At 46.4% G+C, this 57,671-nt stretch carries 39 protein-coding genes (2 of these 39 only partly in view); 29 read left to right on the plus strand and 10 right to left on the minus strand.

From position 1 onward, the window contains the following. Together LQ567_RS17770 and hemL are read left to right on the plus strand one after the other, a co-directional pair. Window positions 1-64, plus strand: partial view of an undecaprenyl-diphosphate phosphatase gene (locus tag LQ567_RS17770; protein ID WP_231006845.1) — the 3' end only. It extends 773 nt beyond the left edge of the window; 64 of the gene's 837 nt are visible here — the last part of the coding sequence; its start codon lies beyond the left edge, outside the window; its stop codon occupies window positions 62-64. A 179-nt stretch (window positions 65-243) separates the two neighbouring features. After that, window positions 244-1,536: a glutamate-1-semialdehyde 2,1-aminomutase gene (gene hemL, locus LQ567_RS17775; protein WP_231006846.1), complete on the plus strand. Its 1,293-nt coding sequence runs from the start codon at window positions 244-246 to the stop codon at window positions 1,534-1,536. 29 nt (window positions 1,537-1,565) lie between these two features. On the opposite strand, the gene LQ567_RS17780 is transcribed toward hemL, so the two are convergent. Together LQ567_RS17780 and LQ567_RS17785 are read right to left on the minus strand one after the other, a co-directional pair. Then, entirely contained in the window at window positions 1,566-2,081 is a 516-nt protein-coding gene (locus LQ567_RS17780) for a DinB family protein (RefSeq protein WP_231006847.1), read from the minus strand. A 63-nt stretch (window positions 2,082-2,144) separates the two neighbouring features. Next, window positions 2,145-2,723 carry an ORF6N domain-containing protein gene (locus LQ567_RS17785; protein WP_231006848.1) on the minus strand — a complete coding sequence of 193 codons (579 nt, stop codon included), beginning with the start codon at window positions 2,721-2,723 and terminating at the stop codon, window positions 2,145-2,147. Between the two features lie 33 nt (window positions 2,724-2,756). Between LQ567_RS17785 and LQ567_RS17790 the strand changes: the two genes are divergently transcribed. After that, window positions 2,757-3,359, plus strand: coding sequence for an SRPBCC family protein (locus LQ567_RS17790; RefSeq protein ID WP_231006849.1), 603 nt, complete (start codon window positions 2,757-2,759; stop codon window positions 3,357-3,359). A 15-nt stretch (window positions 3,360-3,374) separates the two neighbouring features. Here LQ567_RS17790 and LQ567_RS17795 read toward each other — a convergent pair whose 3' ends face one another. Beyond that, complete coding sequence (locus tag LQ567_RS17795; RefSeq protein WP_231006850.1) at window positions 3,375-4,058, minus strand: NAD-dependent epimerase/dehydratase family protein; 684 nt, start codon at window positions 4,056-4,058, stop codon at window positions 3,375-3,377. A gap of 172 nt (window positions 4,059-4,230) precedes the next feature. Here LQ567_RS17795 and LQ567_RS17800 point away from each other — a divergent pair, with 172 nt between their 5' ends. The 12 genes from LQ567_RS17800 to LQ567_RS17855 all read left to right on the plus strand — a co-directional run bounded on the left by LQ567_RS17800 (window position 4,231) and on the right by LQ567_RS17855 (window position 21,557). Next, a complete protein-coding gene (locus tag LQ567_RS17800) occupies window positions 4,231-4,818 on the plus strand; it encodes a Crp/Fnr family transcriptional regulator (protein ID WP_231006851.1) in 588 nt (195 codons plus the stop codon). Window positions 4,819-4,909: 91 nt separating this feature from the next. Beyond that, a complete protein-coding gene (locus LQ567_RS17805) occupies window positions 4,910-5,815 on the plus strand; it encodes a DUF4267 domain-containing protein (protein WP_231006852.1) in 906 nt (301 codons plus the stop codon). Window positions 5,816-5,900: 85 nt separating this feature from the next. Then, the gene (locus LQ567_RS17810; RefSeq protein ID WP_231006853.1) at window positions 5,901-6,221 is read left to right on the plus strand and encodes a ferritin family protein; all 321 of its coding nucleotides are present in this window, start codon (window positions 5,901-5,903) and stop codon (window positions 6,219-6,221) included. Between the two features lie 184 nt (window positions 6,222-6,405). Then, a complete protein-coding gene (locus tag LQ567_RS17815) occupies window positions 6,406-8,445 on the plus strand; it encodes a family 10 glycosylhydrolase (protein WP_231006854.1) in 2,040 nt (679 codons plus the stop codon). A 383-nt stretch (window positions 8,446-8,828) separates the two neighbouring features. Beyond that, the gene (locus LQ567_RS17820; RefSeq protein WP_231006855.1) at window positions 8,829-12,260 is read left to right on the plus strand and encodes a TonB-dependent receptor; all 3,432 of its coding nucleotides are present in this window, start codon (window positions 8,829-8,831) and stop codon (window positions 12,258-12,260) included. A gap of 15 nt (window positions 12,261-12,275) precedes the next feature. Continuing rightward, a complete protein-coding gene (locus LQ567_RS17825) occupies window positions 12,276-14,210 on the plus strand; it encodes a RagB/SusD family nutrient uptake outer membrane protein (protein ID WP_231006856.1) in 1,935 nt (644 codons plus the stop codon). 21 nt (window positions 14,211-14,231) lie between these two features. Then, on the plus strand, window positions 14,232-15,407 hold the full coding sequence (locus tag LQ567_RS17830; RefSeq protein WP_231006857.1) for a DUF5000 domain-containing lipoprotein: 1,176 nt from the start codon (window positions 14,232-14,234) through the stop codon (window positions 15,405-15,407). 8 nt (window positions 15,408-15,415) lie between these two features. Next, window positions 15,416-16,546, plus strand: coding sequence for a DUF4998 domain-containing protein (locus LQ567_RS17835; protein WP_231006858.1), 1,131 nt, complete (start codon window positions 15,416-15,418; stop codon window positions 16,544-16,546). 157 nt (window positions 16,547-16,703) lie between these two features. Further along, window positions 16,704-17,915, plus strand: a complete 1,212-nt coding sequence (locus LQ567_RS17840; RefSeq protein ID WP_231006859.1) for a DNA polymerase III subunit — start codon at window positions 16,704-16,706, stop codon at window positions 17,913-17,915. Between the two features lie 228 nt (window positions 17,916-18,143). Next, the gene (locus tag LQ567_RS17845) at window positions 18,144-19,475 is read left to right on the plus strand and encodes a PSP1 domain-containing protein (protein ID WP_231006860.1); all 1,332 of its coding nucleotides are present in this window, start codon (window positions 18,144-18,146) and stop codon (window positions 19,473-19,475) included. A gap of 217 nt (window positions 19,476-19,692) precedes the next feature. Further along, on the plus strand, window positions 19,693-20,163 hold the full coding sequence (locus LQ567_RS17850) for a hypothetical protein (RefSeq protein WP_231006861.1): 471 nt from the start codon (window positions 19,693-19,695) through the stop codon (window positions 20,161-20,163). Window positions 20,164-20,282: 119 nt separating this feature from the next. Next, window positions 20,283-21,557 carry a M16 family metallopeptidase gene (locus tag LQ567_RS17855; protein WP_231006862.1) on the plus strand — a complete coding sequence of 425 codons (1,275 nt, stop codon included), beginning with the start codon at window positions 20,283-20,285 and terminating at the stop codon, window positions 21,555-21,557. A 55-nt stretch (window positions 21,558-21,612) separates the two neighbouring features. Here LQ567_RS17855 and LQ567_RS17860 read toward each other — a convergent pair whose 3' ends face one another. After that, window positions 21,613-22,680 carry a DUF4421 family protein gene (locus LQ567_RS17860; protein ID WP_231006863.1) on the minus strand — a complete coding sequence of 356 codons (1,068 nt, stop codon included), beginning with the start codon at window positions 22,678-22,680 and terminating at the stop codon, window positions 21,613-21,615. Between the two features lie 265 nt (window positions 22,681-22,945). Between LQ567_RS17860 and LQ567_RS17865 the strand changes: the two genes are divergently transcribed. From LQ567_RS17865 to LQ567_RS17925, 13 genes are all read left to right on the plus strand, one after another. Next, window positions 22,946-24,931, plus strand: a complete 1,986-nt coding sequence (locus LQ567_RS17865; RefSeq protein ID WP_231006864.1) for an alpha-ketoacid dehydrogenase subunit alpha/beta — start codon at window positions 22,946-22,948, stop codon at window positions 24,929-24,931. A gap of 91 nt (window positions 24,932-25,022) precedes the next feature. Beyond that, a complete protein-coding gene (locus LQ567_RS17870; RefSeq protein WP_231006865.1) occupies window positions 25,023-25,610 on the plus strand; it encodes a Crp/Fnr family transcriptional regulator in 588 nt (195 codons plus the stop codon). 375 nt (window positions 25,611-25,985) lie between these two features. Further along, complete coding sequence (locus tag LQ567_RS17875) at window positions 25,986-28,946, plus strand: TonB-dependent receptor plug domain-containing protein (RefSeq protein WP_231006866.1); 2,961 nt, start codon at window positions 25,986-25,988, stop codon at window positions 28,944-28,946. A 26-nt stretch (window positions 28,947-28,972) separates the two neighbouring features. Next, window positions 28,973-30,535, plus strand: coding sequence for a RagB/SusD family nutrient uptake outer membrane protein (locus LQ567_RS17880; protein WP_231006867.1), 1,563 nt, complete (start codon window positions 28,973-28,975; stop codon window positions 30,533-30,535). Between the two features lie 17 nt (window positions 30,536-30,552). Further along, entirely contained in the window at window positions 30,553-31,224 is a 672-nt protein-coding gene (locus LQ567_RS17885; RefSeq protein ID WP_231006868.1) for a fasciclin domain-containing protein, read from the plus strand. A 29-nt stretch (window positions 31,225-31,253) separates the two neighbouring features. Next, window positions 31,254-32,282, plus strand: coding sequence for a DUF5007 domain-containing protein (locus LQ567_RS17890; protein WP_231006869.1), 1,029 nt, complete (start codon window positions 31,254-31,256; stop codon window positions 32,280-32,282). Between the two features lie 129 nt (window positions 32,283-32,411). Continuing rightward, window positions 32,412-35,468, plus strand: a complete 3,057-nt coding sequence (locus tag LQ567_RS17895) for a SusC/RagA family TonB-linked outer membrane protein (RefSeq protein ID WP_231006870.1) — start codon at window positions 32,412-32,414, stop codon at window positions 35,466-35,468. Between the two features lie 11 nt (window positions 35,469-35,479). Beyond that, window positions 35,480-37,039 (plus strand): RagB/SusD family nutrient uptake outer membrane protein, encoded by a 1,560-nt coding sequence (locus tag LQ567_RS17900; protein WP_231006871.1) that lies wholly within the window; start codon window positions 35,480-35,482, stop codon window positions 37,037-37,039. Window positions 37,040-37,071: 32 nt separating this feature from the next. Beyond that, window positions 37,072-37,806, plus strand: a complete 735-nt coding sequence (locus LQ567_RS17905; protein WP_231006872.1) for a hypothetical protein — start codon at window positions 37,072-37,074, stop codon at window positions 37,804-37,806. Between the two features lie 12 nt (window positions 37,807-37,818). After that, window positions 37,819-39,453 carry an IPT/TIG domain-containing protein gene (locus tag LQ567_RS17910; protein WP_231006873.1) on the plus strand — a complete coding sequence of 545 codons (1,635 nt, stop codon included), beginning with the start codon at window positions 37,819-37,821 and terminating at the stop codon, window positions 39,451-39,453. Window positions 39,454-39,477: 24 nt separating this feature from the next. Beyond that, entirely contained in the window at window positions 39,478-41,256 is a 1,779-nt protein-coding gene (locus LQ567_RS17915; RefSeq protein ID WP_231006874.1) for an alkaline phosphatase family protein, read from the plus strand. A 15-nt stretch (window positions 41,257-41,271) separates the two neighbouring features. Beyond that, on the plus strand, window positions 41,272-43,317 hold the full coding sequence (locus tag LQ567_RS17920) for a M60 family metallopeptidase (RefSeq protein WP_231006875.1): 2,046 nt from the start codon (window positions 41,272-41,274) through the stop codon (window positions 43,315-43,317). 71 nt (window positions 43,318-43,388) lie between these two features. Further along, complete coding sequence (locus LQ567_RS17925; protein WP_231006876.1) at window positions 43,389-45,104, plus strand: alkaline phosphatase family protein; 1,716 nt, start codon at window positions 43,389-43,391, stop codon at window positions 45,102-45,104. A gap of 174 nt (window positions 45,105-45,278) precedes the next feature. On the opposite strand, the gene LQ567_RS17930 is transcribed toward LQ567_RS17925, so the two are convergent. The 6 genes from LQ567_RS17930 to LQ567_RS17955 form a co-directional block, all read right to left on the minus strand. Next, the gene (locus LQ567_RS17930) at window positions 45,279-46,859 is read right to left on the minus strand and encodes an N-acyl-D-amino-acid deacylase family protein (RefSeq protein WP_231006877.1); all 1,581 of its coding nucleotides are present in this window, start codon (window positions 46,857-46,859) and stop codon (window positions 45,279-45,281) included. Between the two features lie 194 nt (window positions 46,860-47,053). Beyond that, window positions 47,054-49,591, minus strand: a complete 2,538-nt coding sequence (locus LQ567_RS17935) for a phosphocholine-specific phospholipase C (protein ID WP_231006878.1) — start codon at window positions 49,589-49,591, stop codon at window positions 47,054-47,056. 145 nt (window positions 49,592-49,736) lie between these two features. Beyond that, on the minus strand, window positions 49,737-51,290 hold the full coding sequence (locus tag LQ567_RS17940) for a SusD/RagB family nutrient-binding outer membrane lipoprotein (protein ID WP_231006879.1): 1,554 nt from the start codon (window positions 51,288-51,290) through the stop codon (window positions 49,737-49,739). 36 nt (window positions 51,291-51,326) lie between these two features. Then, window positions 51,327-54,644, minus strand: a complete 3,318-nt coding sequence (locus LQ567_RS17945) for a SusC/RagA family TonB-linked outer membrane protein (RefSeq protein WP_231006880.1) — start codon at window positions 54,642-54,644, stop codon at window positions 51,327-51,329. A gap of 183 nt (window positions 54,645-54,827) precedes the next feature. Next, window positions 54,828-55,931, minus strand: a complete 1,104-nt coding sequence (locus tag LQ567_RS17950) for a FecR family protein (protein WP_231006881.1) — start codon at window positions 55,929-55,931, stop codon at window positions 54,828-54,830. A 69-nt stretch (window positions 55,932-56,000) separates the two neighbouring features. Further along, window positions 56,001-56,534 carry an RNA polymerase sigma factor gene (locus LQ567_RS17955; RefSeq protein ID WP_231006882.1) on the minus strand — a complete coding sequence of 178 codons (534 nt, stop codon included), beginning with the start codon at window positions 56,532-56,534 and terminating at the stop codon, window positions 56,001-56,003. A 527-nt stretch (window positions 56,535-57,061) separates the two neighbouring features. On the opposite strand from LQ567_RS17955, the gene LQ567_RS17960 reads away from it, so the two are divergent. Next, window positions 57,062-57,671: the start of a SusC/RagA family TonB-linked outer membrane protein gene (locus tag LQ567_RS17960; protein WP_231006883.1), read on the plus strand. The gene runs 2,570 nt beyond the window's last position; the window shows 610 of its 3,180 coding nt (coding positions 1-610); its start codon is at window positions 57,062-57,064; the stop codon falls past the right edge of the window.

Raw genomic sequence — 57,671 nt, forward strand, 5'->3', positions numbered from 1 at the left:
CTGGTACCGGATCATTGCAGGGGCGGTATTGCTGATATTGATTTATAAAGGGGTGATCGCGTAGATACCGTTTCAGGTTTCAAGTTTTAAGTTCCAAGTTTCAGATTCCAGATTCCGCGCTCCAAAAGCTGGTAGTTTTCAAAAAAAATGGGAAAATTATACGGCACTTTTTAAGCTCATTACCAGGTTGCTCAATTCAAAGTAGCTTTGCGCGTTTACTATTGACCATTCACAATTCACATCATGTATACATACGAATCCAGTAAAACATTATTCGAACGTGCACAGCAAAGCATTCCCGGGGGAGTAAATTCTCCCGTGCGGGCTTTTAAAAGTGTGGGTGGCACGCCCGTTTTTTTTGAAAAAGCAACAGGTGCTTACCTGTACGATGTGCAGGGGCAACGCTATATCGATTATATCGCTTCCTGGGGCCCGATGATCCTGGGACACGGCTATGAGCCGGTAGTAAAAGCCATTCAGCAACAAGTGGAAAAAGCCACTTCTTTTGGTGCGCCTACGGAAATTGAGGTGGAAATGGCGGAACTGATCAAATCCATGGTGCCCAATGTAGACCTGATCCGTATGGTAAACAGCGGAACGGAAGCCTGCATGAGTGCGCTCCGGGTGGCCCGGGGCTATACCGGCCGCAATAAATTTATCAAGTTTGAAGGCTGTTACCATGGTCATGCGGACCCCTTCCTGGTAAAGGCGGGTAGCGGGGTGGCTACGTTTAACATACAAACCGTACCGGGGATCACTGCCGGTGCGGCCAATGATACATTGACCTGCGCATATAACGATCTGGCAGCGGTGGAACGGCTGGTTCAGGAACATAAAGGAGAGATCGCTGCTATTATTGTAGAGCCGGTGGCGGGAAATATGGGTTGTATCATTCCGGAACCGGGTTTCCTGGAAGGGCTGCGCCGTATTTGCGATGAAGAAGGAATGGTATTGATCTTCGACGAAGTGATGAATGGCTTTCGCCTGGCACTGGGCGGGGCACAGGAGCGCCTGGGTATTGATGCAGACCTGGTAACATACGGTAAAGTGATCGGTGCAGGCATGCCGGTAGGAGCTTTTGGAGGAAAGCGTCCTATAATGGAAGTGGTAGCCCCGCTGGGTGGCGTATACCAGGCCGGTACGCTGAGTGGCAACCCGGTAGCGATGACGGCCGGACTTACCCTGTTAAAAGCGCTGAAAGAAACGCCTGAATTACTGGTAGAACTGGATGAAAAAACGATCTACCTGAAAGATGGGCTGGATGCAGTATTGAAGGCATGGGGGCAGCCCTATGTGATCAACCAGTTTGGCAGTATGATTAGTATACACTTCTCCGATCAGCCGGTGGTGAATTTTGCTACAGCGGCAGCTTCGGATCTTGCACGGTTCAACCGGTTTTTTCATGCATTGCTGAAACGGGGCATTTACCTGCCGCCTTCTGCCTTTGAAAGCTGGTTTTTGAACAATGCACTTACCAAGGACGACCTGGATGAAACCATACGGGCGGTGAAAGAAAGCCTGGAAGAGATCGGCTGATGCCGCGTTTGCGTGTAAATAAGCCGCCCTTACGCAGATATCATCGCATCAATCCGCTCCTTTTGCCGCAGGTGATGCCGTAAATGCATATCTGCAAACTGCAGCCATTCGGCGGCGCTGAAATATTGAAACCCGGGATGCAGCGTTTTACCACCTTTATGACCGGCATTGCGGAACAGCTGATGTACGTTTTTGTTGAGGGCGGTTAGTTGTTGAAGGAGCTGCTCCTTATTGGTTGGCTGGGGAAGATTGATGTCGTTAAACGGATTCTCCAGCTGTTGGTTGGGAAAACTGTTGGCTGCAAACATAGCAGCAGCGGCCGGCGTCATTTTTTCATCGCTATATTTATCCGTTTCCAGCGCGGCCTTCATCTGCGACACATAAAATTCGGTATCACTAATCAGGTGTTTGTAAACCTGACCAAGCGACCAGCTTCCCGGAGCCGGCCGCCGTTGTAACTGCTGAAGGGTATATGCATCGAGGTAGCCGATCCACAGCGTAATGCTGCTGTTGAATGCTGATAGTAATTTCGCAATGGATAACATAGTATTACGAACTTACCAAATTCCGGTGGTATTTCGGAGACATGCGATGCTCCGGTAAAAGACTTAAGGCCTCTGGAACCCGATCCGGTCGCGGTGTTCCCATTTTCGTTGGGCCGCTTTTTCATCCAGTAAATTTTCAATGGCGTCATAGATGGACGAAAGCTGTACATCGTGCTCGGTAATATGTTGCTGGATCTGTTTTAACTGCTCCCGTATATCACCCTGTTCAAGCACAATCCGCCGGATCTCTACAAATGCGCGCATAATGGCAATATTCATTTGAATGGCCTTGTCGCTGTTTAGCAAACCGCTTAACATGGCAATCCCTTGTTCGGTAAAAGCATAGGGCAGTGCCGTTCTGGGCCGTTTCCCGGGATATGTCATCACAATTTGTGATGACATACTTGTATTTTGTTGAAAATCAGCACCATGAAGTTGGTCGATTTGAGGCTTTAGCCCGGCAAATTCCTGTCTTGTCAGCTGAAACATAAAGTCTTTCGGAAACCGTTTGTTATTTCTTTTTACGGTCTGATTTAACACCCTTGTTTCAACTTCATAAAGGACAGCGAGGTCAAAGTCAAGGATCACGCGTTCGCCGCGGATCTCATAGATGCGGTTTTGAATACTGCGGATGATTTGCATAGGTTAACTATTTACTGTAAATATATGCAAATTATGTATAACATGTTTGGGTTTGCCAGGGCGGCTGCTGTTAACAAAGGTGATAGCGCGCCTGCTGCTAACCCCTGTATCTTTGTTGGGTTCGAAATGTTTCAAACTCAAAACAATATGCCGGTTATAAAACTGGAAACCTATATTCATGCGGATATCGAAACCTGTTTCGATCTGTCGAGAAGTATTGACCTGCACAGCTTTTCAACTGCTCAAACGGGCGAAAGGGCTATTGCCGGCAGAACCAGCGGACTGATCGGCGCGGATGAAACCGTAACCTGGCAGGCCACGCATTTTGGAATCCGTCAGCGGTTAACCTCAAAGATAACGGCTTACAACCGCCCTTTTCATTTCAGGGATGAACAGTTATGCGGTGCTTTCCGGTTTATAAAACACGATCATTATTTCAGCAGCATGGAAGGTTGCACCCTAATGAAGGATGTGTTCTGTTTTCAGTCGCCAATGGGCATACTGGGCCGGATGGTTGATGCGGTAGTTATGAAGCGCTATCTTACCCGTTTTTTAACGAAGCGCAACGGGTTCATAAAAACAATTGCAGAATCGCCGGAAGACCGGGCACGCTTCCTGGAGCCTGCCGGAATTTAGGAAATAGGGCGTTTGTTAATCCTGCTTTAACCCGACAGCTTGTTGGGATAGCCGGGCAATATCTGTTACCTCAACTACAGCGGTCGGGTTGCCTTTGATCACCACATTGATCATAGCCTTGCCCACTTCTTCGAGCGTTAAAAAATAGGTACGGTTAAACGCCCGGAATAATGGGAACAGCACAAGAATTGCCCTGTAAATGCCTTTTACATTCCGCGCTCCTTTTGTGGGCTTCATTACCGCAGGTCTGAAGTTATATACCGCTTTAAAAGGCAACTTCAACAGGTCGTTTTCTGTTTTTCCTTTAACCCTGGCCCACATCTGCCGCCCCTGTTCCGTGCTGTCGGTTCCTGCTCCTGAAACATAACAAAAGGTCATTTGCGGGTTCTGTGCAGCCAAAACCTTCGCAAAGTTGAGTGTAAGGGTATAGGTGACAGCATAATAATCCGGTTCTTTCATGCCCACCGATGAAACGCCCAGGCAAAAATAACAGGCATCATACCCTTTTACCCGCTCCGCAATAGGACTGATATCGTTGAAATTGCTGTGCAGGATCTCTTCGATCTTCGGGTGCGAATAACCGGTAGGCTTCCTGTTGATGAGCAGGATCTTTTCTACAGCCGGGTTTGCAATACATTCCTGCAGTACCCCCTCGCCTACCATACCGGTAGCACCTGTGATGATTACGTTTAATTTCATCGGTATCTTTTAAAAGCAATGCACCGGCTAATAAAACCGGCGTTGCTACTGTAAAAATAAAACATCCTGGCGGCTGTTTTTCATCCTTTACAAAATACTTGTATACTAAGTGTTTAACGGATGGCGGAAAAACTTGTCTATATTTATTTTCTAAGCAAAATCGATCTTCATTATGCAGCAGCTATTTCAGGCAATCCGGCAGCTTGTTCCTGTAAGCGAACACGACGAGCAGGTGATCGGCCGGCTTTTTACCCAAAAGCATTATAAGAAAGGTGCGTTCTTTTTACCAGAGGGAACAGTATGCCGGTATGCAGGTTTTATCAGCAAGGGACTGATGCGGTTTTATATTAATATAGACGGAGAAGATAAAACCTATGGCTTCCTGCAGGAAAATCAATTTATCAGTAACTACGGCAGCTTTGTGCCGCAGATACCCTCTGCGCAGGCTATACAGGCATTGGAAGACAGCGAACTCTATGTGATTACGTATACCGGTCTGCAGCAACTGTACCAGGAGTTAACCCATGGTGAACGCATGGGACGCATCATTATTGAGCAGGTTTTTATCCAGGCCCTTTCGGATCTGAATTCTTTTTATACAGATGACCCTGAAACAAGATACCGTAAATTTATTACAGACCATCCGGATCTGCAGCAACGCATATCGCAGTACCATATTGCTTCTTTTGTAGGTGTAAAGCCCCAATCCCTCAGCCGTATCCGTAAAAGGATCCTTGAGCAGCGTGTAAAGCGTTCCTGAAATATTATTAAGGCGCCATCATTTGTTAACCCAGGTGCATCGATTCCTTTTTTGCGAGGCTGAAATTTGTTGTCGAACAAAATAAAAAAATATGACAACAAAAATTGCATGGGCTGTTTGCCTTTTTACAGGCTTGGGATTACTTTTTATCGGTGCGCGTTTTTTGCTGGATCCCCTGGTGGCATTGAGGGATTATGGCATCAGGGTGAATACGGGTGGTGATTTTTCATTGCATACCATTAAAGGGATCCGGGATCTGTTTTCCGGCCTGCTGATCGTACTGCTCGTTTGTACCGGTCAACGCCGCGCATTGGGTATAAGTTTGCTGGCTGCAACAGTGGTGCCCCTTGGGGATCTGCTGATCGTGTGGAATAAAAGTGGCGATTACCGGTTGCTGATCCCGCATCTTATTGCGGTACTGATTTGCGTTATCATTGGTCCGTTATTGCTTATACGCAAAAAGGAAAAGCCTGCTATTGCACGTACGCCGGCTCTGCTGATCCGCTCTGCAGCCGATTATGCTGAAACGGTTACGGAAGCCACTATTTACCCCGGCGATAAAACGCCCTGGCATTATCATACATTGTTTGCAGAAACATTTGAAGTGATAGAAGGAGGCCTTCAGGTGGGCAAGAGCGGGCATTATCATCAATTGAAAAAAGGAGATCGCATAACAATCGCTACCTGCGAGCGTCATTCTTTTTACAATAATACCGGCAGGGTATGCCGGGTAAGAACGGTGCTGCAACCCGGCAATCTCCGGTTTGAACAGGCGGGGCAGATCCTGACCGGGCTGGCCAATGACGGTTTCGCAAACAAACGGGGTATTCCCAAACGCTTAACCGACCTCGCATTGTTTTTATACCTGAGCGATTCCCGGTTGGTTGGGCCGGCAACATTAGCTGCACCTTTGTTTGCGGTTCTGGTACGGATGGCCGTAAAACGCGGACGTTTAAAAAACCTGATCCACCGCTATTGTGTACCGGTTTCCGCCTGAAACCGGTAACCGCATCTTCAAACATGGCTTAAAATTTGCATCCTGGTTTACGTTGTATATCTGTTTATATAAAAACCAATAACAAATGGGATTTGATCAATACCATGAGCCACCAGAAGAGCTCTCACAACCGGTACGCACCTTTGCCCGTATGATACAGTCGCTGATTGAAGAAGCGGAAGCCATCGATTGGTATGAACAACGGATTCATGTAGAAAAAGACCGGCAGGCCAAAAAAATCATGCAACATGCACAACAGGAGGAGTTCATTCATTTTGCAATGGACCTTGAATTTCTGCTGCGCAAAAAGAAAGAATGGCGCCTTGTTGTAAAAAACATATTATTTAAGGAAGGCGATATTATTGAGAACGCTGAGAAGGCGGAAGACAAAGCGGAAGATGCCTAGCCCGGTAAGATGAGCATGAGCTGTGGCAGAAATGCTTCAGCGGGTATGTACATTTGTTTGCCCGGGACTGCTGCCATATACAGCATCCGGTATATAAATGTAGCCTTGCGGATAATTTGTTGTAAATTTATCTGCTCTATCCTAACATGCTATGTATATAAGGTTCTTGCTTCTTACAGCGTACATGATAATTATTTTTGGCGGGGTTGCTTATGCATCGGACAGGGCTGGTGCTGCCATTACAGCGGTGCCCGTTCCGGGCGATTCTTCGGTGCCCCGGGTACCACGGGAGTTCCGGGCCGCCTGGGTGGCTACCGTAGCCAATATCAACTGGCCCAGCAAGCCCGGCCTGCCGGTAGCACAACAGCAACAAGAGGCCATTGCCTTGCTCGACTTTTTGCAGGCACATCATTTTAATGCGGTTATTTTCCAGGTGCGGCCACAGGCGGATGCATTATATCAAAGTGCCTTGGAACCCTGGTCTTACTTCCTCACCGGTACACAGGGAAAAGCACCCCAGCCTTTTTATGATCCGCTGCAATTCTGGATCGACGCCGCACATGCACGAGGATTGGAACTGCATGTTTGGCTCAATCCTTACCGGGCACATCATGTTTCCGGTGGACCGGTAACAGAGCGTTCGCTGGTAAAAACCAAACCGGAACTGGTTGTAAAACTAAAAGAAGGCTACTGGTGGTTCGACCCCTCTCTGAAAGCAACACAGGACCACGGTGTAAAAGTGGTTATGGATATCGTAAAACGCTATAATATCGACGGTGTTCACTTTGATGATTATTTTTATCCCTACCCTTCTTACAATGGAGATGAAGATTTTCCGGACAGTCTCAGCTGGGCGCAATATCAAAAGTCCGGGGGTACATTATCCCGTGGCGACTGGCGGCGGCAAAGCGTCAATACCTTTATACACCGGCTGTATACCGAAATAAAAAAGGAAAAGAAATATGTGAAGTTCGGTATCAGTCCGTTTGGTATCTGGCGTCCCGGATATCCTGAATCCGTAACAGGCTTTGACCAGTACGATCAATTGTATGCAGATGCCCGGTTATGGCTTAACAAAGGTTGGATCGATTATTTTTCACCACAGCTTTACTGGCCTATTCGCCGCCTGGAACAAAGCTTCCCGGTATTGCTGGGCTGGTGGGCATCGGAAAACATACAGCATCGTCATATATGGCCGGGCATCAATGTTGGCCGGGATACCAGCGTAACCAATACAACAGAAGTGATCAACCAGATTATGGTAGACCGGGGTATACAGCCGCGTAGCAGTGGTGTGATACACTGGAGCATTTCTTCCGTTACCAGGAACCCGGCACTGGCCAACGCCCTGGTTGACGGCCCGTATAAAAAACCGGCATTGGTGCCATCCAGTCCCTGGCTGGATGCCTTGGCGCCGGCAGCACCCCGGGTATCCCTTATACAACAGGCAGATGGCGTTACGGTACAGTGGCGGCACATGAACAACAACGATGTGTTTCATTGGGTGGCATACTATCAATATGGCACCAGTTGGAGTTATAAGATCATGAACCAGGCCGATCGCTCCTTGTTATTAAATATACAGGAGAACGGAAGGGCGCTTCAGCGGGTTGCCGTAACCGCCGTAGACCGCAGCGGAAACGAAAGTCCGGTATCCGAAGTTCCGTTAAACAAAGTGGTGATCCTGCCCCGTAGCAGCTGGCAGGCAGCGGATCCAAAACCTTATAAGCAACATACACCGGTGCGGATTACCGTACATCATGAAGGCGGAAAAGTGCTTGCTGAAACCGCCAGCGCAGCCACGCGTTTGAAGAACATACAAACCTGGTGTATGGGGCCCGACCGTAAGTGGACCGATATCCCATATCATTATCTGATTGCCCCGGATGGTACCGTATATGAAGGCCGCAACCCGTTAACGGTGGGCGAAACCAATACCGAGTATGATCCCACCGGGCATTTATTGATTTGCTTTTTGGGCAACTATGAGCAGCAGGCATTCACACCTCATTTACAACAGGTGCTTACGCGGCTTATTGCGCAGCTTTGTAAGCAATACCAGCTATCGCCCGAAACACTTTCCACGCACCGCGATCATAGCAAAATCACCGGTTGCCCCGGAAAAAATATCTATCCCTGGTTTCAGAACGGATCTATAAAAGCCCGGGTAAAAAAAATACTGAAAACACAAACAGCTACCGCTACAGCCGCCAAAGCATTATAAATGGTGCGGAAAAAAACACTTCAATAATTTTTTTTAAGGGTGTATTTTTTTAAAAAAAGTATTTTATATTTGGTTATTGTTACTAAACCAAAGGACGATTGTAACCTAAACCGTTTGCGAAGACCATATTTATAGATTGTATTGTGTCATATACTTTTCACCTTAAAGTTTGATCAGGCTTTACTGATATAGCATTTAAGTACAGAGATTGTTGCTGCTGGTTACGGATAAGGATAACCCGCCCTACAGAGAAATGTTTTTTTAATAAGGTGTTCCCGTAATTCCGGGGAGCATCAATGATACCTTATGGATTGTTGTACAATTGAACAAAACTCCTTTATAGCGATTGGTTAGATAGACTTTTTTTAAATAAAAATTGACTCATGTTTAAAAACAAGAGCACCTGTTGTCAGGCGGGAATTTATATGAGTAAGCGGTTCCTGTTACCGGTTGTTTTGCTGCTCCTTTCAATGTCTTTGCTGGCGCAAAACAAAGGCATTACGATTGAGGGCACTAAAACCGTAAAAGAAGCTTTAAAGATTATCGAAAGTCAGTCTGCTGCACGGTTTATTTACAGCGATGCGTTTTTAGATTATGATAAAAGCGTGCAACTGCATTTAAATGAGGCAACGATTGAGGACGCGCTCAAACAGGTACTCGCCGGCCAGCCGGTGCAGTACCTGAAACAGGACAACGGCATTGTTATTTTCCGGCCCGCCGAAGCGGTTCCCGAAACACCTGCAGCTGCAGCAGAAACCCCGGCCAGGGGACTATTGGTACGAGGTACGGTACAGGACAAAACGGGTTCTGTTATGTCCGGTGTATCGGTAAGCATTAAAGGCAGCATCAATGCGGTTACAACCGATGGCAAGGGAGAATTCAATATCAGAACGAACCTGTATGACAGCCTGGAGTTTTCATTTATTGGGTATAAATCACAACGCGTATTTGTAACCGATTCCAGACCCATGACCATCGTAATGGAGGGCGAGGTGGGCAGCTTAAACGAGGTTTCGGTGGTGGCTTATTCCCGGCAGAAAAAGGCGAGCGTGCTGGGATCCATAACTACTATAAAACCGGAAGAGCTGAAGATCCCCAGCAGTAATCTTACCGCCGCGCTGGCAGGCCGTGTAGCCGGTATGATCTCGTACCAGCGCAGCGGGGAACCGGGAAATGATAATGCCAATTTCTTCATACGGGGGATCACCACTTTTGGAGCCGATGCAAAAAAAGATCCGCTTATCCTGATTGATGGTATAGAACTGGGACCGGATGACCTGGCCCGGCTAAATACCGATGATATTGCCAGCTTCAGTATTATGAAAGATGCTACCGCTACATCGCTGTATGGAGCAAGAGGTGCAAACGGCGTAATACTGGTTACTACCAAGGAAGGCCGGGAGGGAAAGGTACAGTTCAACGCACGCTTGGAAAGCTCCTTGTCTTCCCCTACAAGAAAAGTGGAAATAGCCGACCCGGTTACGTTTATGCGTATGCAGAATGAAGCGGTTAAAACAAGAGACCCGTTGGGCCTGGCCATTTATTCGGAAGAAAAGATCACGATGACCGAAAGGGGCATGCACCCTGATATTTATCCGGCCACCGACTGGAATAAGGCCATGTTCCGGGATCAGATCGTAAACAACCGGGTGAATTTGAGTTTGCGGGGTGGTGGAACGGTGGCCCGGTATTATGTAGGCGCCAGTGTAACCAAAGACAACGGGAACATGATCGTAGATAAACGGAATAACTTTAACTCCAACATCAAACTGATGAAGTACCAGTTCCGCACCAATATTAATGTAAACCTGACAAAGACCACTGAGATGATCACCCGGTTTGCTTCAACCTTTGATGATTATACCGGCCCCATCGATGGCGGTGCCTCCATGTATCGGAAGGTGATGCAAACAAACCCGGTGATGTTTAAGCCCTACTATGTACCCGATTCCGCATTTTCTTATGCCAAACACATCCTTTTTGGAAATGTAGATAATGCAAGCTACCTGAACCCTTATGCAGAAGCCTTAAGAGGCTACCGGGACTACAGCAAGAACACCATGTTTGTAACCTTCGAGTTCAAGCAAAACCTGAAAGCGATTTTAAAAGGGCTGACGGCGCGCACCCTGCTCAACTTCGACCGGTTCTCGGAATACAATGTTACCCGGGCCTATTTTCCGTTTTACTACAACCTGAAATCCTTCGACCTGGTGAATGATACCTATACGTTAAGAAGACTGAACCCCACCACCGGTACGGAAACGATCAACTACCTGCCGGGCCAGCGGTTTATTAACAACGTATTCTATTCTGAAAGCGCCCTCGAGTACAATGGTACGTTTGGCAAGCATACCATTAATGACCTGCTGGTATTTACCATCCGCCAGGAAAAAAAAGGAATTGCTGAAAACCTGCAGATGTCGCTGCCCGGCAGGAATGTAGGCCTTGCCGGACGGTTTGCCTATAACTATGATACCCGGTATTTTGCAGAACTGAATTTTGGTTACAATGCGTCTGAACGTTTTGCCCAAAACAACCGCTGGGGCTTTTTTCCCTCCATCAGTGCAGGATGGATGCTTTCGAATGAAAAATTCTTTGAATCCCTTACCGGCGTATTTAAGCAGCTAAAGCTGAGAGGGTCTTACGGGATGGTGGGTAACGACGCCATCGGCAGTTACCTGGACCGTTTTTACTATTTATCCGATGTAGAGTTGTATGCCCCTTACCTGGTAAACTGGGGGATCAATATGAATGAGAACCCTGGTGGCATCCGGGTGAACCGGTACGCCAATGACCAGATCGGATGGGAAACTGCGTATAAAACCAACCTGGGTCTTGAAATAAATATGGTAAACGGGCTGTCTTCCATTATTGAAGTATACCGGGAGCGGAGAAAGAATATCCTGCTGGGTCGGATCATTCCTTCCACAATGGGTATCATCCCCGATGTAAAGGCAAACCTGGGCGAAGCCGAAGGAAAGGGTGTGGATGTAGAGCTGAACTACGACAAAACATTCAGCAATGGATTGTGGGTAAGCGGACGGGGCACTTTTACCTATGCAACCAATAAGGTATTGAAATGGGAAGAGCCCGACTATACTTCCACACCCTGGAACTCGCGCGTAGGTCATCCGATTGGCCAGGTATGGGGATATGTAGCTGATCGCCTGTTTGTGGATTCGCTGGAGGTAAAAAATTCGCCATTACAAACATTCGGGGCCTACAGTGCCGGAGATATCAAGTATCATGATGTGAATGGAGACGGGAAGATCAACGGGTTGGATATGGTGCCCATCGGTCATCCCACCACGCCGGAGATCATTTACGGGTTCGGCACATCGCTGGGCTATAAAGGATTTGACCTTTCGATCTTCTTTCAGGGATCGGCACGGCAATCGTTCTGGTTTAATATGCAAAATGTAGCGCCGTTCCTGGATGGAGATGCCAATGATGGACGGATCGGCCAGAATGCGGTGTTAAAGGTTTTTGCAGACAGCTACTGGTCCGAGTCTAACCGGGATCCGTACGCCATCTGGCCCCGGCTGTCCAATTATGCCCTCAACAACAATTATCAAACGAGTACCTGGTTTATGCAGAACGCCGGTTTCCTGCGACTGAAATCGGCGGAGGTAGGATACACCGTTCCAAAGTCCTTCCTGCAGCGGTACCACATTAGTAACCTGAGGATCTATTTCAGCGGGCTCAACCTGCTTTCATGGAGCTCCTTTAAATTATGGGACCCGGAGATGGCGGGTGAAGGACTGGGGTATCCCATTCAGAAGGTATACAATTTTGGTTTAAATATTGGCTTTTAATAAACTCAATCAATCATGAAGAACTTTTTTATCAAGCTGCTGGTTCTTGTATTGCTGGCATCTGCAGCCGGTTCCTGTGGTAAGTTTCTTGATGTGGTTCCGGATAACGTGGCAACACTGGACAACGCTTTTTCCGACCGGTACAACGCCACGAAATTTCTGGCTACCTGTTACTGGGGCATCCCGAAATCGGCGGGGTGGAATGAGAACCCCGCTATGTTGGGTGCTTTTGAGATTACGTTGAACAAGGACCGCAGGAACCAGGGAGGTATGCAGGCCGCGTTGGGAGAGAACAGTGCCACGCAAAACCTCATCAATTACTGGGGATCCAAAGGAGAGTTTATCCGTTCGCTGTATGCCGGCATACGGGATTGCAATACTTTTTTGGAGCGGATAGAGGGCGTTCAGGATCTGAACAAATATGAAAAAGAGCGCATGAAGGCCGAGATCAAAGTGGTAAAGGCCTACTATCATTTTTACCTGATCAAGTACTACGGACCTATCTGCCCGTTAAGGACCAATACACCGGTGAACGCATCTACAGAAGGGATACGGGTATACCGCGAAAAAATTGACGACTGTTTTAAATATGTAATGGATCTGCTGGATGAAGCCATCAAAAGCAACGCACTTCCTAAAGTCATTGAAAACCGTGCTACAGAGATCGGGCGGTTTACACTGCCGGTTGCGCATTTTCTTAAAGCGCTGGTATCGGTGTACTGGGCCAGTCCGTTGTTTAACGGAAATGGTGACTACAGCGGTTTTGTGAACCAGGACAATGAACCGTTTTTTAACCAAACCTACAATGCATCCCGCTGGGCGGCGGCGGTTACTGCCTGTAAAGAAGCGATTGATGTTTGCACAGAAGCCGGAATAAGATTGTATCAAAAGGCGGATTTCCTGGCGGTTTCTTCCAAAAGCACTTCCGATACCACCCTTGTGATTAATACACTGAGGAGCGCTGTAACGCAGAAATGGAATCCGGAGATCATCTGGGGTAACTCTTCTTACCCGGCAAACTGGGGTTACCAGATTGCGGCCATTACCCGGTTTGAGCAGGGCACGTCAACGCCCTCCTCCAATACCGGTACGTTAAGCGTACCGCTGTCCACTGTAGAAACATTCTATTCTAATAAAGGAGTGCCTATTAATGAAGATAAAACCTACCCGTATGCCGGCCGGTATAATATAAGAACAGGAGATGATGCGCACAATGTGCTGATCGCAAAGGGCGAAACCACTGCTTCGCTCAATTTTGACCGGGAGCTGCGTTATTATGCCACCCTGGGTTTTGACCGGGGACGGTGGTATGGAAATCATTATAACAATTTGCCCGAAAAAGATATCGATGCCCGCTATCCTAAAAACCGTTTCGGAGAATATTCTTCGGTTTTCAACCCGGGCGAATACAATGCCACAGGCTACTGGCCAAAGAAACTGGTATCGATGAATACTACCTGGAGGGATGCCAATAGCGTATCTGAAGAAACCTATCCGTACCCCGACATGCGTTTTGCCGACCTGTTGCTGCTTTACGCTGAGGCGCTCAATGAATCCAAAGCCGCGCCGGATGGCGAAGTGTACCAGGTTGTAGACCAGGTGCGCGCCCGTGCAGGTCTGCAGGGTGTTGTGGCAAGCTGGAGCAACTATTCGAATCAGCCGCAGAAGCCAACAACAAAAGCCGGGATGCGCGAGATCATTCAGCAGGAAAGAAAGATAGAGCTGGCCTGCGAATCATCGTACTATTGGGATAGCCGCCGGTGGAAAACAGCCATCAGGGAACAGAACCGCCCCGTGCAGGGCTGGAATGTATACGCCGCGGTAGCAGAAGAGTATTACGCAGTAACAACCATCTACACACAGAAGTTTACCGTGCGCGACTATTTTGCACCCATTCCGCTTGACGATATAATCCGGAACCCGCAACTGGTGCAAAACCCGGGTTGGTGATCATCTTTAATATTTGTAATCATGAAAAGTCATTTCTTTTTACTGTTGTTAACCGCTTGTTTGTTTGTCGCGTGTACCAAAACGGGAAATGTACCTATTTCCAAAAGTTTGGGAAAACCACAGCCGGTAACGGAAATAAGCGTTCAGAATTTGGCAGGTGGCGCGCTGATCAGCTATAAGATCCCCAACCAGGAAGATATACTGGGTGTAAAAGCGGTGTACACGCTCTCCAACGGAAAACAGTTGGAGTCGTCTTCTTCGTTTTACGAGAACAAGCTTACGGTAATGGGGTTTAATGACCTGCAGCCGCATGAGGTAAATATATATACCGTAAACAGGGCCCAGGAATTATCGGACCCGGTAAAGGTACAGGTGCAGCCGCTGGAGTCGCCCATCAGCAAAACCATCAAAACCATGCATATTATCAGCGATTTCGGAGGGGCGCAGTACCAGTGGAAAAATGAGTACCGGTCGCCGCTTACCTTCGAATTTTTTACTCCTGACTCTTTGGGCAGGATGCAGCTGGTGAGGGTCATCACCTCCAACGCTGATTCTGCCATTCAAAGCATCCGGGGGTATAATCCGGTACCGCGGAAGTTTAGTGTGGTGATTAAGGATAATTATGGCAACCGGTCGGATTCCATTGCGCCGCCGACGGGAACGGTAACCCCCCTGTATGAGGCAAAATTGAACAAGTCGAGAATGACCGTTATGAAGCTGGCCAACGACCAGAACTTTACAAACTGGGAAGGAATGGATGGTTATATTATCGATGACGATCACAATACCTTTGGCCACTCTCCCGCAAACTCACTGCCGGCGCCCTTTACCGTTGACCTGGCCGGCTTGGCGAAGATCAGCCGCATCGTGATCTTCCAGCGCAAATTCTCCGATTCATATTATAACTGGGGTAACCCAAGGGAGTTTGATGTATATGGTCGTGTGGACAAGCCTTCCCAGAGCGGAGATTGGGGTGAGTGGACCAAGATCATGAGCGGTGAAATCACAAAACCTTCGGGGGCTTCCGGCGGTACGGTTACCGATGAAGACCTCCGGGTTGCGGAGAATGGCCATGAGTTTGTTTTCGGACTGGATCAACCCCCCATGCGGTATATACGGATTGTGATCCGGTCTACCTGGGGAGGAACAACATTTACCCATCCGGCGGATGTGGATTTTTATGGTGAGCCCAAATAAAAATATGTATGAAAAATCTATATAGTTTTTACATTCTGTTACTGTTAGCACTTGCCGCAACACTGTATTCCTGTGATAAATATACAGACGTGCATAAGGAATATATAAAAGATGGGGAAGTGGTATATGCCCCCAAGCCCGATTCGGTGGTGTTCATTCCTGGAAAAGGACGGCTGAAAATGCGATTGTGGATGTACAATGGGGTTAATGTAAAAGAGCTGGTGGTATTGTGGAATAATCATAAGGACTCGCTGGTAATACCGGTGCAGTTTAAAAAAGGAAGGGATTCTATGGAGGCCAACCTGGGTAATATGGCCGAAAAGACCTACTCATTTGATATTTATTCCGTAGATAATTTCAGTAACAAATCGCTGCTGTATACACAGTTTGGGTCTTCCTACGGAGATATGTATGCCGGCACCCTGCTTAACCGGAGGGTAAAGGACCTGGTGCTTACGGACCTAAGCGGAGACATTGAATGGTATGCAGCTCCGCAGGGAATGATCTTTACAGAAATACGGTATACCGGCAAGGACGGCGGCCTGCATACCACGCGGATGCCGGCGGGAGACTTTAATGTAACGATTGATGTAAAAGCAGCAACAACATTTGAGCACCGGTCGCTCTACATCCCGGAATCAGAATCCATCGATACCTTTTACACGGAATGGGTGGGGCATCCAACCGCCTTCCCCAGCACATATGTATATAATCGCGAAGGATGGAGCGTTCTGGCAGTATCGGATGAAACCGCCAGCGACGGCGGAGGCAAGAATACGCTGTTGGACGGTAACCTGTCCAGTTACTGGCATTCCCAATGGGATCCATCCAATGCGCCCCTGCCGCACTGGGCGGTCATTGACATGAAAACCCCCAAAAAAGCCGCATATCTTGAGATTTACCGGAGGCCGGGCAATACAGATGCAAAAACGGTGCTGGTATATCTTGGAAATGACAGCGACGCTGCATCACCCAACTGGACACTGATTGGTACGGGCGTATATCCGTCTACCCAAAGTGATAAGCTTACGATCAACGCCACCACCAATGCATCGGGCCGCTATCTGAAACTGGTGGTTACCGAAAGCTACCGGGTTCCGTTCTCCAGCATTGCCGAAGTGTATGTTTATGGAAATTAACAGGCAACCTGAAGATGGATCGCCCGTTCTACACAGGATATTCCCCGGTCCGGCGTATCCCGGGGAATGGAGGTTCCCGTGCATGTGCATTTCGTATGTGCCCCGGCCGGCGACAGGATAAAAACCGAGTGAGAAATTTTACGTAGGTTTGTTTCCTATGCAGTTTAAGCAGGTTATTGGCCAGCATACCTTGAAAAAAGAGCTCCCCGAACTAATGAAGGAGAACCGGCTGGCGCACGCGATTTTGTTTTTAGGAAAAGAAGGCAGCGGGGCCTTACCGTTGGCCCTGGCTTTTTCCCAATATATTGTTTGTGAACGGATCAGCCGACCTCTTTCGGCCGCTCCCCAGGGTCCATCCCTGTTTGGAGATGCGGAACCGGAACCTCCGCAGGACGCCGTTACGTATGATTCCTGCGGTACCTGCCCGTCCTGCGTGAAAGCGGCTGCTTTTGCACACCCGGATATTCATTTCAGTTATCCGGTAGTTACCAAAAAAGCGGGAACGCCGCCCATCAGCACGGATTATATTGTTGAATGGCGCGAATTTTTAAAAGGGTACATATATGGGAACGCGTACGATTGGCTGCAATTTATTGGTGCCGAAAATAAGCAGGGCAATATCACTGCGCAGGAATGCAATGATATCATAAAAAAATTAAACTTAAAAAGCTTTGAGAGCGAGTATAAAGTACTGGTGATGTGGTTGCCCGAATACCTGGGCAATGAAGGGAACAAGCTTCTGAAGCTGATCGAGGAGCCGCCGCCAAACACCGTTTTCTTACTGGTAGCGGAAAATGAAAGCCAGATACTGGCCACCATCCTCAGCCGGGTGCAGCTGATAAAAGTACCCTTGTTGGAAGACCGGGAAATTGAAACCGCCCTCATCGAACGCAACAATACCAACCCGGAAACAGCCGCCCGCATAGCTGTTGTAAGCCAGGGAAATTATCATATGGCCCTGCAAATGGTGCAGCATGCCGATGAAGACTGGCAGGAACTGTTGCGCGATTGGCTGAATGCGATCATGAAAACAGGTCCGGTAGCGCAATCGAAATGGGTGGATGAGATCAGCAAGCTGGGCCGGGAAAAGCAAAAACAGTTCCTGCAGTATTTTAACCACCTGCTGCAACTGGCTTTAAGAGTGCAGTTATTTGAAAATGCCGGCGAAGGATATCCCGAAAAAGACCGCGACTTTGCCATGCGTCTTAACAAGATCACCGGAATGGAACAGCAGGAAGCCATTATCGGGGAGCTGGATAATGCGGCTTATTATATAGAACGGAATGCCAACAGCAAAATGCTGTTCATGGCACTTACCATCAAAATTTATCATATCATTAAAGACAAAATCGTATTTTTGAATGAATGAGGTGTTTGGTAAGAGGAGGAATCGATTTTTTTAAAACAAATGGGGTGTTGAAGTTTTTGTGAGTTCCGTGAACTTGATTTTTGCCGTTTATTAACCAGATATAATCTAACCGGTCGTTTTTTATCGGTTATTGTTGCGTGTAAGACCAATACATCTGTTTGGCCTGGTATAATAATATTACATCAAAAGTACACAGTTCTCTGCCACCCTCCCTATAAAAAATTCAGAATGGGTTGTTCAAGTTGCGGTACCGCCACTGGTGGAAAACCAACCGGATGCAAAAGTAATGGCGGCTGCAGTACCGGTGGTTGTAACCGGATGAATACATATGACTGGCTGCGGAATCTTCCCATGGCGAACACGGAAGACCAGTGTAACGTTGTGGAAATCAGTTTTAGCAAGGGTACAAGAAAGGATTTTTACCGAAATACAACCCTGCAGTTATTTGAAAAAGGAGATCTGGTTACCGTAGAAGGCGTAAGTGGTTTTGATGTGGGCGAAGTGTCGCTTACAGGAGAAATTGTACGGTTGCAGATGAAAAAATACGGGGTGAAGGAAGAAAACCCCGATATGAAAAAGATATTGCGCATCGCCACCGACCGGGATCTGGATCAGCGCCGCATCAATAAGGAGCGGGAACCGGAAGCCGTTATCCGGAGCCGGGCCATTGCCAAACAGCTGAACCTGAATATGAAAATCAGCCAGGTAGAAATGCAGGCCGATGGACGAAAAGCAACCTTTTTTTACATTGCCGATGGACGCGTTGATTTCAGGGAACTGATCAAAGTATATGCCCAGGAATTTAAGGTAAAGGTAGAAATGCGCCAGATCGGTGCCCGGCAGGAAGCCGGAAAAGTGGGCGGAATTGGTAGCTGCGGAAGAGAACTTTGTTGTTCTACCTGGCTTACAGATTTTAAATCGGTGAATACCACCGTGGCCCGTTATCAGAATCTTTCCATTAACCAAACCAAGCTGAGCGGTCAGTGCGGCCGTTTAAAATGCTGCCTGAACTATGAGCTGGATACCTATCTGGATGCCCTTCAGGGATTTCCGAATGATTGCGACCAGTTACAGGTAGTCAAGGGAACGGCTTATCTCATAAAAAAAGACATCTTCAAAAACCTGATGTGGTATTCGCTGCCCGATAGCAATAAGCAATACCCCCTCACCATTGAAAGAGTCCGTAAGATCAAATCGCTGAACCGGCAGAATGTAGTGCCGGAGGAGCTGGAGCCGGTAGAGGTAACCAGTTCCAAAACCGTAGAAGTGGAACCGGAATTTGTGGATGTGGTTGGCCAGATCAGCCTCCGCAGCCTGGAACGGGCCGATAAAAAGAAGCGGCAGCAAAAGAAAAATCAGCAGCAACAACAACAGCAGCAGCAACAACAGCGTACACCGGCCACCGGCCAAAAGCAGGTTTCACGGCAGCAACAGCCGGCAAAGCAGCAAGGCCAGGCCCCGCAAAAAAAGACGGAAGGTGCACGTCCCCAACCCCCCAGGCATAAACCCAACCGGAATAAGCCGCAGGAAGCAAAAAAGCAGGGTAAAACGGATGCGTAACTGCTTCGGGGTAGTTTGTAGATAAAAGCACCGGTTAAATTTTCGAAAAATTTACAACTGGTTGTTTCACAGTATTTTTTTATGGTTATGGCCGGTATGCACAGTGTTGCCGGCATAAACAGCCCTTGATACGGTTAAACCCGTACCAAAACAATTCAGCTGTAATGCGGTTACCGGTCGTTTAAGTTATTACCTTTGCCCGACAACAGATCAAGACATGCTTAAGAGAATGCCCTTTATTTTATTATTGGTGACCGCTGTTCCATTGTTTATAGCCGGACTATTTGCCAGTAATAAAGAATGGATCGATATTCATTTGCATGATACGATGTTTGTGATCGCACAGGGGCATATCCTTGGCCTTTCCGCTTTCTTTCTTTTTTTATTGTGGCTGGTGAATATCGCAACGCACAACATCCTTTTCTCAAATAAGCTGACCTGGTTTCATACGCTTGCAACACTGGTCATTGTTTTGTTTGTTTTATGGTATACGGACAGGCATCCGGATAGCTTGTCAGATAACCTGCCACACCCAGGCACGGAACAGCCCGCATCTGATTTCCGGGATACCAATGCTGTAGTGGTTTGCAGTATAGCCGCGCTTGTGTTGGTGCAGCTGGTTTTTATCGCCCACCTGCTGGTTGGCCTGTACCGGAAAACGACCGCTACAGAATCCATTTCGGTATAACCGGGGAAGCCGCCAGGTAATGGCTGGATGCCGGCGGATACATTTACCCTACTATTATCACACATTTCGGGCCCGGTGAGGGCATCACCCGTATATTTGCGGTTTAAAAGAAACTTACAATGCCAGACAGAAGCGTGGCCCCTCCTATTGTGGATGCGGTGAACTTTAATTTGCAATTGCAACCCTACCAGAAATACATTCTCAAAAACGGGGTAGAAGTATACGCGGTTGACGCAGGAACCGAAGACGTATTACAGGTAGAATGGGTATTTGATGCGGGCAACTGGTACGAAACAAAAAATTTACAGGCCGCCGTAACCAATCATTTGCTAAAGAACGGAACCGAATCACGGAATGCCTATGAAATCAATGAATACTTTGATTACTATGGTGCCTACCTGAACCGCAATTGTTATGCAGAAACAGCCACCATCAGCCTGCATTGCCTAACAAAACATATTAAGGAGTTATTGCCGGCTGTAAAAGATATTATTGCCGGCAGCACGCTGCCCCTGAAGGAGATGGAAATAGCGGTGCAGAACATGAAGCAGAAGCTGGATGTAAACCTGAAGAAGAGCAGTTTTGTTGCCGGACGTCTGATCGATGTATACCTTTTTGGTGCACAACACCCCTATGGCCGCTTTAGCCGGCACGAAGATTTTGACAGTCTTACAAGAGAAGACCTGCAGGCTTTTTATGATACCTATTACCGCAACGGAAGTTTGAAAATATTTATCGCCGGCCGGTTACCGGAACAGGTGGGGCCGTTATTAGACCAGTATTTTGGTGATTTACCGAACAATCCGGTAAAAAATCAGACGTTTGATGTTCAGCCCTCGGCAGAGAAAAAGCATACGGTGATTAATGACGATAAAAATAACCAGGGCTCCATACGGATCGCCCGGCCGTTTTTTAACCGGCATCACCCGGATTTTTTAAAATGCCAGGTATTGAACATCGTGTTTGGCGGCTATTTCGGCAGCCGGTTAATGGCCAATATCCGGGAAGAAAAAGGTTATACCTATGGTATTCACAGCTACCTGCTCAACAACCGGTATGATAACGGCTGGATGATCTCAACCGAAGCCGGACGAGCGGTAAGCGCCGCAGCTATTGAAGAGGTATATAAGGAAATGGCGGTTTTAAGAGAAGAACCGGTAGATGCGGAAGAATTGCTGCTGGTAAAAAACTTTATGATGGGATCGATCCTGGGCGACCTGGATGGCCCGTTCCACATCATTGCCCGGTGGAAGAATATCATTCTGAATGGTGTAAGCAATGATTTTTTTGAACGGTCCATACAGAATATTAAAACCATCACTGCAACCGATCTTCAGGAAATGGCCAATAAATACCTGCACCCCGAGGCTTTTTATGAGCTGACGGTTGTATAAGTTTTAAGTTCCGGGTTTAGAACTGTGGAGCGTAAAACATGAAACCTGAAACGCCTCAATCCAGCAGCCATCCAAACCCAAGGGTGTGAATGGCCCGGCGCCCCCAGTTGATCACGGCCGGGATGGTTTTTCCGGCATGGATGCGCCGCACATAAACCAGGCGGAACTGGTCGGAGGCGTTTTGGTAGTTGGCATCTTTTTCATTGGAACCGATAAAGAACCGGTTAGAGATCACAGAGCCCACCAGCTCCCATTTTTCGGTATTGTATCCGATGGCCCCGCGTACACTCAGGTTCGGGCTAAAATACCAGCGTGTTCGCTGTGCACCCGTTGTTGTTTTTTCAAAGGTTTGTGCCGCATCGCCGTTCACCGAAGCTACCCCGGTAATAAAAAGATGACGTTTGATCACAAAAGTATGCGCATAGCCGGCCGTAGGACCAAACATGATATAGCGCATATAATTGATGGATGCATTGGGAAAGGAGGAAGAAAGGTTTACGGGCACAAAAGCGCTATCGCCTTTTGCATTTCCGTAAATGAATTCTCCGCCGATCAAAAATGAACCTGCCGACCGCTGCTGCCAGCTGTCATATACAAAAGGTGCTTTTATTGAGAACCGGTCACCCTTCAGGATCTTCCGGATGGTGGCGCCGAAGATCTGTGTTTTGATATCGGGGCGTACATAATAACTGCCCCCCGCAAAGTCGGGGTCCTGCTGCCCTCTTAAATAAAATCCCTTGTTTACCTGGAAATGCAGGTCGCCCAGCACCGATTGCCCGGTTACCGACATCTGGAAATTGGCGGATTTGGTCTTCCCTTTTTCTTTTTTATAATCCGGATCCAGGGTGCCCAATCCTACAGAACCACTTACAGAAAGCCAGTCGTACCCGATGGAAAGCCCGAGCCGGGTGGGATTGTTGGTCGAATATTTGAGGGGAAAACTGCCGTCCTGCGACCGGATGGAATACACGCTGTTTTTCTTAACCAGGAGCGGCCCCAGTGTAAGCCGGTGATTGTACCGCTGATAATAACTGGTATCCTGTTTATAAGCAGCGGTCTCCTCCTGTGCAAAAACAGGTGCAATCATACTTAAAACCAACAGAACGGCTATAACTTTCTTCATGAATGAAATACTGGCAGGGTTTAATCAATGATCAAAAAGGAAAAATAGTGTTCGCCATTGTCCAAAGTAAAAATAGGGTTTTATTTGGGGATAAAGCATTTGGGGGCACAAAACACGGAGGCCCCGGGATATCAGAAAAAGTGAAATGATGGCTGCTCCTGTGAGCATAACCGTCCGCTGCAATGTGTTAGAAACGCCGGGTAATTCTGTGCTTCGTTGCATCAGCAGCTGATCAGAAATGAAAACGATTCATTAGGTTTGTAGTATGACAATGGATCGAAAAGGCCTGAGTCCGGATCAGTTAAAAGAGATGTACCGGCAACTGCTGTACCCGCGGCTGATCGAGGAAAAAATGCTCATCCTGCTGCGGCAGGGAAAGATCAGCAAATGGTTCAGCGGCATCGGCCAGGAAGCCATTGCCGTGGGAGCTACGCTGGCGCTGGATCCGGATGAATGGATCATGCCCCTGCATCGCAACCTGGGGGTGTTTACCGCCCGCAATATGCCCCTGAGCCGGTTGTTTATGCAATGGCAGGGCATGCAGGAGGGCTATTCGATGGGCCGGGAGCGAAGCTTTCATTTTGGAAGCCCGGAACATCATATCTGTGGCATGATCTCGCACCTGGGACCACAGCTGGCCGTGGCGGATGGCGCTGCACTGGCATACCGGCTAAATGAAACCTCCAGAGTGGTGCTGGCGTTTAGTGGCGAAGGCGGCACCAGCGAAGGCGATTTTCACGAAGCGCTGAACGTGGCTGCTGTATGGGATCTTCCGGTGATCTTCCTGGTGGAGAACAATGGGTACGCGCTGAGCACGCCCGTTCAGGAACAGTTCCGTTGTATTTCCATTGCAGATAAGGCCCGCGGCTATGGTATGGAAGGCATTACGATTGATGGCAACGACCTGCTGACGGTTTACGATACTATAAAGGGTGTAAGGGATTATTGTATCCGGAATCAGAAACCTTACCTGGTAGAATGCACCACCTTCCGGATGCGGGGACATGAGGAGGCCAGCGGAACCAAATATGTGCCCGATGCGCTTTTTGATCTGTGGGCGCAGAAAGATCCCATTGCGCAGTATGAACAGCAACTACTAAAAGAGCAACTCCTTACAGAAGATGAAATAGCATCCATCCGGCAGACGTTGAAGCAACAGATCGAAGCGGAACTGGAAGCGGCAGACAGCGGAAGCACTTTGATCATCGATACCGCAGCAGAGCTGGATGCTGTTTATGCCGCACCCGCGATAACCGCTTTGCCAACAGTAACGGATGAAATGCCGGCAACCGAAAAGCGGTTTGTGGAGGCCATACGGGACGGGCTTTATCAGAGCCTTGAAAGAGATGCGCAGCTAGTGATCATGGGGCAGGACATTGCAGAATATGGGGGTGCTTTTAAAGTAACAGAAGGACTGGTGGCTGTATTTGGAAAAGAACGGATCCGGAACACGCCCATTTGCGAAAGTGCTATCCTGGGCGCCGCATTGGGGTTGAACCTGGAGGGTAAAAAGGCCATTGTGGAAATGCAGTTTGCCGATTTTGTGTCGGTAGGATTTAACCAGATCGTAAATAACCTGGCGAAGATCCATTACCGCTGGGGACAGGCGGCCAACGTGGTGATACGAATGCCCACCGGTGCCGGCGTGGGGGCCGGACCGTTTCACAGTCAGAGCAATGAAGCCTGGTTTGTGCATACGCCCGGACTGAAGGTGGTATATCCTTCTACAGCCGTGGATGCAAAAGGATTGCTGATGGCGGCAATTGAAGATCCGAATCCCGTATTGTTTTTTGAACATAAGGCCTTATACCGGAGCATCAGCGAACCGGTTCCGGACGAACCTTATGTGGTGGAAATCGGAAAAGCCCGGCGGGTGCAGGAGGGTACCGATATCGCGATCATTACATACGGCATGGGTGTGGTCTGGGCGGAGGATTATGCCGCTGCACATCCGGAGATCTCTGTGGAGTTACTGGACCTGCGCAGCCTGCAGCCCCTGGATCATGCGGCCATCCGTGCTTCCGTAAAACGGACCGGAAAAGTATTGGTATTACACGAGGATACGCTTACCGGGGGCATAGGCGCAGAAATTGCTGCATGGATCAGTGAGCATTGTTTCAGCATGCTGGATGCACCGGTGCTACGCTGTGCTTCGCTGGATACACCCATTCCCTTTAATACCGAACTGGAAAAGAATTTCCTGGCAAAACAGCGGCTGGAACAATCGGTTGAGGAGTTGTTGGGGTATTGAGAAGAGGAAATGAAAAGTGAATAGAAAGAAGTAAACGGGGGTGAATATATTAGATGCTACTGATCACTTCCTGCTAATAAATAAAAAATATATGACTACGGCAATGCAGTTTTTGTTGGAAAATATCCGGAAACATGTAACGCTTACGGCAGATGACGAGCAAAAGCTGGTGGCTGCCTGCCAGATGAGAACCGTTAAGCGGAAGCAATTCTTTCTTCAGGAAGGGGATGTACAGCGTTACCTGGTATTTGTGGTAGAAGGATGTTTGAGAAGTTATTCCGTAGATGAAAACGGGTTCGAGCACATCCTGCAATTTGCGCCGCCCGGATGGTGGATCGGCGATATGCGCAGTATGCTGGAGCAGTCGCCCGCCTCTCTGAATATTGATGCGGTGGATGATAGTGCGGTCATTTTGATCAGCATCCCCGAATTGGAACGCCTCTATAAAGAAATACCCACATTCGACCGTTTTTTCAGGATCCTTTCCGAACGGTCCATTGCTACCCACCAGCACCGCCTGATCGATTCGTTAAGTCTTACCGCCAAAGAACGGTACACCAGCTTCTGCCGCCAGTACCCATCGCTCATCACTTGTCTTCCCCAGAAATACGTAGCATCCTACATCGGCATAACACCCGAATTTTTAAGCAAAATGCTAAAGGAGCCGATAAAAAAATAATGTCCATATAAGTGGCTTTCTTAAACATGGTGCCCCTAAATGAACTGTCTGTTTTATCATAAAATTAACAGTAGCGCAAACGATTGCATAAAGTTTTCTTAAAAAAAGTAGGATTTGAGCAACCGTTTGCGCACGAAATTTTAACCAAATATCATTTTCAGACCACTATCTTAGTAGAAAGATTCTAAAAATAACAAAGCTTGTTTGCAGAGATTGATTGAAAGTTAGCGACTGTATTTTAGTAGACGGCTTCATAAAATTTTGTTGTTAGTAAGAAAACACCGGCTGTTTTTTTAAGTAAAAAAAAGTTTGCTTAAAAAAGCGGAGGGGACTTTTTTGAAAAAAAATGAATAGCAAATAAAACTGGCTATAAAAATGAGAATAAAACGATTTTTAAGGTTAGAAGGCTTCCTTTTGTTTGTATGCTTTATGACTGCTTTAGGGCGTTTGCATGCTCAGGATTCAACTGCTACAGACAGCGAGCAGGACAGTCTGATCACAAATGCCAATAAGGAATCAGAATTTGGCTATGAACCGGCAAAAATTCCGGTAAGATTTAAGAAAACCGCAATTAATGCGGTTCCAATGAATCTGATTACCAATCAGCCCTACATTTCTGTTGCGCAAATGCTTAAAGGAAATGCCGCCGGCGTATATGTTCAGGAACCCAGCGGTGAACCCGGAACATTGACAAATATTCTGATACATGGGGCTGGTGCGCCGTTATTAAGCAATCGGGAACTATATGATCAACAAGCCGTGGTGTATATTGATGGTATACCACAGATTACAAGAAACCCGTTTGTGTACGATATACAGAAGTATGACTTTAATCCGATTGGCTCTGCTACAGATGTGTTAGCTATATTAAACCAGAACAATATTGAGTCCATTGAAGTGATCAACGATCCTGTACGTCTGGCATCGCTTGGACCATTGGCTTCTAAAGGCGCTATCTGGGTAACTACCACGCCTGCAGTACCCCGCAATATTGGCATTGCTGTAAACAGCTATTTTGGTGTTGTTCCAAGTCCGAATGTGAGTGTTACAAATGCTGCATATGAAAATGATTTCAGACGGCCTTTTTATAACCAGTTTGGCAACGCATCCCGGAGGTTAAACTACCCCGCTTTCCTGAGAGATTCTACCAATGCTGATTATTATGGCCCCAGTAACTGGACAGATCTGTATTATGAAAATACACCGATCTATTCAGCGGATGCAAGCGTAACGGCAGGAACAGGAAGGGCTACATTAAGGGGTTTTGTAAGCGCATTAAAAAATGCGAATAGTGCAGATAAAACATCCATCAACCGGTACAATGCGGCACTGAGCATGAATGTTGTACCGTATGAATGGTTATCGTTTTCAACAAAAATTGATTACAATTGGCTTTCCAGGAAAAGAAACAGAAATATCACCGATAGACTGGCGGAGATCCGGTATACTCCGGATCTGACAAATCCGCTCACACCTAACAAAAATCTTTACGGAGCTTATCTTTCGGCATTCAATGGTGCATTGGATAATAACGTAAACCATGTTTTGAACGGGTATCTGGCTACAGCAATAAAATTCGGGAATTTCAACTATCAGGGTCGCATTGCATTGAATTATGGCGAAGAGTTCAGGGATGCATTTTGGCCTACCGTATTAAACGAGGGTACCAACTTTGTATCCAACTATTTCGGAGCTAACCAGCGACTGGATCTGTCGAACATCCTTTCTTATAAACTTGATGTAGATGCAAATAATTCTATTACCATTTACGGAGGACAGCATTATTATAAGGATGATTATAAATATAACTATGCATATGCATACAATGGCCCCAATGATTTCATTAAAATAAATGTAGTAGATTATGACGCCTCCCAGGCCGATTATCTGCAGTCAAAGGGCTTTATCCCCTATTTCTTTCCAAGTATGATGAGCACATCGCTTACTTCATTTGATGGGAATGCGGTGTGGGATCTTGGGAATAAACTAAAAGCACATGTATTGGTAAGAAGGGATGGCTCTTCCACCATGCAACTGGGCTATAAATGGTTTACCGGTTATGGTGGTTCTTTAGACTGGGATATTAAAGAAACACTTCTGAAGGATCAGGATAAATTCAGTACTTTATATATAAACGGAGGTTGGTCAAGATTGGGGAAAACGTATTCTGATGATCGGTTTTCTTCAGGTCCGCAATACCGGGCGGATCTGGGTTGGGGTAATGAACCTACGTTAGGATCGATCAACGGTATTGCAGGTTTGTCCCGTCCCTATTCTACCGGTTGGGTGGGTTACGAAATTCCATGGCAGTATGTAGATAACTTCAATATTGGTGTGGGAGCTGGTATGGCTCACGATAAGTTGAAAGTTGTATTAAACGCATACAACAGGGATGATAAAAACGGATTGTTTGCAATGCCTGTTCCGGTAGAGTATGGATACAACAGTGCCTATAAAACCGGGTTGGTTGTAAACAATAAAGGAGTAGATATTTCTATTGATGCGACGATCTCTGCTGCTGCATCGCATAAAATGGGATGGGTGTTAAATGCCAACCTGAATTATAATCAAAATAAGTTAAAGGCATTACCTGGTGGCGTAAATGAAGTTGTTATTGGAAGGAACAAATTTGTTGTGGGGGAAAGAATTGATCAGTTCTGGGTTTTTGAAAATCAGGGAACGTTCTCAGGAACGAGTGATATTCCTCAAAAAAACGGTGTAACATTCAACTATCAGGGTGTACCTTTTCAGATAGGTGACGCTAAGTGGCGTGATGTGAACAGTGATAATGTGATCAATAATGATGATAAGGTTTTAAAAGGGAACTATCTGCCAAAAATGAGTGGCGGTTTGGGAAGCACGCTTTCTTATAAAGCATTGAGTCTTGATTTCCAGTTCTACTTTGCGCTGGGTAGAAAAGTACTGAACCAATACGCCTCCAAGCGCCTGGACTTTATCAATACCGAGGTTGCCAATGATATCAACTCAATCAAGGAAATTACATACTGGGAAAAGAAAATGGACCTGACGGGTTATCCGATGTACAATCCCTGGAGTGATGTAGTCCCTTACAGACTCGAGCAGGATATCTTCCTGGATGATGCCTCTTATGCAAAATTGAGAACAGTTTCCCTTGGCTTTGATTTTTCAAAAATGCCGGGTCAAGCCAGTAACGTATTTAAAAGATCTATGATATATATAACCGGAACAAACCTTGCAACATTCACCAAGTTTAAAGGGGATGATCCGGAGCTGGCAACGTACAATGGCCTGTACACCGGAAACGCATTGCCAATGCCACGTTCGGTTATCTTGGGATTCAGGTTGTCTTTTTAATTAAAAACGGCGTATAAATAAGTAATATGAAGATTTTATATACTGATTGGAAAAAATTCTGTGGTATTGGTTTACTGTTAATACTCATTACCGCATCCTGTAATAAAAAACTTGATCTTCAGTCAACAAGAATAGCCGATGAAGAAGGGCATTGGTCTTCTTATGAAAACGCGCGTAGCGGTATCATCGGCTTATATGGATTAACCCGGGCCGCGCTTGCACAGAACAATACGCATTGGATCTGCGGAGAGCTCCGCCAGGGAGACTTTAAATCGCTGCAGCGGTCTGATCTGAATGCGGTGATAAGCGGTAAACTCAACGCCGGGTACCCGTTATTACAACAGGTATCGAACTGGCGTTCTTTTTACGCGGCAATTAATGCCTGCAATTTGTTTATCGAGCGTGTGTCTGGCTGTTTAAATGACATTCGCTATACAGAAGCCTACTATAACCTGGATGTGGCACAGGCAAGAGCGCTGAGAGCATTCCTTTATTTTTATATGGTGCGCATATGGGGAGATATCCCGTTCTCCACTTCCTCCGGGGAGGGAGGCAATTTTGATGCGATGTCTATTACCGGAAAAGATGCTATTTTAACCTTTGCTACGTCGGAGCTGAAGGAAGTGGCGGGTAAATTGCCGTATTTATATTCGACCATAGATCCGGATCAGATCTTTCCATCGAATTATTACAATGAAAGCGCTGATTACTGGGCAAATGCACCATTAACACGCCTGGCTGCCTATGCGTTGCTGGCTCATATTGCGGCATGGCAGGGAAATTATATAGATGCTTCGATCTATACTGAAGTGGTAGCAAATAATTATACCAAAAGCAATCTGGATTATGTTCCGGTATCCACTCTCGTAAGTCCTTCTGGTTTCTTTGCCGGCGGAACAAATAATTACAGACAGTTGATCGGGTTCAATTTTACTAAGGAGCGGGGCGAGACAACCGTAGATGGTCATATTGAAAATCTAACACTGGCTAATACCAATAGCTTCTACATGTCTAAAAAGCTTCCGGATATTTATGTAGATAAATCGACAATCGGAAATCTGTTTCCTTCAACCAATGGAAACGACGACCGGTTTGGATATGATTTTCAGTATACGCCCGCGCTTTTGTATACTACCTATTTTGAAAATTATAATGCTGAAATCCCGGTATTTAAAAAGATCCGGGTTGTAGACGGCGGTGTAAATACCGGTCAATTCGCTGTGTTTAATTCTTCTATTGTATTTACAAGACTGGAGGAAATATTGTTGCTGCGTGCAGAAGCGTTCGCTGCCCTGGGCAGAGAAGCAGATGCTCGTAATCTGTTAAATACACTGAGAGGAAAACGGTCAATCGACCCCGTTTCTCCGCTTCTTTCCGGCAGCCAGCTTATTGATGAAATATTCAGAGAGCGGAGGCGGGAGTTGATGGGTGAAGGTTGGAGATGGTATGATGTAGTGCGTGAGAAAAAGCTGCTGAATAATGATCCCACCTTCAATGCAATGGTCAAAAACGGGGGTATCTATTGGCCCATTGCGCAGGAAGTACTATCGCGGAACAATAAAATTGAACAGAACAATTATTGGAAATAATAAAATATTTTCTTGCAATGAGAACATTTGTTACGGTTATTATGGGGGTGGCTATTTTTTGTAGCCTAAGTGCCTGCAAAAAATCAAGCTCATATCGGGATTATGAAAACCATCTCGATGAGTTCAACGGATCTGCTTTACAATACCTGGAAGCACAAACAGGACAGTATGATTCTTTTTTATTAGCCATTAACAGGGTTCAGGGATTAAAAGATTCCCTGGCGGGGAAACCCATCACTTTGTTTGCTGTTTCTAATAAAAGCTTTGATCTGGCGCTGCAGAATATCAATACTGCCCGTGCAGATTCACTTCCGGTAATGCCTCCCGTATCTATCCGGACAATCGACCTGCCAACGCTGGATACGTTTCTCTGCCGTTATATCTTAAGAGGCCAATACTTATCAGATGATTTTTTGCAGTCTGGTGATGGGTTAAGGCTGCCTTCTATCAAATATGACTATGATATGGTGGCGCAGTTCATCAGCACCAATGCCTCAGGGTATATTGGCGGTGGACCAAGGGAGATAAAGTTTAGCGATCCCAAAAAATCCATATTTGTACGCTATTGGGTAAGTGTAAACACCATTACCACGGATATTAAAACAACTAATGGCATCGTAAATGTATTGCCTCCGGGACATGATTTTGGTTTTGGGGCAGATTTTGTACGGGCCGTAAATAAGCGATAACTGATTATTAAAGGATCATAAACATGTATATGATTACAAAAAGTTTAAGATTAATAGCTATATACCTGTGTGGAGGGATACTGGCGGCATCCTGTGGCAAAAAATATTTTCTGCCGAGGGAGCGGAACAATATCGGCGACGATGCACAGTTTAACCAGGCGGTATTTCAACCTGTATTGGGCCGTACAACGCAATACATGGGCATTTTTGTTCCGGGCAGTACTACGTTTCCTGCGCAATTCAGGATCATTAATGCAAGAAATGTAGCTACCGGGCAGTCGGCGCCTGAGCTCACAAATTTATACCCGGTTATGGTTTGGAAAAATGCGTATACAGGCAAGGAGACCTCTCTGGCCGAAATTGAGGCCAAGCGTGAGGAGCAGTACAGACCCGTGCTGGAGGTTGGCGGTTCCGGCCAGTTAACAATGTGGAGTATGGCCAAATCGTCCTTTATCCGCTCTTTGCCGGATTCGGGATATGTTTTCGATATCGAACTTTCAAATTCAGGGGGCAGAAGATATTTTACCAACTTCCTGCTGCAACCATTTAAGGAACGTCCCTTTGAGCCAACCAATTTAGATCCTATAACTGGTCAGCCGGTTACATACGGTACGCATCCGAGCCTTGTAACCAATATTACTGGAGATTCTACCAACGCCAATCTGTTGGCGTCGGATATTGATGTATTCATCCAGAAAGTTGCCAGTGGTACAACCAACAATAAACTGACCTTTCGTTTTTTTGATAAACAGTACAACCCCATCAACCCCGATCGCTTTGGGGCCACAGACTGGCCTAACCTGGTTCACGGGTTCAATATGACGAAAACCGCAACCGGCGTAAGCTATGATGTTTCTTATCCGCTACCGTCGGTAAAGCTTCCCACTAAGTATACCAATGGTGTGGGAGACCGGGCGCATTTGGTTTTTGCATATAATACGTTTGATTCGTTTGGTGCAATTGTACGTGCTTCTATGGCTTTTGATTTTTCAATATATGAGAATGCCAATTGGGAGATCATATTCGTATTCTCAAAGGACAATCCAAAATTTAATTGATAAAAGCGGGCAATAATCTCAAAACAGACTGACATGAATCTATACAAATATAGTATTATAGTTTTTCTAGTATCACTTTTAGGAGTTGCTTTCCCGTCTTTTGCTCAAGGCCAGGTAACTATAAAAGGGATGGTGAAAGATGCGCAATTAAAACAACCCGTAGATGGAGCTACCGTAACCACCGGTACCAGCACCACCAAGACCAGTGATGCGGGCGTGTTTACAATTGAAGCAAAACCGGGAGCTACAATTACCATTACGCACGTAGGGTATGCAGAAAAAAAATGGAAAGTGCCGGCAAAACCGGACGAGCTTGTAGAGATCCTTATGAACTCAAAAGACGATCCCATGGAGCAGGTAGTGGTGCAATCCTTTAAAACCGTGAAAAAATCGACCATGACGGGTGCCTCTACGGTGATCAGCGGCAAGGATCTGCAGGACAGGCCGGTATCGAATGTTATGGACCTTTTACAGGGAAGAGTAGCGGGTTTAAATATCCAGAATACAACAGGATCGCCCGGTTCGATGGCTACTATTAATATGCGGGGTGTATCCACCACGAATGTTTCCAGCAGCGGAAACCTTACACCTACTTCACCTTTATTTATTATCGATGGTGTACCCGTAGATGTAAACTCTAATTATCAATATGGGTTTGAATCCGGTGGCGCAGGCATCAGCCCGGTATCTCTGATACCTCCGGAAGATATTGAGAGCATGGAGTTTTTAAAGGATGCTGCAACCACTTCCCAGTATGGTTCAAAAGCAACCTATGGGGTAATTGTAATTACTACCAAACGCGGTCAGTCAAAAGTACCCATCATACAGTACAGCGGCAGCTATTTTTATACAACCCCGCCAAAACTGCGGTCTGTAATCGGCGGTCAGGAAGAGCGCAGGATCCGGTTAAATACGATTCTTAATTTTGACACAGCATCCCGGCAGTCGTCATTGGAATATATCAACAGATCTGCTTTGTTATCGGATAGTCTGAATCCGTACTGGAATAATTCTACAGACTGGCAGAGTTATTTTTACCGCACTACCAGCAACCATCAGCACAATATTAACGTGTCCGGAGGAGATCGTCGGTTTAACTACAAGGCCAACCTGAACTATTATAATCAGCAGGGGATTGTGGTCAACACAGGATTTCAACGCTATGGTCTGAATCTGGTGGGTAATTACATGCCAAGTGACCGCTTCTTTATGAGTATGAGCCTTACACAGCAACTGGGGTATAAGCAAAATGCTTCAGGTGTGGGGGCCTATCAAACGGGTATTGCCAATACAGCAAATACCAGCTCTCTTTATCCACCGCCTTCCTTATTCTCAAACAGCGAAGCGTTGGCAAGTGCTACTACAAAAAACAGTGGAAAGCTGAACAATACTACGGGAAGCCTCAACGTACAATATGAACCGATAAAAGGGATCCGGTTTACCAACCTGCTAACATATAATTATTCCAGCAATGCAAGCGACTATTTCCGTTCGCAATATCTGGCTCAGGATTCGGCGGGATTGTTTTCTTACAACGACCGGTCATATAACCTGTATAACCGGAGTGCAGTTAACTTTACCAAGATCGTTAATGACGTGCACAATTTTACGGCATATGCCTTCAATGAGATCACGAAAGAGGGCTACAGGGCGCATATGATCTATTTCAACCAACCGGCTGATGACCAGATCTGGGGACCTATTGGAAATAGTTTTACCAGAACTGCCGGAGGTACCTATAGTAATATTTCGGAAGGCCGTATCCATGCCTATGGCGGCGACTTTGCGTACAACTTTGCTGAAAAATATATTATTGACCTCTCCTACCGTTTGGATAATACTTCAACAAATGGTCCTACAAGAGGATATACAAAGAGTCCCGCTGTCAGTGGCCGGTGGAACTTTTACAAGGAAAAGCTTTTCAAAAATGCCAGCTGGTTGAATAGCGGTGCCATCAGGGCAAGTTGGGGAAAGAATATTAAACCCAACGGAACCATTTTTGATGTATATGGGAAATACCTGAACGGGCCGAGATATAATAATGGTCAAACGGTAGTAATCGATTTTGAAACGCTGCCCAACGTTGAGTTTGCACCGGAGGTAGCCGCAACAACAAATATCGGGCTTGATCTGGCGTTGTTTAACAAATTGAATATTACGGCAGATGCTTATTATAAGGCAATAGATAACCAGCTGGTAGAAAGCCCCTTATCAAATACCAACGGGTTCCAGCGGGTTGCGCTAAATGCACAGAGCATTGTGAACAGGGGGATTGAATTGGCGGCTACTCTTCAGTTGGTGCAGAAAGATGATTTCAGATGGAGCGTGAGCGCGAACGGAGCTTATAACGAAGCAACCCTGGCAAAACTGCCATCCGGCACCCGGTCGATCATAAAATATACCACGGATGCCAACTCTTCTATCCCGGTTATTAATAAGCTGGGTACAATACCCACCACAAACCTGCTGTATGTAAATAGAGGGGTATATGCAAATACTTCAGATGTTCCGGTGAATCCGGCAACCGGTTTGCGGTTGCAGTATGGCTCCGGACAAGGCCTCTTCTTTCAGGCCGGTGACCCTATTTGGGTAGATGTGAACGGTGACTATATTATAGATGATAATGACCTTGTGCCTGTAGGGAACCCCACTCCTAAACTTACAGGAGGTTTTAATACCCAAATAACCTATAAGGGCTTTACATTGAATGTGAATACATCTTTGTTCGCCTACCGGGATATCCTGAACCTGGTACTGGCAAATCAATTTGCGAACTATGGCAAACCAACGGATATAACAGCTTTAATACCGATTAACGGTTATAATTACTGGCAACCTGCCAATGCAGACAGATCCTCTGGCACCGTGGGCGCTATATACCCTAATCCCTATGATTTCAGACGGGCCAGTGCATTAGGACCTTTCCGGGCCAACCAGACCCTTTTCCTTGAAAACGGTACTTATTTTAAATTGGGATCAGTAGTATTGGCGTATAATATCGACCGCAACTTTTTAAGGAACTACGGAATCACATCCTGCAGATTATCGTTAAGCGGTAATAACCTGTACAATTTTACAAAATACAGCGGCGTAAATCCGGAGCAGGTGTCAACGTTGGGCCGTGATATTTCCGGGGGATATCCGCTGGCCAAAACATATTCATTCTCAGTGAGCATACAGTTTTAAATATTTCTACCATGAAACATGTATTTAAAAGTTTAATCATAATAGCATTGCTAACGAGTTTTTCGGGGTGTAAGAAGTTTTTGAATGTGGATCCGCCAAGCGATCTTTCGGGTAATAATTTCTGGAGGAACAAGGGAGATGTAGAACGCTTTGTGAACGGCTTGTATGAACTGTTCCGGGAAGCGGTTTACCGGCCGGATATGACCGCTGGTGCCGGGGACGGCGAATTTCCATTCTTTACCTGGAGTGGCGATATGCGGGGGGCTCCAGTGCTGGCGAATTCTCCTTCAAACAGGCGGTATATTACAGAACTGTCAAACAATAATCTGAATACGGTGGTAAATAATATTCCTTCTTACTCAGATCTGTTTAATGCCAAACGGTTTACGCAATGGAACCGGTTTTTTAAAGTGATTGCATCTGCAAATATCGCTGTAGATCGTATACCAACCGTACCCAATATTTCATTCTCGGAGGACGATGCAAAAAGGTATGTGGCTGAGGCGATCTTTATCCGGAATATGGCTTACTTTTTTATGGTACGGCTTTGGGGCGATATACCATATTATACCCAGCCTTACTTTGACGGCCGGCTGGCACGTATGAACCAGGTGGAGGTATTGCAAAAATGCCTGGCCGATCTGGAACCTGTATACAAAGATCTTCCCTGGACCTATTCGGATCCTACACAGATTGCTGTAAGAGCCATGCGGGGTTCGGGTGCCGTACTGCTGATGCATATAAATATGTGGCTTGCAGGATTTGACTCACCCAATGCCACCACTTATTACAACAATGTGAATACGTTGGCTACCGATATCATCAATGGTAATGGAGGGGCATACCAACTCCTGCCGCTCAGCCAGACAAAAGTGATCTTTAAGGGAAGAAGCAAAGAAGGACTGTTTGAAATTCCTCAGAATGTGAACTACGGCGAAAGTTTCGGATGGTCTGCATTTTCAGATAATGTGCTGTATGCTCCCTATAAGAACTACCAGATTACGACCAGCTACCTGTCTTATTTACCGGCCTTTATGCAGAAGTTATTTCCGCAGGGAAGCTCTGATCAGCGGATCTCCGCCTGGTATGATCCGGCCACTATGTATAGCGGGGGTAATAAATTCCTGATGTTAAAATTTGCCAACGTATATGCGAACCAGAATGCGGAGGATGTAAACCCGGATGATAACCAAACCGTTTTCAGACTGCCTGATATTTATCTTCTGCAGGCGGAGGCATTGAATAAGCTGGGAAAAACTGCGGATGCACTTGCGGCGGTGAATGTTGTAAGAAACAGGGCTGGCGCTACTCCCCTTGCTGGCCTGGTAGGTGATGAGCTGGATAAGGAGATCTTTTTTGAACGTTGCCGTGAGTTTATGGGTGAAGGTCTCTACTGGTATGATGTGGTGCGGACAAAACGCATTATTGATCCTAGTTACGAGTTCGGCTACCACTGCTCTGTAAGCCAGTTTGCTGCAGGTGCCTGGACATGGCCTTTAGATGGTACGAACGACGATAACGCCGTAACCAAAGGAAATCCATTAATTACTGTAAATACATACTGGCAGTAATGCCCATTTGTATATATTAAATATAAATAGACATGAAAAGATATTGGTATGTGATGATTGTTGTTCTTGGGTTTGCTGCCTGTAAAAAGAACGACTATTATAAGGATAGCGGTACGCATGATCCCAATTTTAAGGGAAACGTATTGCAATACCTGCAATCTAAACCCGGACAATTTGATTCCGTAGCAAAACTGATAAAAATTGCCGGTATGGAAAGTGTTTTTCAGAATGAGGAGATAACGTTTTTTGCCCCCTCCGATTCAAGTATCCGGGCGTCCATCGATATCACTAATATGAACCTGGCCAGTATTGGTCTGAATCCTATTAACAGGATGGATCAGATAAAACCGGCAGTATGGAGAAAATACCTGGCTTTATACCTCTTTAAAGGGGCAAAATCGCTGAACGATTATCCGCAAATTGATTTTGGTAATTTTTCAGCGTTCAGCGGCCAGATTTATTATTCCTATGACGGATACCCGATGAATATCGGTGCCGTTTACCAGGACGCAGGCGGTATCAAATATGCAGGGTATCGAATGCTCTATCTTTCCTATATCGGTTCGCTATCCAGTCCTAAGGATGTTAGTACGTGGGTTTCCATAAGTGTTGCTTCTGCAAATATCCATCCGTCTAACGGATATGTGCATGCGTTGCGGTATGGAATTACACTCGTTGGAAATGGCGGCAATATTGATTTATCTGCCTTTGGTTTTCTCCCTGGTCTTTTATCACTGGATGCTGTAAAGGCTGGTATAAACTATTAAACGAAGATGATTATGATGAAGAGATTTTTCTTAATAAATTGCCTGGCTGTGGCCTGTATTGGCATACTGGCTATTTCCTGCCAAAAAACAAATACAGCCGGCGGCGAAGGGATCTACCCTCCTGGGCCCAAGGCTGCTGTAAAGTTTTTAGATACTAAACTTTCACCTGCCACCGGAACAGAGGGAACAGTTGTAACCATCCCTGTAAGCGGTCTGGGGGGTAAAAAAGGACAGTTCAAATGCTTTTTGGGAGGAACCGAAGTTGAGGTGCTGGATGTAACGGATCAAACGGTGTCTGTAAAAATACCCTCGAACGCGAGTACTGCAAACATCTACTTTTTATATAACGGCGAAACATTTTTCGGGCCCAGGTTTACCGTTCAGGGTAAGCTGTATATCGACCCCGGTTTTAATACCGATGCCAGTCAGTCCCGCGGTTCCATCAATGGCATCACCCCTTATGGCGATGGAAACTTTATCCTTTATGGCTTTTTCAATTTTTATAATGGGTCTGATTTAAAGGGTCTGGCCACTGTTGATGCCAACGGAAAATTGACCTCCCGGCAGATCTATACTGGTCCGGCTAACTCACTGGGACTTACCCCCACAGCCGTAGGAAACCTTATCCGGTTGAATGACGGAAGGTTTGTAATGGTGGGCGGTTTTACAGAGGCCAGCAATGTGGTGCGGAATCTATCCGGCATTGCAAGAATCAAAACAGGATCATCAGCAGACAGCATCGAAACCCAACGCTACCAGGTGCCGAATGCAGATGCGTTCAACTTCCCCGATCGAAGCTGGGTAACGGGCTCCTCCATCAATGGCGGTGCAGATAAACCGATTGCAAAGATTTTTGTTACCGGTGACGGCCAGCATTATATCCTTGTTGGTAATTTTGAAAAATATCAAAGCACCTATTATCCCGGATCGGTATGGAATAATCTGCAACAGGACCAGATTGGAATACGGCAGATAATGAGCATAAAGCCCGACGGATCTTTTGATTCAACCTTCAACTATAATTATGCTACTAAATCAGGTTTTGCCGGTGGAAATGCATTTTTAAATGATGCCATACAGGGCTCTGACGGGAATATCGTAATTGTAGGAAACTTTACAAGTTTCCACAATCAACAGGTTTCCCGGATCGTGAAGATAAGTGCGACTACCGGACTGGTAATGCCCTTTAATACCGGTTCTGGTTTTGACGGGGTAGTTACCCGGATATTTTATAATGCTACCAGCCAAAAGTACCTGGTTAACGGCATCTTCCAGCATTTTAACGGAACAGCTACAAATGGCCTGGCAATGCTGAATGCCGACGGGTCTTTATATAACGGCTTTAATGTAAAAAATTATGACGGAACGATCGGGTTTGCCAAACAGTTAAGCAACGGCAAGGTTGTTATTGCCGGAAGTTTTACAACCTACGACGGTGTGGCCAGACCTGGATTTGCAGTGCTGAATGCAGATGGTTCGCTGGCTGCAGGATATAACAACACCGGGTATTTTAATGGTTATATAGCAGATATATTGGAAACCACAGCTACCGGTACCGGCCTGCCTGCGTTGTTCATCGTAGGAAATTTTAGCCGGTTTGATGCCCTGCCAGTGGCAAACATCGTAAAGGTAATTATGGCAAATTAAATGATGATAAACTCATTTTTGAATATGAAAAAAATAATAGGTAAAAGCGTTTCCCGTCGGTTGAGTGTTTTGTTGATATGGGGTTCGTTCTTTGCACTGGCGTCCTGCAATAAAACGAATAATGCAACGCTTACAAGTTCAACTTCGGGCGAAGGAGCAGTAGCACAAAAGCCCAAAGTACTTTTCATTGTGGTAGATGGAGCCATGGGCACTGAGGTAAAGGCAGCAGCACCTCCCACATTGATGCAAATGACTGACCATGCTATTTATTCCTGGGATGGTCTTACCAGCTATGTGAACAATGAAGTTACTAACTCCTCTACATGGGCTACGCTTTTAACAGGTGTAAACAATGATAAGCATGGAGTGACAACAGATCTTTCTACAGCGAACCTGGTAAGTTATCCCACGCTGTTTACAAGATTGAAGGCATTGCGCCCCGGCACAAGAACGGTTTCTTTATCGTCTTCCAACGCATTAAAAGGCAATCTTACAACAGATGCCACTGTTTCAACCGGTTTTAACGGAGATGATGCAGCAACAAAGGGCGCTGCTGTAAATGAGCTCAAAACCAACGACCCCGATTTTCTTTTTGTACAGTTTCATGCAGTAGATGCCGCTGGAGCCACCAACGGATATAGCAACAGCCAGCCTGCCTACAACGCAGCGATCCGGCAAACAGACGCTTATATCGGGGAGCTGATCAACGCTGTAAAAGGAAGAGCCGGCTATCCCAATGAAAACTGGCTGATCGTAGTTACATCGAATAAGGGAAACAACACCCCTTTTATACCCGTTGGGGCAGCCTGGTCGGCATTCAATGATCAGCGCCATAATACCTTTGTATTTTATTACAATCCGCGGTTTACAGCAAAAGCTACTGCAAAACCCATAGGGATACTGCCATACGCAGGACAAACGCCGAGCTATACGATCAATGGAGGTACAGCCCCAACAAATAACGGAGGTTCAGTACCCGCGTCGCAACTGGGGTCTTTAATGGACTTTGGCCCCGGCTCAGAATTTACAATGCAGTGTAAGGTTAAAATTCCAACGGGTAGCTCCTTCTATCCGTCATTCCTGGGTAAAATGGCAGAGTTCGATGATGGGAAGGCATTGCCCGGGTTTGTATTCTTTCTGGAAGGGGCCGCCTGGCAGTTTACAGCAAGACCCACTTCGGGAGGTCGTACACAATCAGTAGGCGCTAATGTGATGGACGGCCAGTGGCATACGTTAACCGGGGTGATAAGAAACCAGGCCGGACAAAGGAAGTTGATTGCATTTACAGATGGCGTTAAGAATACCAGCAAGGATATTACAATGTCGAATGATTATAAAAACCCTGCAGATTTTGTTGTAGGCTGGAGACCTGGTTCAAATGGGGGAGGCGCTATAAACGGGATCCTGATCACAGATATCCGCGTTTATAAAACGGCGTTAAGTGATGTCTATATCAGCAATAACTATTGTTCTACAGAGGCACTGGCCACCGATACTGCAACGAGCAAACTGGTGGCCTTCTGGCCGAGTCTGGAAGTGCTTACCGATGGTACCAAGAACTGGCTGAAAGACTATAGTGGAAATAATAACAATATAGTACTAAAAGGCAGCGGACAGGTTTCTTTTTCAGAAACCACCACCAGGGTGTGTCCGCCGGTAAGTGTGGCTACTTATAAAACTGTTCCTTCAAACGTGGATGCATTACCGCTTATTTATGGGTGGTTTGGTATCAGTATACAAGGTTCCTGGAGTCTGGATGGAAGCATATGGGTTCCCTCGTACAATGACATTGCGAATCAGTAAAATAATATAGCGATTATGTTGCAACGATATATAAAATGTTTTGGAGCCATACTGGCCATTACCACTGCGATGATGTCATGTGGTAAGAAAGATTTTAATGTGGATACCGCACCTCCTGATGTAGGAGGAAGCAAGGACAGTGCACAGCAGCTCATTGATACCATGCTAAAGTTCGATGGCAGTAAGATTGTGCAGGCGGCTGCTTTCCCCGGTCTTGTTTGTGATAATGAGCCCCGGCTGGCCACGGTAACACTTACACTGGATATGAATTATAAAAGTGTAGGAGTGAACCTGCGGATGTCGAAGCCGCCGGAGCCTTTATTCAGCACCGGATATTATGCAGGCCCCGGGGAATTGATCACGGTAGATATTCCACAGGGAATGTATCAGATGTCTGCCCAAATCGGCGGCTGGACGGATGATGTAGGATCATATCCCAATCCACCCCGGGATGCCGTTGTTTATACTAAACAACAACTTTCTCCCGGCCGCAACTATCTAAGGAACCTTTACGGTGGTACAATATACCTCAATGCCGCAGTACCCGTGGTAAATCCGGTTACTGTTACAATGGGAAATGTGATCAAATCACCTGACTTTGTGCTAGGTGAAAGCAAGGACGTGGAGTGGAAGACCCGGTTGCAAAATTCCTGTGTTCCCTGGCTGGAACTGCGCAGCAGATTTGTTTCCTTCCTGGTACCGAGAGACCGTTGCCTGACAACCTCTTTTCCCAGCATGGAAACGGCTTTAAAGCAGTGGGACAGCATCATCGTAAATGACTACCAGGGCTGGGAAGGATTGTCTCAAAATCCTGCAGATCCTGTTGACCAGGCACCTATTATCGCGTACCGGATCGTGTATGAAAATGCAATGGCGCCCGGGGTAGGCGGACATAATGGAAATCCGGTAGTGGTGGCCAATACATCCAGCTGGTTTGACGGGTTGGTAAATGTAACCAATCCAAGAGCAGATGGTCTTTGGGGATTGCTGCATGAAATAGGACATAATAACCAGCAAACGGCCTACTGGAGCTGGTCTACCCTGGGGGAAACGACCAATAACCTGTTCTCGTTCAAAGTGGCCAACCGGATGTACCGCTCGGGTCTTTCCAACACCTGGCTGCCCAATCACCCGGCACTGGCAACGGATTTTCCAAATGCGCTTGCATTTGCGGCGGCTGCAGGGGCCAAAAATTTCGATGGTACAACAGATACCCGCATTAACTCACCTTTTGCAAGAATGACGCCCTTTATTCAGATTTTTGATTATATAAAGCCGAACATGGCGGGTGTTAACAAAAGCAATAAAGATGGCTGGGCGTTTATGGGTGAATTGTACAAACAGGCCAGAAGGGCTCCGCGTCCGAACGTTTCCGACCTCACCATGCACGACTTTGTATACCGGGCCCTTTGTAACATGACACAATATGACTGGCTGGCTTTCTTTAAGGCATGGGGTATCAGCATCAGTGACCTGGCTGCCGAGGAAATGGGGAATCTCTATGGCCCGATCGGATTCAAGGCATGGGAATACAATCCGCTGACCAGAACGGGTGGTACCGGGGTATATGTTTCGGATGATTACAATCCTGCCAACTGGAAAATTGCCGGGTTCTCAAGTGAGGAACCGGAAGGTGAAGGTCCTCCCAATGGTCAGGCGATTAGTATATTAGATGGCGACATCAATACTTTCTGGCATTCCCAATGGGATATTGATGTGGCGCCGGAACCACCGCACTGGATTGCCGTGGATCTTAAAAAACGCCTGAACTTCAGCGCCTTTAAATTTGTTCAAAGGCAAAATAATTCTGATGTACGGCCCAAGAAAGTATACATTGATTACAGCAATGATATCAGCAACGGGGGCGTATCCAATGAGGCCAACTGGACCACGGTATCTGCAGGCGGCTATGCACTATCCACAGGTGTTCTGGGATATCAGACAATAGCGCTTGGAACCAATGTAAGCGCGCGTTATGTACGGGTGCGTATTCAGAGCACTGCGGATATCAACAATGGAGATATTTATGCAGCGATAGCCGAGTTTGCAATCACACAATAGAATTAACTTTATAAAAGAAGAAGATGAAATATCTGGTTATAATTTTTTCTGCGGTTCTTGTATTTTCTGGGATGGCGGGTCTTCACTCCTGCCAGCGTTATCCGGACAACCCGCCTTATTTTCAGCCGTATGATTCTGCGTCAATACCGAAGGATCGGCGCGTGCTGGTTATTGCTGTTGACGGTCTGCAATCTGACGCGTTTAAAGCGGCGGCCACCCCTAACTATACGGCGTTGCTGGCGAATGCAAAGTATACCTGGGATGCCAAATCGGATATTATTTCCAGGAGCGCTTCTTCGTGGAAAACGCTCACCAGCGGTGTAACATACAGCTCACACCATATTGCAGACAGCAATTTTATGGCCTCTAATGTAGATTACTCCGGTGATTTTGAAGGAGGATTGAATACACCAAAGAACTACCCCTCGGTATTTTATTTTATCGCCCGGTCAAAGATCTTTAATGCACAAACAGCGATCTTATCCAGCTGGGGAACAATGGTGAGCAATGTTGCCAATGAAGCACGGGTGAAGGGTGTTTTAAATAATGATGTTGCGGTAAAGGATTCTGCCCTGAAGCTGATAAAGAACAGCGATCCAAAATTGGTGATGCTGCACTTTAGCGGACCTGCAAAGCTTGTATCCGACCCTTCAAGCGCTGCCAGTTTTTCGGCAAGCTCACCAGACTATGTAAATGCGCTTAAAACGGTTGATGGATATATCGGGGACATCATGACCACATTAAAAGCACGGCCCAACTATAACACAACGGAGGACTGGCTGGTAGTGATCGCTGGTACGCACGGAGGGGTTAATAAATCTTTTGGCGGCACTTCTGATGCTGAAACGAATGTACCAACCTTATATTATAACAAAAGCTTTAAGAAGCAGGAGTTTACAAAACAAGGAAGTTATTCCGCCGTTAAAATGGATATGGCGGCTGGTATTTCTGCTTCGGCTGATGATGCAGACGGTTCCTTTAACCCGGGTACATCCAAGCAGCTGACAATCCAGTTCAAATTTAAAGGATCGGCTTCCGGATACCCGCACGTATTCTCAAAATGGAGCGGTACCTGGTCGAGCGGCAGTGGCTGGAGCATTTACAGGAACGATGATAACCGCTGGGGTTTTTCATTCAGAAGTACAACCGGAAGCGAGCGTAGGGTGCAGCCTACAGAAGGACCATTGGTTTTTGATAATAAATGGCATACCCTTACCGTGGTTATTTATGATAGTGCAAGCAAACGGTGGATCAAGCGGTTTACAGACAACCAGCGCCTGAATGACCCGGCGGGTACCGGCTCAAGAGGACGGGAGATAACCGGCTATGGCGATATCTCTTCCGCGGCGCCGTTAACCATCGGCGTGCCTAAAGACGGGAATACCGGATCTTCATTCAATATTGCAGACGTAAAGATCTTTAACACGGCCCTGGATGATGCTACCATTGTGAACAGCTTATGTTTGGAGGATTACACCAAGCACAGCAAAATCGGTAATATGATCGGTTATTGGCCCTGTAATGACGGAGTAGGAAATCTGATGGCCAATAAGATCAATTCAGGTAAGAACTTTACGCTTGCGGGTGCCTATAAATGGACGATCCTGACAGATTATCCCTGTAACTTTACACCCACACCGCCGGTAGGTAAAACAACCTTATTCCTTAAGAATATTGATATTTCCGCTCAGATATTTTACTGGCTCCAGCTTTCTGTTCCTGCTACCTGGGACCTGGAAGGCAACATCTGGCTGACACCTTTTGAGAATGAGTTTATAAAAATTTAGTAAAGCAGCGCTCTGTAAGGATCTGCAAAAGTTATAAGCAGACAGGTCAAAAAAAGAGATTGTATCAAGAGTCTTCTGATAATACCAAAGGGCATTGATACGATCTCTTTTTTGCTGATTGCAGAAAGAGATCGTAAAGGACTTCCTGTTATTGCGGTAAATAGTGTGGAAATTTTAATTCACCGTACTATTCCTCAACGGCCTGCCTGCCCTTACGCCCGTATGTTTCCCTTCATCTACCGTTACCTTCCCGTTCACAAGCACATATTGAAACCCTGTGGAGTAGGCATGCGGCTTGTCAAATGTAGCCCGGTCCTGTACTTTTTCGGGATCAAAGATCACAATATCGGCTGCCATGCCTTCTTTGAGCAGGCCACGGTCGGAGAGGTTGAATTTCTGGGCCGGTAATGAGGTCATGCGGCGGATGGCTTCTTCCAGGGAAATCACTTTTTCATCCCGTACATATTTTGCCAGCACCCGGGCATTGGTGCCATAACCGCGGGGATGGGGCATACCCTCATTCATGATGCGGATGGAAGCATCACTGGCAAACATATTATAGGGATACTTCATGATGTATTTTACATCCTCCTCGCCCATACCGTGGAAAACGGCGCTGGCACCTCCGCTCATCATAATGTCGATAACCGTTAATGCCTCTTCCTTTGCCTTGTGTTTACGGCCCTTCATCAGGTTGATCTGCTCAATGCTTTTGCCATTGTAACTGGTATCGGGTTTATAATAGGCTACTACAGCGTAACTGAAATGTTTTAACTTCCGTTGCTTCAGGCTTTTCAGCATGTCGCTGATCACATATTTCCGTATTTCGGGCCGCTGCAGGCGTGCGCGGATACTGTCCTGCCCGTCTGCAAGCACCTCGCTGGGCAACAGGGTGCTGATGGAGGTGCTGCTCGCGGTATAGGGGTATTGATCAATGGTTACATCAATGCCCTCCCGACGCGCGTTTTCCACCATGGCTACGGTTTCCTTACTGCGTCCCCAGTTTTGCTGGCCGCTTAGTTTAAAATGCGAGATCTCTACGGGGATGGCGGCTTCACGCCCGATTTGCAATGCTTCCCGGATAGCGTCGGCTACCTGGCTGCCCTCACTGCGCATATGCGTAGCGTAAACACCATGGTACCGGGCTGCTACCTTTGCCAGTGCAATGATCTCATCGGAGTGCGCATAAGTGCCGGGTATGTAAATGAGGCCCGTAGATAATCCCACCGCCCCATCCTTCATAGCCTGCATGATCAATGTCTCCATTTTCTTAAGCTCTTCAGCCGATGGCGCACGGTTGGCGCGGCCCAGCACGGCTTTTCGTACGTCGTTATGCCCGATAAGGGTGGCCACATTGATGGACAGCCTGAGTGAATCGAGCCAACGGAAATACCGGCCGATATTCAGGTTGGAGGCACCGCAGTTTCCGGCAACTACAGTAGTAACGCCATCATAGATAAAGCTCTGTGCCAGGGGATCCTTATCTTCATCGCCTTCGATATGGGTATGTACGTCGATAAATCCAGGTGCCACAATAAGCCCTTCTGCCGCGATGGTACTGGCTGCACGATAGTTGAGGTTTTTGCCAATGGCCAGTATCTTTCCACCGGCAACCGCAATATCCCCGTAAAACCAGTTGTTACCGGTACCGTTAATGATCTTTCCGTTCCGGATGAGGACATCGCAGGAAGTTTGTGCCAGGTCCGGTAACGCACCCAGCAGGCAGATCGACAGCAGTGCTATTTTGTTGAACATAGCAGGTAAGGTACAAAAAAAGTACGAATGCCCCTGAAACGCAGCGATGCAGAAACGCTTTGTGCTGCCGGAATTGTGTAACGGTTCTGAAACCGCACTGCTCTTTTTAACCACAAAAAAGGAAGCGATAAATTTTTACCGCTTCCCAAATCCATTATCTTCTGTCCACTACAAGATCAGTGCTGCCGTATGCGTTATGCAAGCAACGGATCACTAAAAGATTCCTTACCGCTTTCTACACGCCCGGCATACCGCCGTTCAAAATTTTTATCAGCCTTGTTAAAAACGGAAAAGTCGTACCAGCCAAAGCTTTTTTCCAGCAGCAGTACCAGGTGCTGGGTTCCCATAGGAGGCAGTTTGCGCGAAAGTTCCCGTTGCCCATAGCTGTTATCCCTGATGGTAAGCTCTTGTTGCCGGTCCGAATGATTGCGGATGATCAGTTGTACCTGTCCGTATCGCTTTCCGCCGCCGGCCACATACCTGCATTCAACAGAAATCCGGGCTTCATCGCTATGGCCTTTTACTTCCCGGTAAAAGCCGTTGGGGCCAAACAGCGCGAGGTGATAATCCTTCCCCGCAAAGCCACTCAGCGGTATCGGGTATTGGAGTGTTTCCCCGGCGGCTACGGCAAAGGACCAGTTGCGGTTGAGAATCTTTTGGCCATTGGTATCCGCGTAAGGAAGATACGCATATAAAGAGAAAGGACTACCCATCGACTGCTCTTTGAACATAGTAGTACCGGCATTTAGCACCAGTTGTATATGCCGGCGGTCTGTATCCAATTGGGCGTCGGCATACAGCTCATAAGGAAGCGGATTGGATGGCTTTAATCCCTTTTCCTGCATAAAATAATTACGGGTTTTGCTGAAATTGGAACGGATGGACTGGATCTCGGCTGCAGATAGCGGAGATACACCCTGCGGGATGGGACGGTAACGGGCTTCATCGATCCGTTGCAGGAAGGCATTCCGCTTCAGGAACTCCGGTTGCTTTACGGCTTCGCCGTTATAAGGGCGGAATACGGATGAGAGATCGCCGCATATAGCCCTGCGCCATTCAGAAAGGTGCGGAAGCTGTAACTTTTTACCGGTTTTGCGGGATGCGAACTGCTCGATAAACTGTACCACCGAAGTGTGATCAAAAACCTGTGAATTCACATAGCCACCCCGGGACCAGGGGCTGGCCACTACAAAGGGTACCCGGTAGCCCAGCCCGATAGCACCTTCGCGCGCGTTTGCTTTACTTACGCCTTTGAGACGGATCTCATCATCAAGGGTTACAAATTCTTTGTCGATACCGGTGATACCGGTGGATACGGCTCCCGTGGAAGGGTTCCGGAAATCCGGAGCGGTAAATGGTGGTACATGATCAAAATAACCGTCGTTTTCATCATAGGTGAGGATGAAAACGGTCTTTTTCCAGATTTCCTCATTATGTGTAAGAATGTCCAGCACCTCTGAAACATACCAGGCGCCAAACCACGGTGCAGAAGGGTGATCGGAAAAATACTGCGGGGCTACCAGCCAGGAAACGGCCGGAAGTTTGCCCTCTTTTACATCTTTCCGGAAATTGGCGAGCACATCTGATTTAGGAACCTGCATTTTCCGTTTGGTGCCGTGGTCATCGTACTCGATGGTTTCAGTTTGATGATAATCGGGATCAAAATCGTTGGTGGCAAAGGCCTTGTCGTGCAGGGCCTGCTGATCTTTAGTCAATGGTTCTGCCAGTTCTTTACGGCAGCGCTCCAGTTCCGCCTCATAGCGCTTTTTGCGTTCGCGCAAACCGTTCAGCGCCCGTTTGATTTTTTGATCGTCCGGCTGCTCGATCGCTTTTTGCTCTAGTTCCGGCAATTCTTTTTCAAGGGCTGCCAGCCGTTGTACAAGATATTGTTCGTATTTGCGGGAGCGGCGTACCCGGAACCGGGTAAACCATTCGAGCGGGTTGTCTGTAAAATTGCTCAGCCAGGCGTCGGCTTCTCCTTGAAGACCCGTGGGCAGACTTAATTCATTTTGATACACTTTCCAGGAGACGTCATGTTCCTGCAGCAGTTCAGGCAGGGTTTTCCAGTCGCTTTCCGCGCTGTAGTCCGATTCGCTGTTACGCACCAGGGCGGGGCTGGATGCCTGTCCGTCCTTACGAAGCGTGCCCGACCAGAAATACAACCGGTTAGGGGTGGTGCCGGTAAGCGAAGAACAGAAATGCTGATCGCATACGGTAAATGCATCGGCAAGGGCATAGTTAAACGGAATATCCTCGCGGGTATAATAGCCCAGGGTCATGGGTTGCCCTTCAAACCCCTTATAACCGGTTCTTTTGGCAACCAGCCATTGATCATACTGACCGTTGTTGCGGGCATCCACCTGGTCGCCCCAGCTATGCGGCAGGCCACCCATCCAGGTGATCTTCGTTTGCTGCATATCCAGGCGAAAAGGCAGATAGGATTTCTGCTCTTTATCTGTCTGCAGCCAAACGGGACTGCCATCAGCCAGTTTCAGCACCCGCGGATCATTAAAACCCCGCACTCCTTTTAAGGCCCCAAAGCAATGATCAAAAGATCGGTTTTCCTGCATCAGCATTACGATATGTTCGGCATCTTCAAACGTGGAGCCTTTGGCCGGGTTAATGGCCATTGCTTTTTGGATGGATGCAGGAAGTACGGAGAACACCCCTGCACCACCGGCCAGCAAACTGGTCTTTTTTAAAAAGTCTCTTCTTGAAAAATCGATCGGCATATGTTTAAAGTTTCGGGTTTCTGGTTTGAAGTTTCAGGTCGTCCGATCTGGTACCTCAAACATTGAACAAAAAAAACAGGTATGAGCGATTATACAACTCATACCTGCAAAATAGTTTTTATTTATGAATGAGAAACACAGATGATTATTTCAGTAACCACATTACCTGGTTGGCATCATCACTACCTCCATATTGCGATTGAATGGCAGCTGCAACATTATCGGCATTTACATCCAGTTCTGATTGCGGATAAAGCCAGCGCACCGGGAACTGGGTAGCGGGAAGATTGCGGTTGGTTGCTGAGTTTAAGACGAATGCCGGGTAGCCGGTGCGTCTGTTCTCATACCAGGCATTATAATCGCAGCCCTGTAAGAACCCAGCAAGATATTTTTGTGTAATGATCTGTTTGATCTGGTTTTCTGAATTACCGGTAAGCGCTACCGCCGCTGTGGTAGGGTAATTTGCAATATACGTTGCATCCATTGCCATTCCGTGTGTATAAGCTGCCGGTGTATAATTTACAAGGAAGTTCATGGAACTTTGAATGCCGGCTGCATAATAGGATTGGGCGCCGGTTCCGGTGATCCAGCCTCTTACAGTAGCTTCGGCTAAAATAAACTGGAGATCCCAATAATTTAAAAGCCCTACCGGCTCGGCATTAAACAGGTCTTTATACCGGTTGTTGAAGTCGCAGAATTTTCCGGCAGCTCTTGCAGCCGTAGTACTGGAAAAAGGGTCGGAGGCTTCTACACCAATATAAGCATCCCAGTCAGACGCTGGTTTACCTGCGGTGATCTGTGTGGGGGCTGGTTCTGCATAGTAAAACAGCCTTCTGTCCTGCAGATTTTTTAACGGCGTAATTAACGTAGCGCCTACCATCGGATAGATCGTAAATGAATTGAGTTGGATAGGCGTATTGCTCCACGGGTAAGCATAGCCAGCCGTGTTGACATATTTTACCGCGAAATTATCATTGTAATCGCGCATCAGCGGCCGGTTAGCTACAATATCCTTAAAACGGCTTATCACGTTCAGGTCGGCATCACCGGTTTTTTTATGTAGTTGCATCAATACATGCAGCTCGAAAGTATTGGTAAGCCGACGCCATTTATCAACACTTCCGCTGTAGATAAAGTCGCCTGAAAAATCGGTGCCTGAAGCAAATAAGGTATTGGCGCTGTCCAGCTCATTCAATATACCTTTAAACACATCTTTCTGGCTGTCATATTTGGGCTTAATAATGCCGTCGCTTTGCCCCTTAAGCGCATCGGAATAAGGAATATCACCTACCTGCATCGACAGTTGGTAAAACTGCCAGGCCCGTATAAAATGAGCCAGCGCTGAATAGGCGTTTTTTATTCCTGTGGGCTCCGTAGCTGCGTAGTTAAGCATCGGAGCCACATTCCGTAACACCGATAAGCGGCCAAAGCCTGTGCGGGCTATTTTATTATATTGGAAGTCTACCTGGTTTTCGGTCCAAAGCACATATTTAGACAGCATAAAGGGCTGGCAAAAACCTTTGGTACTTGTTATATCGCTTGATGTAATCGATGTGATCATGTTGGTAGCCAGCCATGCATCTGTAGATGTGGTAGACTTGTCCGGGTTCGTATTGATCTCATCAAACTTCTGGGTACATGATACAAGAGCTGTGACCGTAACCAGTGGTATTGTTATATATTTTAGAAATAGTTTCATTACATTTTTTTTTAAAGTCATACAATTCTCGTTTTCTTATAATCCAAGCTTAATATTCAAACCCAGCATCCGTTGTGAAGGAGCGTTTAGGTTTTCTGTACCTAAATCCGGATCAGAGAAAGTGAACTTTGTCCACAGGAATACATTTTGTGCGGTTAAGGATACCGAAGCATTTTTAATACCGGTCTTGCTATACAATTTTGAAGGGATTTTATAGCCTAACGATACTTCTCTTAATTTAACGAAGGACTGGCTCTTTAAACCGTGCTCATAGCTATCCGTGTTATTCAGCTCACGCATATAATCCTGGTAACCTACTGCCACATCATTGGGCGCAAATACTCGGGTATCGGTAAGGATGCGGCCATATTTATCGTACGTAGCTTCTCCGGAAACAACTTTTACACCCTCGCCCACATAATTGGTAAGGCCGTTTACTACCTGGTCATAGCGCCATTTGGTATCTGTTTCGGGGTTGGTACCGCTGTCGAACATTTTATTCCAGATATAATCATACATGATGCCGCCAATGCGTCCGTCGATGCTAATGCCGATGATGAAATTGTTGATGGCAAAATTGTTTACAAAGCCAAAAGAAAATTTAGGATCTGTATACCCCATATTGGCTTCGTACGGACTTGAGGCAACCAGGCCGCCAACCAGGATGAGGTTACCCTGCGGATCTCTTAACAGGGGCTGGGACACATACACATCTTTTCTTGCGCCTGTTTTTATCCAAAGCTTGTCTGCTGTAGTGGGCGCAAGATCAACATAATACTGATGGTTAAAAGAGTAGTTAACCAAAGAACGCCATTCGAAGTTTTTTCTTTTAATAATGGCACCATCCACTGTTACCTCAATACCTTTTCTTACATAGGTTTCGGGGGTATTGATTAAGATTGAAGAAAAACCGGAAGCAGATGAAATGGTCGGACTGAACTGCTGGTCGTAATAGTATTTATTAAAATATGCAATATCAAAATGCAGGCGACCTTTAAGGAAATAGGCCTCTGTACCAACCTCCCATGTTCTTGTAGAAGATGGTATCAGTGCTGCCGGCATTATATCAGACGGATAACTTGAGCTCGGCAGTCCCCATGATGTAGAAGGGGTATACGTGCGGTTGTTATCATATACTCCTGCAGGTTTTTTACTTTGGGTCCAGGAACCCCGTATTTTCCAAAGATCCACTGACTGGGGCAGTTTGATAAACTGGGAAAGGATAATGCTGCTGGCAATTGAGGGATAAAAATAAGACCGCTGTGCCGCCGACAGCGTGGAGCTCCAGTCGTTACGCCCGGTAATATCCAGGTAGGCAATGCGGTTCCAGCTAAAGGATGCTTTGCCATACAGGCTGTTTACCTGTCTTCTCCAGGTTCCGTAGTTTGATTTTATTTTGTCAACACCCACAGTAGTGGAAGCCACAGCATTGGCCAGCGAATACCATCCGGGAATGGCTAAACCGTTAACCGTTTGCGCACCCATTTCTCTGTCAACATAATAAGTAATACTTCCTCCTCCCAACAGGTTGATGTCAAAATTGCTGATCTTTTTGTCGTAGGTCAATATCAGGTCGTTGTTTGTGCTAAAACCCCATAACTGGTTCATTCCATACATGCCTTTGCCGCCGTAGTTCCAACTAAAGGTACTACCACTTGATCCCCCGCGTGTAGAGAAGATCCCTGCCGGGCTTTGTACCGTTTCTTCATCTTTATAAAAATCATACCCGGTGCGGAACATCAGGTTCAGATCTTTGGTGAACTTATAATTGGCCGTAAGACTGGCATTGAGTTTGTTTTTTTGAATACCATCTAATTTTTCATAGGCGATCATATAAGGGTTGTCATACCAGGCGTTATACAGCCAGTTTTGCTTTACATGAGGCGTAACCCAGTAGTCCCTGTACTGACGAATGTCATAGTCGGGTCCTGTCCACATCTGTAACTGGTAAATGTATCCCTGGGCACCATAGCCCTGGCCCCAGATCTGGGGCGACTGTTGCCAGGTATAGCCCATGCTGCTTTCCATGCTGAATTTCTTTCCTATTTTTAAGGCACCGCTCATTGTATAGTTAAGAATGTTCAGTTTTTCATTGGGAAACTGCCCTTTGTTATAAATATGGTTGACGCCAGCCCTGAAAAACCCGTTTTCACCGCTTTGGGTAACCGTAATATTATTATTGGTGATCAGGCCGGTTTCGAGAAAGTTTTTCAGGTTGTTTTTACCGCTTGATACCAACGGCATCATTTCATTTTTCTTGGAAATAGGATTCCATTGTATAGCACTGTCGCCAATATCCAGTTTGGGCCCCCACACATAGTCGGTCGATATTTGTCCGTCAATACCATGACCATAAGAGGTCTGTATTTTTGGTATGGCCAGAAAACCGGATGAGATCATGGTGTTGCTGTTGATATCAATGGCCAGGCCCTTACCTTTTCCCTTTTTGGTGGTGATCATAATGGCTCCGTTAGCACCTTTAAAGCCATACAAAGCCGCAGCCGTGGGCCCTTTCAATACACTAATATCTTCAATATTATCTGAAGGAATATCGCGCAAGGTCATGTTACTATAAGGAACACCATCAATAACCAGCATCGGGGTTTCTCCTCTTAGCTCAATTGTAGGTGTAGCGTTGAATTCAGTGGAGTTTTTGATAACAAGACCTGAGATTTTTCCTGTGAGGGAAGTGGCAGCATCGACCCCTTTCACCGTTTGAATTTCATTACCGCTTACTTTTTGTACGGCATAACCCAATGCTTTTGCCTCGCGGGTAATACCCAGGGCGGTTACCACCACTTCTTCCAGCGCGCGGTTGGCTTCTTCAAAAACCACATTGATGGTCTGCTGGCTGTTTACTTTTATAACTTGTGAGGTATAACCTACATAACTAAAGGTAAGCTCATCATATTCGTCTACTTCAATACTATATTCGCCTTTATCGTTGGTAATGGTGGCCTTCCCTTTATTGGAAGAAACCGTAGCACCAGACACCGGTTCGCCCTTGGCATTTGTTACAACCCCTTTAACCAGGATGTTTTTTTTGATTTCTGCCTTTTCCCGGATCACGATCAGGTTATCGCTCATTTGCTGAAATTCGAGCCCCGTTCCGTTAAGGATTCTGGGCAGCAATGATAAAACGGGGGTGTTTTGTACCTTTATATTTACTATGCCGGTTTCATCTACCAGTTTATTGCTGAACACAAACCGGTAATCGGTTTTTTTCTGAATGGTCTTTAAAATGGTAGACAGCCGGGCATTTTCCAGCTGAAGTGAAACAGATTCCTGGCTGTAGCCAGTAGAAGCCGCAACCTGTGATGCCGTGGCCAGCATCAGGGCAAGACATAATTTCATAAACAACAGTTTTTTGAGCAGCCGCCGGGGCCACTCATTCACGTAAGCACATTTTTTCATACTTTTATTTTAGTTTTTTATTAAACGAGTGGAAGGTCATGTTCCTTCCATTTTCCTTGGGGGAAATGGCCGCAATCCGTTTCTCCCTTTTTTTACTGTCTGATTTTTAATGTGGCATTTGTCTTATTTATATATCGTGATTTGGTTTCCTTCCTTTTTATAAGAAAAAGAATAAGAAAGCTGTAAAGCTTTTAATACTTCTTCAATGGCTTCGTGCTGAAAAGTAGCGGTATAATGATAATGCGCTACATCGCTATTGGTAATGTTGATCGTTACATTGTAGGAGCGCTCCAGGATATTTTTAATTTCCGACAGCGGCTGGTTTTCAAAAATCAGCAGATCGCTTACCCAGGCCGTTTCAATATTCTGGTTGGAATCATGATAGGAAAGCGGCATTACTTCGGGTTTGGCTGTAACGCTCGCTGTTACACTGTCCGGAATATTCATTACAAATTTCTGGTTTACCTGCAGCGTTCTGTAGATAATATCGTTATCTCCCTTTGGCAGCAGGATCTGCACCTTGCCCTCCAGTAATGAGGTTTCGCTGTACCGGTCGTTGGTATAGGCCTTTACATTGAACCGGGTACCAACCGCCTTGATCTTATATTGTGCCACATGAACAATGAATGGCAGCGCTTTATTGTGGGCCACCTCAAACAGGGCTTCCCCCGTCAGGTATACATTCCGGTCCTGTTTCCCGAACGTGGGCGACACCAGCAGCCGGGATCCGGCATTTAGCAATACTTTGGTGCTATCCGGCAAAAAGATCGTTTTGTGTTCGCCTGGCTGCGATTGAGCGGTTTCGCCGGAGCCGGTATTTGTTTCCGCAATGGCCGAAACCGGCGTGGCCGTTTTTCCGGGGCGATAGGGCAGATAGATGCCCGCAGTAATCAAAAGCAGGATACAGGCCGCAACAGCCGTCCACTTTTTCCAACCCAGGCGCCACCACGGGTGTGCCGGCTGTTCACCGATGGATGATATGTTTTTGCCGGAAGCGACATATAACGCATGCTCGGGCGAGTCGTCGGTCGCGGACAATTCATTTTGCTTTTTTTGAAGCATATAGCGTAATCCCAGTACCAGTTTACGGGCTTCTTCAATGGTTATAAGCGCTTCCGGATGCTTTAAAAGATAATCATCCCAGCGCGCAATGTCCGCAGCGTTACTCTGCGTACAATAGGCGATAAAGGAATCGTCGATGACAAGCTCTTCTACAGTATACGTCATATTTGTAAGGCCGGTTTCTATTACAGACGACAGTCCTCACAAAATCTAACCGCTTTTTTTAACTTTTTTTTAGGGAAGCAGGCATAGTAGAAAATTGACCAGCCGTTCCAGTACGGCATCCTTTTTCAGATGCTGCCGCAGATGCTGGATGCCTTTTGAAAGATTATTATATACCGTTTGGTGGGTGAGGCCGGTTAGTGCAACAATTTTTTCGGTGGAGTAACCCTGGTAATATTTCATATAAATCACCCGCCGGAACCGGGCCGGCAATTTTTTATAGGCAGACGCGATGTGATTGATCAGGGCCGTATCCGTTTCCAGCTTTTCAATAATTTCCTGTGCGGAGGGTAGGTTAAAGGATTCAATTTCCAGGTAATTGCCTTTGCGCTGCTGGCTCCGGTGCAAATCAATTAGCCTGCGTTTAAAAGCTGTTACCAGCCAGGCTTCCGGGTTTTCGATGGCATCTGGTATGCTTTTTTGCAGCAGATCCAGGAAAAACTGGTGTACAATATCTTCCGCTTCCTGTACGGAGTACCCAAAATGACAGGCGATCGCCTGCAGCTTGGCTCTAAACGCAGTGTACCAGGAGTCAATTAAAAGCATAAATCAAACTTACGCGAATAATTGATAAAAGTGCAGTTACGCTTTTAAGTTATTATTAATTGTTTGAAAATAAATGGTTTGTGAAATTCAGATTATATTTTGCGCCTCAACTTTTTTTAAGAGTATTAAGCAGGGGAAGGTAAAAAACTGCATGATTATACCTGGTACCCCTCGTTTGCCCAACTGGTTATATAAGCAGTGAGTTGGGGAATTTGGCGTTCATGAAAACAGTTTATTCAAACGTTTTCGTAAAAATTTTCTGGCGAATAGAAGAACAGTACGGAATGGGACGTTAACTTAGATTAATTAAGATAATAATAACAAAATTTATTTGGATTGTTTGCTTGCTTCCATAAAACCGAATGACAAAAAAGATTAACGAGACGCTTGTATTTTATCCAGACTGCTAAATAACTGATCAACAGATTTGAGCCCGGTCGCAACGGAATGCGTATGGCGGAAACTGAATGTTTGCCGCAGGGCCGTGTCTGTTCATTTATCAGTTATACAAACTATTAAAAATTAATATGCTTCAGTACCGAAACAGAAAAGTTGCTACGTTCTTGCTTTGTACGTTATGCCTTTTAGCATTTGTTACAGGAAATGCACAGGTAGAGCCAGGGCGAAAAAAGATCCAGATAACAGGATTGGTTACGGACTCCTCCGGTATTCCATTAAATGGGGTATCTGTGGGAGTAAAAACGAATGCGTCTTCAGGAACAACGACCAATGCAGACGGACAGTATATTTTTGAAGTACCAGTTGGTACTACCTTGGTGTACACATTTGTTGGTTACAGGGATGAAGAACGGAAGATCACCGATACCTCCAGGGTGCTTAATATAACCCTTTATGCCAAAGGTGCCAGCCAGGATGAGGTGGTAGTGGTGGCGTATGGTACGCAAAAGAAAAAGGAGCTTGTTGGCTCTGTATCCTCTATAAATGTGGAGAATCTGCAAAAGAATCCATCCAGCAACCTCACTACCGCGCTCGCCGGGCAGGTTGCCGGTTTAATCGCCTATCAACGAAGCGGTGAACCGGGACAGGACAATGCAGACTTTTTTATACGTGGAGTAACCACTTTTGGATATAAAAAGGATCCATTGATTTTGATAGACGGAGTTGAATTGACCACAA

Source organism: Niabella pedocola (assembly GCF_021044425.1).
Classification (GTDB): Bacteria; Bacteroidota; Bacteroidia; order Chitinophagales; family Chitinophagaceae; genus Niabella; species Niabella pedocola.

Coding starts and splice junctions, on each gene's coding strand:
- LQ567_RS17870 (WP_231006865.1), top strand. CDS start 25,023: ATGACTACGGCAATGCAGTTTTTGTTGGAAAATATCCGGAAACATGTA.
- LQ567_RS17825 (WP_231006856.1), top strand. CDS start 12,276: ATGAAGAACTTTTTTATCAAGCTGCTGGTTCTTGTATTGCTGGCATCT.
- LQ567_RS17910 (WP_231006873.1), top strand. CDS start 37,819: ATGATGAAGAGATTTTTCTTAATAAATTGCCTGGCTGTGGCCTGTATT.
- LQ567_RS17945 (WP_231006880.1), bottom strand. CDS start 54,644: ATGAAATTATGTCTTGCCCTGATGCTGGCCACGGCATCACAGGTTGCG.
- LQ567_RS17890 (WP_231006869.1), top strand. CDS start 31,254: ATGATTACAAAAAGTTTAAGATTAATAGCTATATACCTGTGTGGAGGG.
- LQ567_RS17800 (WP_231006851.1), top strand. CDS start 4,231: ATGCAGCAGCTATTTCAGGCAATCCGGCAGCTTGTTCCTGTAAGCGAA.
- LQ567_RS17930 (WP_231006877.1), bottom strand. CDS start 46,859: ATGTTCAACAAAATAGCACTGCTGTCGATCTGCCTGCTGGGTGCGTTA.
- LQ567_RS17850 (WP_231006861.1), top strand. CDS start 19,693: ATGCTTAAGAGAATGCCCTTTATTTTATTATTGGTGACCGCTGTTCCA.
- LQ567_RS17955 (WP_231006882.1), bottom strand. CDS start 56,534: ATGCTTTTAATTGACTCCTGGTACACTGCGTTTAGAGCCAAGCTGCAG.
- LQ567_RS17795 (WP_231006850.1), bottom strand. CDS start 4,058: ATGAAATTAAACGTAATCATCACAGGTGCTACCGGTATGGTAGGCGAG.
- LQ567_RS17920 (WP_231006875.1), top strand. CDS start 41,272: ATGTTGCAACGATATATAAAATGTTTTGGAGCCATACTGGCCATTACC.
- LQ567_RS17860 (WP_231006863.1), bottom strand. CDS start 22,680: ATGAAGAAAGTTATAGCCGTTCTGTTGGTTTTAAGTATGATTGCACCT.
- LQ567_RS17880 (WP_231006867.1), top strand. CDS start 28,973: ATGAAGATTTTATATACTGATTGGAAAAAATTCTGTGGTATTGGTTTA.
- LQ567_RS17900 (WP_231006871.1), top strand. CDS start 35,480: ATGAAACATGTATTTAAAAGTTTAATCATAATAGCATTGCTAACGAGT.
- LQ567_RS17840 (WP_231006859.1), top strand. CDS start 16,704: ATGCAGTTTAAGCAGGTTATTGGCCAGCATACCTTGAAAAAAGAGCTC.
- LQ567_RS17865 (WP_231006864.1), top strand. CDS start 22,946: ATGACAATGGATCGAAAAGGCCTGAGTCCGGATCAGTTAAAAGAGATG.
- LQ567_RS17905 (WP_231006872.1), top strand. CDS start 37,072: ATGAAAAGATATTGGTATGTGATGATTGTTGTTCTTGGGTTTGCTGCC.
- LQ567_RS17815 (WP_231006854.1), top strand. CDS start 6,406: ATGATAATTATTTTTGGCGGGGTTGCTTATGCATCGGACAGGGCTGGT.
- LQ567_RS17895 (WP_231006870.1), top strand. CDS start 32,412: ATGGTGAAAGATGCGCAATTAAAACAACCCGTAGATGGAGCTACCGTA.
- LQ567_RS17810 (WP_231006853.1), top strand. CDS start 5,901: ATGGGATTTGATCAATACCATGAGCCACCAGAAGAGCTCTCACAACCG.
- LQ567_RS17885 (WP_231006868.1), top strand. CDS start 30,553: ATGAGAACATTTGTTACGGTTATTATGGGGGTGGCTATTTTTTGTAGC.
- hemL (WP_231006846.1), top strand. CDS start 244: ATGTATACATACGAATCCAGTAAAACATTATTCGAACGTGCACAGCAA.
- LQ567_RS17830 (WP_231006857.1), top strand. CDS start 14,232: ATGAAAAGTCATTTCTTTTTACTGTTGTTAACCGCTTGTTTGTTTGTC.
- LQ567_RS17780 (WP_231006847.1), bottom strand. CDS start 2,081: ATGTTATCCATTGCGAAATTACTATCAGCATTCAACAGCAGCATTACG.
- LQ567_RS17935 (WP_231006878.1), bottom strand. CDS start 49,591: ATGCCGATCGATTTTTCAAGAAGAGACTTTTTAAAAAAGACCAGTTTG.
- LQ567_RS17875 (WP_231006866.1), top strand. CDS start 25,986: ATGAGAATAAAACGATTTTTAAGGTTAGAAGGCTTCCTTTTGTTTGTA.
- LQ567_RS17950 (WP_231006881.1), bottom strand. CDS start 55,931: ATGACGTATACTGTAGAAGAGCTTGTCATCGACGATTCCTTTATCGCC.
- LQ567_RS17915 (WP_231006874.1), top strand. CDS start 39,478: ATGAAAAAAATAATAGGTAAAAGCGTTTCCCGTCGGTTGAGTGTTTTG.
- LQ567_RS17790 (WP_231006849.1), top strand. CDS start 2,757: ATGTATAACATGTTTGGGTTTGCCAGGGCGGCTGCTGTTAACAAAGGT.
- LQ567_RS17820 (WP_231006855.1), top strand. CDS start 8,829: ATGTTTAAAAACAAGAGCACCTGTTGTCAGGCGGGAATTTATATGAGT.
- LQ567_RS17925 (WP_231006876.1), top strand. CDS start 43,389: ATGGCGGGTCTTCACTCCTGCCAGCGTTATCCGGACAACCCGCCTTAT.
- LQ567_RS17855 (WP_231006862.1), top strand. CDS start 20,283: ATGCCAGACAGAAGCGTGGCCCCTCCTATTGTGGATGCGGTGAACTTT.
- LQ567_RS17785 (WP_231006848.1), bottom strand. CDS start 2,723: ATGCAAATCATCCGCAGTATTCAAAACCGCATCTATGAGATCCGCGGC.
- LQ567_RS17940 (WP_231006879.1), bottom strand. CDS start 51,290: ATGAAACTATTTCTAAAATATATAACAATACCACTGGTTACGGTCACA.
- LQ567_RS17845 (WP_231006860.1), top strand. CDS start 18,144: ATGGGTTGTTCAAGTTGCGGTACCGCCACTGGTGGAAAACCAACCGGA.
- LQ567_RS17805 (WP_231006852.1), top strand. CDS start 4,910: ATGACAACAAAAATTGCATGGGCTGTTTGCCTTTTTACAGGCTTGGGA.
- LQ567_RS17835 (WP_231006858.1), top strand. CDS start 15,416: ATGAAAAATCTATATAGTTTTTACATTCTGTTACTGTTAGCACTTGCC.